The 57,671-nt window shown below is 51.6% G+C and carries 58 protein-coding genes (1 of these 58 only partly in view); all 58 read left to right on the top strand.

Going from position 1 to position 57,671, the window contains the following annotated elements:
* Positions 1–309: the final stretch of a FliH/SctL family protein gene (locus HRQ63_RS06400; RefSeq protein ID WP_172240892.1), read on the top strand. The gene continues 513 nt to the left of window position 1, outside the view; the window shows 309 of its 822 coding nt (coding positions 514–822); its start codon lies off the left edge, out of view; it ends in the stop codon at positions 307–309.
* Between the two features lie 162 nt (positions 310–471).
* Positions 472–1,791: a flagellar protein export ATPase FliI gene (fliI, locus tag HRQ63_RS06395; RefSeq protein WP_037282377.1), complete on the top strand. Its 1,320-nt coding sequence runs from the start codon at positions 472–474 to the stop codon at positions 1,789–1,791.
* Between the two features lie 11 nt (positions 1,792–1,802).
* Positions 1,803–2,246: a flagellar export protein FliJ gene (gene fliJ / locus HRQ63_RS06390; RefSeq protein ID WP_172243321.1), complete on the top strand. Its 444-nt coding sequence runs from the start codon at positions 1,803–1,805 to the stop codon at positions 2,244–2,246.
* A gap of 40 nt (positions 2,247–2,286) precedes the next feature.
* On the top strand, positions 2,287–3,249 hold the full coding sequence (locus HRQ63_RS06385) for a MotE family protein (protein WP_172240889.1): 963 nt from the start codon (positions 2,287–2,289) through the stop codon (positions 3,247–3,249).
* A 32-nt stretch (positions 3,250–3,281) separates the two neighbouring features.
* Positions 3,282–4,676: a flagellar hook-length control protein FliK gene (locus HRQ63_RS06380; protein ID WP_172240886.1), complete on the top strand. Its 1,395-nt coding sequence runs from the start codon at positions 3,282–3,284 to the stop codon at positions 4,674–4,676.
* A 20-nt stretch (positions 4,677–4,696) separates the two neighbouring features.
* The gene (locus HRQ63_RS06375; protein ID WP_229714260.1) at positions 4,697–5,305 is read left to right on the top strand and encodes a flagellar hook capping FlgD N-terminal domain-containing protein; all 609 of its coding nucleotides are present in this window, start codon (positions 4,697–4,699) and stop codon (positions 5,303–5,305) included.
* Complete coding sequence (locus tag HRQ63_RS06370) at positions 5,302–5,676, top strand: TIGR02530 family flagellar biosynthesis protein (RefSeq protein WP_172240880.1); 375 nt, start codon at positions 5,302–5,304, stop codon at positions 5,674–5,676. Before HRQ63_RS06375 ends, HRQ63_RS06370 begins: the two co-directional genes overlap by 4 nt.
* A 166-nt stretch (positions 5,677–5,842) precedes the next feature.
* Entirely contained in the window at positions 5,843–6,667 is an 825-nt protein-coding gene (locus HRQ63_RS06365; RefSeq protein ID WP_172240877.1) for a flagellar hook-basal body complex protein, read from the top strand.
* Positions 6,668–6,737: 70 nt separating this feature from the next.
* On the top strand, positions 6,738–6,962 hold the full coding sequence (locus HRQ63_RS06360; protein WP_037282365.1) for a flagellar FlbD family protein: 225 nt from the start codon (positions 6,738–6,740) through the stop codon (positions 6,960–6,962).
* Entirely contained in the window at positions 6,962–7,426 is a 465-nt protein-coding gene (locus HRQ63_RS06355) for a flagellar basal body-associated FliL family protein (protein ID WP_172240874.1), read from the top strand. The genes HRQ63_RS06360 and HRQ63_RS06355 overlap by 1 nt, the downstream gene beginning before the upstream one ends.
* 82 nt (positions 7,427–7,508) lie before the next feature.
* Positions 7,509–8,507: a flagellar motor switch protein FliM gene (fliM, locus tag HRQ63_RS06350; RefSeq protein ID WP_172240871.1), complete on the top strand. Its 999-nt coding sequence runs from the start codon at positions 7,509–7,511 to the stop codon at positions 8,505–8,507.
* Positions 8,497–9,834 (top strand): flagellar motor switch phosphatase FliY, encoded by a 1,338-nt coding sequence (gene fliY / locus HRQ63_RS06345; RefSeq protein ID WP_172240868.1) that lies wholly within the window; start codon positions 8,497–8,499, stop codon positions 9,832–9,834. The genes fliM and fliY overlap by 11 nt, the downstream gene beginning before the upstream one ends.
* 28 nt (positions 9,835–9,862) lie before the next feature.
* Entirely contained in the window at positions 9,863–10,228 is a 366-nt protein-coding gene (locus tag HRQ63_RS06340) for a response regulator (protein WP_037282355.1), read from the top strand.
* Between the two features lie 12 nt (positions 10,229–10,240).
* Positions 10,241–10,783, top strand: a complete 543-nt coding sequence (locus HRQ63_RS06335) for a flagellar biosynthetic protein FliO (RefSeq protein ID WP_172240865.1) — start codon at positions 10,241–10,243, stop codon at positions 10,781–10,783.
* Positions 10,780–11,553: a flagellar type III secretion system pore protein FliP gene (gene fliP / locus HRQ63_RS06330; RefSeq protein WP_172240862.1), complete on the top strand. Its 774-nt coding sequence runs from the start codon at positions 10,780–10,782 to the stop codon at positions 11,551–11,553. The genes HRQ63_RS06335 and fliP overlap by 4 nt, the downstream gene beginning before the upstream one ends.
* A 38-nt stretch (positions 11,554–11,591) precedes the next feature.
* Entirely contained in the window at positions 11,592–11,861 is a 270-nt protein-coding gene (fliQ, locus tag HRQ63_RS06325; protein WP_172240859.1) for a flagellar biosynthesis protein FliQ, read from the top strand.
* 12 nt (positions 11,862–11,873) lie between these two features.
* Entirely contained in the window at positions 11,874–12,671 is a 798-nt protein-coding gene (gene fliR, locus HRQ63_RS06320) for a flagellar biosynthetic protein FliR (RefSeq protein ID WP_172243319.1), read from the top strand.
* Positions 12,672–12,729: 58 nt separating this feature from the next.
* The gene (flhB, locus tag HRQ63_RS06315; protein WP_172243316.1) at positions 12,730–13,788 is read left to right on the top strand and encodes a flagellar biosynthesis protein FlhB; all 1,059 of its coding nucleotides are present in this window, start codon (positions 12,730–12,732) and stop codon (positions 13,786–13,788) included.
* A gap of 22 nt (positions 13,789–13,810) precedes the next feature.
* Positions 13,811–15,844, top strand: coding sequence for a flagellar biosynthesis protein FlhA (flhA, locus tag HRQ63_RS06310; RefSeq protein WP_172243313.1), 2,034 nt, complete (start codon positions 13,811–13,813; stop codon positions 15,842–15,844).
* On the top strand, positions 15,841–17,262 hold the full coding sequence (gene flhF / locus HRQ63_RS06305; RefSeq protein WP_172240856.1) for a flagellar biosynthesis GTPase FlhF: 1,422 nt from the start codon (positions 15,841–15,843) through the stop codon (positions 17,260–17,262). The genes flhA and flhF overlap by 4 nt, the downstream gene beginning before the upstream one ends.
* A complete protein-coding gene (locus HRQ63_RS06300; RefSeq protein ID WP_037282337.1) occupies positions 17,259–18,155 on the top strand; it encodes a MinD/ParA family protein in 897 nt (298 codons plus the stop codon). Before flhF ends, HRQ63_RS06300 begins: the two co-directional genes overlap by 4 nt.
* A 33-nt stretch (positions 18,156–18,188) precedes the next feature.
* Positions 18,189–19,661 (top strand): chemotaxis protein CheB, encoded by a 1,473-nt coding sequence (locus tag HRQ63_RS06295; protein ID WP_172240853.1) that lies wholly within the window; start codon positions 18,189–18,191, stop codon positions 19,659–19,661.
* 29 nt (positions 19,662–19,690) lie between these two features.
* Positions 19,691–21,778: a chemotaxis protein CheA gene (locus HRQ63_RS06290; RefSeq protein ID WP_172240850.1), complete on the top strand. Its 2,088-nt coding sequence runs from the start codon at positions 19,691–19,693 to the stop codon at positions 21,776–21,778.
* Between the two features lie 126 nt (positions 21,779–21,904).
* Positions 21,905–22,366, top strand: coding sequence for a chemotaxis protein CheW (locus HRQ63_RS06285; protein ID WP_037282331.1), 462 nt, complete (start codon positions 21,905–21,907; stop codon positions 22,364–22,366).
* Between the two features lie 3 nt (positions 22,367–22,369).
* Positions 22,370–22,996, top strand: coding sequence for a chemotaxis protein CheC (locus HRQ63_RS06280; RefSeq protein WP_172240847.1), 627 nt, complete (start codon positions 22,370–22,372; stop codon positions 22,994–22,996).
* Positions 22,989–23,486: a chemotaxis protein CheD gene (locus HRQ63_RS06275; RefSeq protein WP_172240844.1), complete on the top strand. Its 498-nt coding sequence runs from the start codon at positions 22,989–22,991 to the stop codon at positions 23,484–23,486. Before HRQ63_RS06280 ends, HRQ63_RS06275 begins: the two co-directional genes overlap by 8 nt.
* A 2-nt stretch (positions 23,487–23,488) precedes the next feature.
* Positions 23,489–23,950, top strand: coding sequence for a hypothetical protein (locus HRQ63_RS06270; RefSeq protein ID WP_172240841.1), 462 nt, complete (start codon positions 23,489–23,491; stop codon positions 23,948–23,950).
* A gap of 2 nt (positions 23,951–23,952) precedes the next feature.
* Positions 23,953–24,741, top strand: coding sequence for a FliA/WhiG family RNA polymerase sigma factor (locus HRQ63_RS06265; protein ID WP_037282322.1), 789 nt, complete (start codon positions 23,953–23,955; stop codon positions 24,739–24,741).
* Between the two features lie 68 nt (positions 24,742–24,809).
* Entirely contained in the window at positions 24,810–26,213 is a 1,404-nt protein-coding gene (locus tag HRQ63_RS06260) for a flagellar assembly protein A (RefSeq protein WP_172240838.1), read from the top strand.
* Between the two features lie 39 nt (positions 26,214–26,252).
* On the top strand, positions 26,253–26,570 hold the full coding sequence (locus HRQ63_RS06255) for a hypothetical protein (protein WP_172240835.1): 318 nt from the start codon (positions 26,253–26,255) through the stop codon (positions 26,568–26,570).
* 14 nt (positions 26,571–26,584) lie between these two features.
* Positions 26,585–27,151 carry a hypothetical protein gene (locus HRQ63_RS06250; RefSeq protein WP_172240832.1) on the top strand — a complete coding sequence of 189 codons (567 nt, stop codon included), beginning with the start codon at positions 26,585–26,587 and terminating at the stop codon, positions 27,149–27,151.
* Positions 27,151–27,876 (top strand): endolytic transglycosylase MltG, encoded by a 726-nt coding sequence (locus HRQ63_RS06245; protein ID WP_172240829.1) that lies wholly within the window; start codon positions 27,151–27,153, stop codon positions 27,874–27,876. The genes HRQ63_RS06250 and HRQ63_RS06245 overlap by 1 nt, the downstream gene beginning before the upstream one ends.
* 254 nt (positions 27,877–28,130) lie before the next feature.
* Complete coding sequence (gene rpsB, locus HRQ63_RS06240) at positions 28,131–28,829, top strand: 30S ribosomal protein S2 (RefSeq protein ID WP_037282308.1); 699 nt, start codon at positions 28,131–28,133, stop codon at positions 28,827–28,829.
* Positions 28,830–28,965: 136 nt separating this feature from the next.
* Entirely contained in the window at positions 28,966–29,613 is a 648-nt protein-coding gene (gene tsf / locus HRQ63_RS06235; RefSeq protein ID WP_037282305.1) for a translation elongation factor Ts, read from the top strand.
* A 124-nt stretch (positions 29,614–29,737) separates the two neighbouring features.
* The gene (gene pyrH / locus HRQ63_RS06230) at positions 29,738–30,466 is read left to right on the top strand and encodes a UMP kinase (RefSeq protein WP_037282302.1); all 729 of its coding nucleotides are present in this window, start codon (positions 29,738–29,740) and stop codon (positions 30,464–30,466) included.
* Positions 30,466–31,020 (top strand): ribosome recycling factor, encoded by a 555-nt coding sequence (frr, locus tag HRQ63_RS06225; RefSeq protein WP_172240826.1) that lies wholly within the window; start codon positions 30,466–30,468, stop codon positions 31,018–31,020. The genes pyrH and frr overlap by 1 nt, the downstream gene beginning before the upstream one ends.
* Positions 31,021–31,101: 81 nt before the next feature.
* Positions 31,102–31,878, top strand: a complete 777-nt coding sequence (locus HRQ63_RS06220; protein WP_172240823.1) for an undecaprenyl pyrophosphate synthase — start codon at positions 31,102–31,104, stop codon at positions 31,876–31,878.
* Positions 31,879–31,906: 28 nt separating this feature from the next.
* Positions 31,907–32,707, top strand: coding sequence for a phosphatidate cytidylyltransferase (locus HRQ63_RS06215; RefSeq protein WP_172240820.1), 801 nt, complete (start codon positions 31,907–31,909; stop codon positions 32,705–32,707).
* A gap of 56 nt (positions 32,708–32,763) precedes the next feature.
* Positions 32,764–33,900, top strand: coding sequence for a 1-deoxy-D-xylulose-5-phosphate reductoisomerase (locus tag HRQ63_RS06210; protein WP_172240817.1), 1,137 nt, complete (start codon positions 32,764–32,766; stop codon positions 33,898–33,900).
* A 74-nt stretch (positions 33,901–33,974) separates the two neighbouring features.
* Positions 33,975–35,261: an RIP metalloprotease RseP gene (rseP, locus tag HRQ63_RS06205; RefSeq protein ID WP_037282290.1), complete on the top strand. Its 1,287-nt coding sequence runs from the start codon at positions 33,975–33,977 to the stop codon at positions 35,259–35,261.
* A 75-nt stretch (positions 35,262–35,336) separates the two neighbouring features.
* The gene (gene proS, locus HRQ63_RS06200; RefSeq protein ID WP_172240814.1) at positions 35,337–36,794 is read left to right on the top strand and encodes a proline--tRNA ligase; all 1,458 of its coding nucleotides are present in this window, start codon (positions 35,337–35,339) and stop codon (positions 36,792–36,794) included.
* A 108-nt stretch (positions 36,795–36,902) separates the two neighbouring features.
* On the top strand, positions 36,903–41,234 hold the full coding sequence (locus tag HRQ63_RS06195) for a PolC-type DNA polymerase III (RefSeq protein ID WP_172240811.1): 4,332 nt from the start codon (positions 36,903–36,905) through the stop codon (positions 41,232–41,234).
* 207 nt (positions 41,235–41,441) lie between these two features.
* The gene (gene rimP, locus HRQ63_RS06190; protein WP_172240808.1) at positions 41,442–41,903 is read left to right on the top strand and encodes a ribosome maturation factor RimP; all 462 of its coding nucleotides are present in this window, start codon (positions 41,442–41,444) and stop codon (positions 41,901–41,903) included.
* A 34-nt stretch (positions 41,904–41,937) separates the two neighbouring features.
* Positions 41,938–43,035: a transcription termination factor NusA gene (gene nusA, locus HRQ63_RS06185; RefSeq protein WP_037282278.1), complete on the top strand. Its 1,098-nt coding sequence runs from the start codon at positions 41,938–41,940 to the stop codon at positions 43,033–43,035.
* A 38-nt stretch (positions 43,036–43,073) separates the two neighbouring features.
* Positions 43,074–43,385, top strand: a complete 312-nt coding sequence (gene rnpM, locus HRQ63_RS06180; RefSeq protein WP_037282275.1) for an RNase P modulator RnpM — start codon at positions 43,074–43,076, stop codon at positions 43,383–43,385.
* Positions 43,378–43,701, top strand: coding sequence for a L7Ae/L30e/S12e/Gadd45 family ribosomal protein (locus HRQ63_RS06175; RefSeq protein WP_037282273.1), 324 nt, complete (start codon positions 43,378–43,380; stop codon positions 43,699–43,701). Before rnpM ends, HRQ63_RS06175 begins: the two co-directional genes overlap by 8 nt.
* Positions 43,694–46,222: a translation initiation factor IF-2 gene (gene infB, locus HRQ63_RS06170; RefSeq protein WP_172240805.1), complete on the top strand. Its 2,529-nt coding sequence runs from the start codon at positions 43,694–43,696 to the stop codon at positions 46,220–46,222. Before HRQ63_RS06175 ends, infB begins: the two co-directional genes overlap by 8 nt.
* Positions 46,223–46,239: 17 nt before the next feature.
* Positions 46,240–46,638 (top strand): 30S ribosome-binding factor RbfA, encoded by a 399-nt coding sequence (gene rbfA / locus HRQ63_RS06165; protein ID WP_172240802.1) that lies wholly within the window; start codon positions 46,240–46,242, stop codon positions 46,636–46,638.
* Complete coding sequence (locus HRQ63_RS06160; protein WP_172240799.1) at positions 46,625–47,602, top strand: DHH family phosphoesterase; 978 nt, start codon at positions 46,625–46,627, stop codon at positions 47,600–47,602. The genes rbfA and HRQ63_RS06160 overlap by 14 nt, the downstream gene beginning before the upstream one ends.
* The gene (truB, locus tag HRQ63_RS06155) at positions 47,599–48,513 is read left to right on the top strand and encodes a tRNA pseudouridine(55) synthase TruB (protein ID WP_172240796.1); all 915 of its coding nucleotides are present in this window, start codon (positions 47,599–47,601) and stop codon (positions 48,511–48,513) included. The genes HRQ63_RS06160 and truB overlap by 4 nt, the downstream gene beginning before the upstream one ends.
* A gap of 70 nt (positions 48,514–48,583) precedes the next feature.
* Complete coding sequence (locus HRQ63_RS06150) at positions 48,584–49,525, top strand: bifunctional riboflavin kinase/FAD synthetase (protein ID WP_172240793.1); 942 nt, start codon at positions 48,584–48,586, stop codon at positions 49,523–49,525.
* A 180-nt stretch (positions 49,526–49,705) separates the two neighbouring features.
* Positions 49,706–49,975 (top strand): 30S ribosomal protein S15, encoded by a 270-nt coding sequence (gene rpsO / locus HRQ63_RS06145; RefSeq protein WP_037282261.1) that lies wholly within the window; start codon positions 49,706–49,708, stop codon positions 49,973–49,975.
* A 124-nt stretch (positions 49,976–50,099) separates the two neighbouring features.
* On the top strand, positions 50,100–52,202 hold the full coding sequence (locus HRQ63_RS06140; protein ID WP_172240790.1) for a polyribonucleotide nucleotidyltransferase: 2,103 nt from the start codon (positions 50,100–50,102) through the stop codon (positions 52,200–52,202).
* Positions 52,203–52,415: 213 nt separating this feature from the next.
* The gene (locus HRQ63_RS06135) at positions 52,416–53,681 is read left to right on the top strand and encodes a M16 family metallopeptidase (protein WP_172240787.1); all 1,266 of its coding nucleotides are present in this window, start codon (positions 52,416–52,418) and stop codon (positions 53,679–53,681) included.
* Positions 53,659–54,105: a dUTP diphosphatase gene (dut, locus tag HRQ63_RS06130; RefSeq protein ID WP_172240784.1), complete on the top strand. Its 447-nt coding sequence runs from the start codon at positions 53,659–53,661 to the stop codon at positions 54,103–54,105. Before HRQ63_RS06135 ends, dut begins: the two co-directional genes overlap by 23 nt.
* Before the next feature lie 180 nt (positions 54,106–54,285).
* On the top strand, positions 54,286–55,329 hold the full coding sequence (locus tag HRQ63_RS06125; protein WP_172240781.1) for an aspartate-semialdehyde dehydrogenase: 1,044 nt from the start codon (positions 54,286–54,288) through the stop codon (positions 55,327–55,329).
* Between the two features lie 15 nt (positions 55,330–55,344).
* The gene (gene dapG, locus HRQ63_RS06120; protein WP_172240779.1) at positions 55,345–56,565 is read left to right on the top strand and encodes an aspartate kinase; all 1,221 of its coding nucleotides are present in this window, start codon (positions 55,345–55,347) and stop codon (positions 56,563–56,565) included.
* Between the two features lie 53 nt (positions 56,566–56,618).
* The gene (gene dapA, locus HRQ63_RS06115; protein WP_172240776.1) at positions 56,619–57,503 is read left to right on the top strand and encodes a 4-hydroxy-tetrahydrodipicolinate synthase; all 885 of its coding nucleotides are present in this window, start codon (positions 56,619–56,621) and stop codon (positions 57,501–57,503) included.
* Positions 57,504–57,671 lie beyond the last annotated feature (168 nt).

Genomic DNA, 57,671 nt, shown 5'->3' with positions numbered 1-57,671 from the left:
GCCGAAGACGAAGGATTAACGCTTTCCCTGATCCGCCAAACGCTGTCGCGTAAAAGGGAGCAGGGAACGATTACGCTCTGCGTGGCCCCTTCGCAATTTTCGCTGATCAATTCCGCGCGGGAAGAGCTTGCTATGTCGATCGACTCGCAAGCCGAGTTGCAAATTCTTCCCGATTCCACAGTAAAAGATCGCGGATGCGTCATTCGATCGAACTTCGGAAGCGTAGATGCCCGAATCGATACTCAATTGGCGGAGATCAAACGCGAATTGTTGAGACTTGCTTTGCACGATGAATCGACCGGCTCCTAAAGAGTACAAGGACATTCCTAGTCTTAGCGGCAGCCTATAGGAATTCAGGTAGGTTGCCGGTTTTTTTTATAAGCAGGAAATAGCACTTTTTAGCCTTAGCGGGGGCTTTATAAGCGTGTAGAATAATAGTTGTAAAGACGACGACGGCATGGAGGTGGCGGGATGAAAGAAATTCTGGTCGACAAGTACTTGGATCAACTCAGGCAGATCGATCCGATTCGGGTGAACGGCAAAGTGACGCAGGTCATCGGACTGATGGTTGAATCGGAAGGTCCTGATGCAAGCGTCGGCGAAGTTTGCTACATTTACCCGACCAAAACAGCTCCTCCGCTGCAGGCTGAAGTTGTCGGGTTCCGAGAAAACAAAGTTTTACTGATGCCGTTAGGTGAATTGCAGTCGATCGGCCCAGGGTGCGACGTGGTCGGTACAGGCAAACCCCTTACCGTGCAAGTCGGTTCGGAACTTCTGGGAAAAGTACTGGATGGCCTTGGAAGACCGCTTGACGGTTCGATGCTTCCCGCCAGGATGGCGCATGCTTCTACGTTCAACACTCCAAGCAATCCATTACAGCGCCCGAGAGTACATGAACCCATAAATGTCGGCGTTCGAGCGATTGACGGGCTGCTTACAATCGGTAAAGGACAACGGGTAGGTATTTTCGCCGGCTCGGGTGTGGGTAAAAGTACATTAATGGGGATGATTGCCAGAAACACATCCGCAGACATTAATGTAATCGCCCTTGTTGGAGAACGGGGCCGCGAGGTACTCGATTTTATCGAACGGGATTTGGGACCGGAAGGCTTGGCACGGTCAGTCGTCATTGTTGCTACATCGGATCAGCCGGCATTGGTTCGAATCAAAGCTGCATTGATCGCCACGAGCATCGCTGAATATTACCGGGATCGCGGAATGAATGTCATGATGATGATGGATTCGGTAACGCGTTTTGCTATGGCTCAGCGTGAAGTCGGGCTGGCTGTAGGCGAACCGCCAGCGATGAGAGGCTACACGCCTTCCGTATTCGCCACTCTACCCAAACTGCTTGAACGAGCAGGAACGGGACCTACCGGTTCCATTACTGCCTTTTACACCGTGCTTGTTGACGGAGACGATATGAACGAGCCGATTGCGGATGCGGTTCGAGGTATTCTCGACGGACACATTGTGCTGAATCGCGGAATCGCGAATCGTGGACACTTCCCGGCCATCGACGTTCTCGCAAGCATCAGTCGGGTTATGAAGGATATTTCGCCGGAGATCCAAACGGATGCCGCTAACAACCTGAAGCGATTGTTATCGGTGTACAAAGAATCGGAAGACCTGATCAATATCGGTGCCTACCAAAGGGGATCAAGCGCCGAAATTGACGAAGCCATCGAGAATATTCAACGCATCTGGGATTTCACGAAGCAAAAAGTGGACGAAAAAACAACGCTGGATGAAACGATCGAACGTTTAATCCAAGAATTCTCAAGGAGTTGACCTAAGAAATGTTGAAATTCAATTATTCATTTCAAAAAGTCGTGGATCTGAAAACCAGCGAAAAGAATCATGCAGAAATGCACCTTTCCTCGGCGATCGGTCAACTGAATGCCGAAGAACAAACGCTGGGTAGACTGTTTTCGGATAAGAGTTCGCTGGTGGACTCCATCCAGGAACAGACCGTAGGCGCGGTATCGGCTCTCCAACTTCAACAAATGCAGGATTACGTGAACTACATCGATCAATGTATCCTGCAAAAACGCCAAGATATTCAAACTGCGCAGGTAAAAGTCGAAGAAAAGAAAGAGAAGCTTACGACAAAGATGCTGGACGAAAAAGTATGGCTGCAGGCGCGAGGCAAAGCATTGGAATCTTTCGAAAAAGAAGAAATGCTCCGTGAGCAAAACGAACTTGACGAAATGGCAACCGTTCGTTTCGCCTCCCGTGCCCACTAATACCGAAATGCGGCAGGACGTGTAAAAGGAGGTTTAACGCATGGCAAAAACCGGAGCGGAGGCGGAAGTCAATCTGGAAGAAGAACCGTCAGGGAGCAAGGCAGGCAGAATTTTGTTGTTCGCTGCTCCCGTGCTGTTCGCAATCGTGTTGGTCGGAGTGCTTTTGACTTTACTGAATCCGACAGCGCGCAATTCCGTGCTGGAGACCGTCAACAAAATTCCAGTTGTCGGATCGATGCTTCCGAAGCCGACATATACGCCGGAACAGCAGGCAGAAAAACAAAAAGAAAAGCAAGCCGCGAGCGCCGAAGCGACAATCGCCCAGTTGAAAACGCAGCTTGAACAGAAGAACACCGAGTTGAAAACGACCCAGCAGGCTCAGGTTGAAACGCAAACCAAGGCGGATGCGCTGCAAAAGCAGATCGATGACGCGAAAGCCCAACAGGAACAACAAGCGGCAGCGGCTACAGCGGAACCGGAGAAAGACCCGGGCCCCAGTCAACAGGTCAAACAGCTTGCGCAGACTTACGGATCCATGAGCGCCAGTAAGGCGGCACCGATCCTGGAAACGTTGACGGATGAAGAGATTGCCATGATCTTGGGTGCGATGAGTACCGAACAACGCTCGTCGATCATGCAAAAAATGACGGCGGACAAAGCAGCCAAAGTATCGATCATGTTGAAGTCCGCAGCATCCTCTGAGGCATTGGAAACGGCGGCTAATAAAGCGCGGGCCGCTGCGAACAATTCCGAACAGCCGACTCAAGCGGCAACTTCGACCACAGGCTCGCTAAATCAAGATCAACTTAGCCAAACGTTTTCTTCAATGGATGCTTCAAGCGCAGCGACGTTGTTGATCCAGATGGCAAAAACCAATCAAGCGAAGGTGTTGACCATTTTGAAATCCGTAGACGATTCGACGCGCTCGAATATTTTGTCGCAGATGGCAAGTACAGATAGCGAAACCGCGGCTTCCCTGGCTAACAAATTGATCGGCGGTTAACGCATACTTGAGAGGAGGTGAACAATTAGAAAATGGGAATGACGATTTCGGGAATGACAGTAGGATCAGCAGCACCTGCAACAAGCGGTAAAGCTGCAGCAGCAAGCACGACTGGAGCAGCGGCTGTGTTCGGTCAATCGCTTCAACAGCTAATGGGCGGCGCAGCGGCAGGTAACCATACTGGAGGAACGGCCGAAACCCCGACGAATCCTTTACTGGCTGCTCTGCAGCAACTGATTGCAGTAGCGGGAGAAGCGTCCGGAGACGAAGGTTCACTCGACGGCGGCGAAGCCGAAAAGCTGGATGCGAAAATCGAAGAACTGCTGGATCAGTTGGACGTGTTGGATGAACAGTTGACGGAAAATCCGGAATTGATGCCTATGCTTCAAAGTTGGATTCAGCAAGCTCAAGTTGTGCTGAATGTGCAAACGCAGGGTGAAAATGCGCAGGGAGAAGGACAGGAAGCTGCTGCAAGTGCAGTAGAAACCTTGGCTTCTAATCCAGCGACACTCAAATTTGCTTTGCAGGATAAGGTAACGCAATTGGTTGATATGCAGAAGTCCGGTCAGACGGCTCCGGAAATCAAAGCACAAGCTCAGCAGGTTCTGGCTGCTCTCGAACAGACGGTCAAAACGGTTGAAGAAAGCACGAAATCCGGTGTCAAGCAGATTTCCATGCAGGCTGCCGAGGCTTTCCGGATTCAAGACGACGTGCAGCAGGTTGTCAAAAATGATCAGAATGCGAAGCCGGCAACAGAAGCTCAAGCCAAGAGTGCCGAGCAAACCGTCGTGTCTTCAAAAGCACAGACTCAGCAGCAAAATGGTGCTGGCACGCAGCAAGAAGATGGGCAGAACCAGGAAGCAGCTCAAGAGTTCAAAACGCAAGGAACGATTACGGCAGGCGAGTTGGCGCTTCGAACAAATGGAACAACTCCTGCAAAGCCTGTTGAAGCCGTCCCTATGCACCGTATGGCTCAAGAGGTAGAGAAATTGGTTGTAGACCGTTTGGAAATTTTGCAAAAACAAGGCTTTACCGAAGCGAAAATCACTCTTACACCGGATCATCTGGGTAAAGTGGATATTCGAATCACTATGCATGCCGGACAACTCATGGCCCATTTTGTGACGGAACATGCCGCTGCAAAAGATATGCTGGAGCAGCAGATGGTACAACTCAGAGGATCGCTTCAGGGACAAGGCTTGACCGTTGAACGACTTGAAGTCACGCAAAGCTCCTCGTTGCAATCTCAAATGGACCAGAACGGCGGACAGCAAGGCAATGGACAACAACAAGGCAGACGCCCGCGTTCCAGAGAAGAAGGCAATGACGATGCAAGGCTGACGGCAGAGCTTGGCGAAGAACTGGGCGAATGGTTGAGACAGAAGACAGCCGCACAAGCCGGAAGCTCGTTTATCGCAGAAGCTTAATTCAGACAGGAGGTTCGATTTTGGCAAACAGCAATGTTTCGACAACGAATATTTGGCCGAACTATTCGACGCAAAACGTACAGAAGGCTGCAGCAAAAAAAACAGACGATGCGGCAACGATGGGCAAAGATCAGTTCATGACCATCTTGATCGCGCAACTGAAAAATCAGGATCCGCTCGCGCCGATGGACAATTCGCAGTTTACGGCGCAGATGGCACAGTTCTCTTCATTGGAACAACTGATGAACATGTCGACTCAGTTGACTCAAATGAACTCTTCGATGGGAACGGCTTCCCAACTGATCGGGCAGAAAATCACTTGGTACGATTCGGAAACGGCTAACTACTTGACGGGAAATGTAGCTTCGGTTCTGCAAAAGGACGGCAAGATGTATGCGGCAGTCGGAGAGTATTTGGTTCCGACTTCGGATATTACGATGGTTGAACCGGCAGGAACATCCGAGACTCCAACATCAGGCACAGCACCGGCTGCAGAAACGCCGAAGAGCGAGACAAACACAGATGATACTATCCAGCAAGCGCAGACATCCGTAACGCCAACCTCCAAATCCTCGACAGAGGAGGCAGCCGGTGCAAGTGAATCCGGAAACGACGGAGGTGTAAAATGAATGACCTTATTCGCGTAGGCCAGCTTTATCCGGCGAAAATCCCACCGGTTGCTTCGCGGAATCAAACAGCATCTGCAGCTGGCAAGGAAAGCTTCCAGACTGTTCTTGAAGAAAAGCTGCTTAAATTTAGCGGGCATGCTTCGAAGAGGCTTGAACAACGAGGCATCCAGTTCGATTCCGAACAACTTCGTAAACTGGGCAGCGCGATCGACAAGGCTGCTGCAAAAGGTTCCAAAGAATCGCTCGTCCTGATGCAAGACATGGCTTTGATCGTCAACGTCCGTAATCGTACGGTTGTTACAGCGGTCGACGGAGGCTCGATGAAGGATAACGTATTCACCCAAATCGACAGTGCCGTCATTGTTTCCTAGTTAGACCGGCCGGACCGATAGGAAGCCGGATTACCGCCGAACGCATGACGCGGTAAAAAATAGCACTTTTTAGCTGGGACTTTTTCTATCAAAGAAAGTAAAATGTAATTAAATCAAACAATGCAAACCAAATCAAAATGTGCGAAACCATAGGAGGAATCATTTAATGTTGAGATCCATGTATTCGGGCGTGTCGGGTATGAAAGGCTTCCAAACCAAGTTGGACGTTATCGGTAACAACATCGCCAACGTGAACACGACCGGATTCAAGTCTTCCCGCGTGATGTTCAAGGATATTCTCAGCCAAATGTCGGCAGGCGCAACGGCTCCGACAGACGGACCTACTGGCGGTTCGAATGCCAAGCAGATCGGTTTAGGTGTGTCGATTGGTTCGATAGATACTCTTCATTTGGCAGGTAGTGCCATGACGACGAATAACCCTACCGATCTTCGGATCGACGGTGACGGATTCTTTGCCGTAGCTTTGGAAAGTGGAGCTGAAGTCGGCAACACATTCTTGACAAGAGCCGGAGATTTCCACGTCGATGGTGCAGGCAACCTAGTAAACTCTGACGGATTGTTCGTTCTAAACACTGGCGGCGAAGCGATCAACGTTCCTCAAGGGTCGAGCTTTCAAATCAGCAGTGACGGTACGGTAGCGATTAAAAATGCCGAAGGCGAAGTCGATACGGAAAACCGTATTGCGGTTGTGGTCGTACGAAATCCTGAAGGACTTGAAAAAGCAGGTGGCAACCTGTACCGCGTCGGACAAAACGCTTTGGGGATCGATGCTGAAATTTCGTTGGATCCGGACGATGAATCAAACGCTGGAGCAGGCGGTATCGTAGCCGGCCAACTCGAAATGTCGAACGTCGATCTTACCGATCAATTCACTGAAATGATTACGGCTCAGCGCGGTTTCCAAGCAAACTCCAGAATTATCACAACCTCTGATGAAGTGCTGCAAGAAGTTGTAAACCTGAAACGTTAATCCGGATTACTAGCGGCGGGAAGGCGGCGTAATACAGCCGCTTTTCCGCCAGCTTTACGGGAGGAAAACCATGATTCCAGTCACTCGTTTAAACGGTTCGCCTCTGTGGCTTAACGCGCTGCAGATCGAGTTAGTTGAGGAAACGCCGGATACTTACGTCACACTGGTTAACGGCAAGCGTATGATCGTGCTGGAAAAGGCCGCCGACGTCGTCAAGCTGATGACCGAATATTATGCCACAATCGGCCTGCACAGCGCTTCGATCAAAGTGCAGAATACGGGGGAAGAAGAATAATGAAGAAACTTTTACCATGGATCATTACCATGTTCCTGGCGATTACGTTAATCGTAGTGGCTGTATTCCTGGTGTTGGGTAACAATAAGGATACGGCGAATGCGGCAGGGGAAAAAGAAGAAGTGAAACAGGAAAAGAAGCTTAGTGCGAAAGAGATCGTAGCGGTCAGCTCCGACATCACCGGCATCAAAACAAATCTGTCGGATCCTTCCTTTATCGTGCAGATCGACTTCTCTGTTCAGCTTAGCGATGCCAAAGTCAAAGCCGAGTTCGACGAAATTAAAGAAATCACCATCAAGCCGATTATCTTGATGACGCTCGCCGACACGACGCCGGAAGCTTTAAGTACGGCAAAAGGAAAGACGCAACTGAATACAAAGCTTAAAAACCTCATCAACAAAGCGATGCCGGAAGGCGAAGTCGTGAGTGTAAACATTACGAACTTTATCTTGGCAACCCTTTAATAGGCTTTGCTTTTAGATTGACCGAGTGAGTTCATGGCCGTGCCTGCCGGGGCGGCCGTGTCTATGGGAGGGGGTGAAAGGTTTGGTTGATGTATTATCCCAGAACGAGATCGACGCATTATTAGCCGCGCTTTCTTCAGGCGAAATGGATGCGGAAGAACTCAAAAAAGAAGAAACGCAACGAAAGATCCGCTCCTATGATTTTAAAAGAGCTGTACGTTTTTCCAAAGACCATATTCGGAGTTTGACCCGGATTCACGAGAACTTTGCGCGAAATCTAACCACTTATTTTTCCGCTCAACTCCGTACTTTTGTTCAAATCAGCGTTGTGCAGGTTGAACAATTGCCTTACGACGAATTCATTCGCTCCATTCCGAAAATGACCGTTCTGAACATTTTCGAAGCGGAGCCATTGGAAGGACGAATGGTATTGGAAGTCCATCCAAACATCGCTTATGCGATGGTGGATCGGATGTTGGGAGGCAGTGGAACAGCCCCTCTTAAGCCAGGAGCGCTTACCGAGATCGAAACGATCATTATGGAGCGCATCTTCAGCCGGGCACTGGAGAACCTGCAGGAGGCATGGAAGACGGTTTATGACCTTTCGCCAAGAATGGAAGCGTTGGAAACGAACCCGCAGTTTATGCAGATTGTCTCGCCCAACGAAACGATCGCCTTGATTTCGCTTAGTACTAAAATAGGAGACACGAGCGGCATGATCAACTTGTGTATTCCGCACGTTGTGATTGAGCCGATCATGTCGAAGTTGTCCGTACACCATTGGTTCGTTTCTCAAAAAAAGGCGCGCGCTCCAGAAGAACTCGAAGCGCTGCGTGAACGCGTAACCCGCGCAGCTCTTCCGGTCATTGCGGAGCTCGGACAATCCCAACTGACGATTCGCGAATTTCTCAGTTTGGCTCCGGGAGACGTGATTACGCTGAATAAGGCTACGGAAGAAGGCCTTGCCATCCGTATCGGAGAAAGACTGAAATTTATCGGAAGTCCGGGCATGATCAAAGACCGGATTGCCGTGCAAATCGATGAGATCGTCGACGAAGGAGTTGAGGAATTTGACGAGTAAAGATTATTTGTCCCAGGAAGAGATCGACGCCTTGCTGAAACAGTCCGAATCGGATGACGGAGGATCATCGGCGGGAGCCGATCAAACCGTCGACGATTTTCTGACTCCTCTTGAGCAGGACGCTTTAGGTGAAATTGGTAACATCACATTCGGTAGCGCAGCTACCGCATTGTCGACGTTGCTTGGTCGCAAAGTTGATATCACGACGCCGAAAGTTTCGATTATCACAAGAAGCCAATTCGAATCGGAGTTTCCAAAGCCGCATGTCGCGATTCATGTCAACTATGTCGATGGGTTCCAAGGCATTAATTCGCTTGTCATCAAGACAAGAGATGCCCAGATCATTGCCGACCTCATGCTCGGCGGGGAAGGGGATCCGCAGGATGAAGAGCTGAACGAAATCCATATCAGCGCCGTGCAAGAAGCCATGAACCAAATGATGGGTTCTTCTGCGACGTCCATGTCTACGATTTTTAATCGCTTTGTCAACATATCGCCTCCGGCTATCGACATCCTGGATGTCAGCAGCGGAGACGGAGTCAGCAACCTGCCGGCCGAAGAGACCCTTATCAAAGTTTCTTTCCGTCTCCTGATCGGAGACTTGATTGATTCAACGCTCATGCAATTGATTACCGTTGATTTTGCTAAAAATATGGTGGATATGCTTCTGGGCGGAGGAATGACGGAAGAAGAGCCGCCTGCGCCGCAACCGCAGGTGGCTGCTGCTCAGCCTCCCGTTCAAACACCTGTTCCAGAGCCTCAGGTTCAGCAACAGCCGCCTGTTCAGAACACGCCTTATCAGGACCCGTATGCAGCTTCTGCTCAGCAACAACAACCGCAAGGGATGCCGCCTTACGGGGCACCGATGCAGCAGCAACCGCCTTATCCGGGGTACGGAGCTCCAGGCATGCAGCCTGACTACGGCATGCAGTATCCGGCTTATGGACAGATGCCGATGCAGCAGCAACCGCCTCAGCCGAACCATTACGGGAATGCGGGACGCAACGTCAACGTGCAGCCCGTACAGTTCGGCAATCTTCAGAACGGCGGTTACGGACAAGGGGACGAAAATAATTTAGGATTACTGATGGACATTCCCCTTAAAGTCACCGTAGAATTAGGAAGGACCCAAAAGCAGATTAAAGATATTCTCGAATTGTCGCAGGGGTCCATCGTCGAGCTCGATAAGCTTGCCGGCGAACCGGTGGACATTCTGGTGAACAACAAGCTGATCGCCAAGGGGGAAGTGGTCGTCATCGACGAAAACTTCGGCGTTCGCGTAACGGATATCGTCAGTCAGTGGGACCGAATTCAAAACTTACAATAACGTAATCGACAGGGAGGATTTTTAATCAATGGCAAACCGTATTCTTATCGTGGACGACGCAGCTTTCATGCGCATGATGATCAGAGATATCCTGACTAAAAATGGATTCGAGGTCGTAGGCGAAGCTCAAGACGGCTCGCAAGCCGTAGAAAAATTCAAGGAGCTCAAACCGGACCTGATCACGATGGATATCACGATGCCGGAAATGGACGGAATCGCTGCACTGAAAGAAATCAAAAAGCTGGATGCGGCGGCTAAAGTCATTATGTGCTCGGCCATGGGCCAACAAGCAATGGTTATCGACGCGATTCAAGCGGGCGCAAAAGACTTTATCGTTAAACCGTTCCAATCCGACCGTGTTATCGAGGCGATCAACAAAACGCTTGGCGCGTAAGGAACGCCGCCTATGCTGTTATTGAGCGAAGGCCAGCCGAATTTCTCGGCGGATACCGGCGTATATTCGTATCTGGTATGGGTAATCTTCGTCCTGATCGCGATCGTCGCCCTTATTGTTTTTTTGATCCGTTACTTGGGGAAAAAAAATCGGGGTTGGTTTGGCGGCCGCTCTGTCCGTACACTCGGCGGAGTCGGCCTCGGCCAAAACAAATCGCTGCAAATCGTCGAAATCGGCGGAAGTATTTATTTGATCGGCGTCGGTGAAAACATTTCGTTGATCGATAAAATTTCTGATGCCGAGGAAGTCGAGATGTTGATCGGGGCATTGGAGCAGGAATCTGCCGGCCCGAACATCGCTCTGCCCGTTTGGGCGGAGAAACTCACATCCAGATTCCGAAACGGATCGAATACTCCTTCCGAGACGGAGGAGCTCGATTCATCTTCGTTCCAGCAATTGTTCGAGACCCGCTTGCGGGAAGCTTCGGACCGTCGACGCAAGGTCGACGATTTGCTGGAAAAAGAGGAATCTGTTGACCGATCGAGGGAACCATGAAAAAAAAATTAACGATTACGTTTGCTTTATTGATTGCCGTTCTATTTATTCAAGTTTTGCCGACCGCTCACGCGACCGGCACGGAAAACCCGATTCCCAATATCGATCTTCAGATAGGCGGGGATTCGGACGGAGCCCCGGCAACCAGTACCTTGTCGGTCTTGCTCATGATTACCATCATCAGTATCGCTCCCGCGGTTTTGGTTCTGATGACCAGCTTTACACGTATAGTCATTGTGCTCAGTTTCGTCAGAACGTCGCTCGGTACGCAGCAAATGCCGCCGAATCAGGTGCTCGTGGGACTGGCACTTTTTTTAACGCTTTTTATTATGTCACCTACGCTCTCTTCCATCAATGACACGGCGTTACAGCCTTACATACGAGGCGAGTTGACGCAGATGGAAGCTCTGGATCAGGCATCGGTTCCAATGAAGGAATTCATGTTCAAGCATACGCGCGAAAAAGATTTGCTTTTGTTCATGGATTATACGGGTGCGGAGAAACCGGAACGTTTCCAGGATATCCCGCTTACCGTCATGGTACCTGCTTATGCCATAAGCGAGATGAAAACAGCATTCCAGATGGGCTTTATGATTTACATTCCGTTTCTTGTCATTGACATCGTCGTATCCAGTACCCTTATGGCGATGGGGATGATGATGCTTCCGCCGACTGTCATTTCGCTGCCGTTCAAGATTTTGTTGTTCGTGCTTGTGGATGGATGGTATCTGGTCGTCAAATCGCTGCTCCTCAGTTTTGATTCGGGATAAGGCAGCAGGGATCAGATAAACTCGGGAGGAGGAGTAACATGGATTCAAACTTCATTATCGGTCTTGCCGGTCAAGCCATATACGTGGTATTGAAAGCCAGTGCTCCAATGTTGATTCTGGCACTGGTCGTAGGTTTGATTGTCAGCATATTTCAAGCGACGACGCAGATTCAAGAACAGACGCTGGCATTCGTGCCGAAAATCGTGGCGGTTATGTTTTCTGTTCTGGTCTTCGGTCCATGGATTTTAAATACGCTCGTCGATTTCACGTACAACATTTTAAATAACCTGTATCTCTATATAGGGTAAGGCCGGTTTATGATGACAACGTTGATGCAGGCTTTTCCGGTTTTTTTGCTTATGTTTTGTCGGATTACGTCATTCTTTATCGTAGCGCCTTTGATTTCTTCAAGAAACGTCCCGACCCGCTTCAAAGTGGGACTGGCAACGATCGTAGCGATTTTAGTGTATCTCAGCTTCGGGACTAACCAAACGGCGGCTTTCGACGGTAGTTACGTGCTTTTGATCGTGCGGGAAATATTGATCGGACTGATGCTCGGATATGTGGCAAACCTGATTTTGATCTCGATCCAAATCGCGGGCGCGATCCTGGATATCCAAATCGGCTTCGGCATGGCGACCGTATTCGATCCGACGACCGGAATGGTCACGCCGCTTACAGGCCAATTCAAGTATATGATCGCGATGCTTCTTTTCTTGGCGATGAACGGACACCATCGGTTATTGGACGCTATCGTCTACAGCTACAGCTGGGTTCCGATCGATAATCGATTATTTACGGAGATCTCCAACGGAAACTTGATGGAATTTTTTCTGAAAGCTTTCGCGGCTGCCATGGTAATCGCTTTTCAAATGGCTGCTCCTATCGTCGTCGCTTTGTTTTTGACTGATGTAGGCTTGGGCTTTCTGGCCAAAACTGCTCCTCAGTTCAATATCTTTGTTATCGGCATTCCGATAAAGATTATAGTAGGGCTTATTCTACTTTTATTGTTAATGCCGAGTTTGACTTATATTTTCGATAATTTATTTTCATTGATGGCTGAGACTATGCAAGGATTTTTGGGAACAGTCGGAGAGCGGCCCGGGTCAGGTGGATAACGAATGACAGCGAGAGGAGGCGGGAAGCTTGGAGCTTAGGCACAAACTCGACCTCCAGATGTTCGCGGGTGAAAAGACGGAAAAAGCAACGCCCAAAAAACGCGACGAAAGCCGGAAAAAGGGCCAGGTTGCAAAAAGTCAGGAATTGCCGGGATCGATCTTGCTGTTGGCTTGCATGGTCATGCTGATGATCTTCGGCGAAAACTTTCGTACCGCTATCACCCACATGTTCACTGACGTTTTCACCAATCGGATCATCATGGAAATTACGGTCGACAATGTGATGAACATGATGATGCAGTATATGCTGGAAATCATGAAGCTGTTGGCTCCTATTTTTATCGCGGTTATTCTGATCGATATTTTGGCAAGCTTCGGTCAATACGGATTATTGTTTGTAGCGGAAGGCCTTAAGCCGAAATTCAGCAAGCTGGATCCGATCAAAGGCGCCAAAAACTTGTTCTCGCTTCGTTCGATCGTGGAACTTCTTAAATCCCTGCTCAAAATGTCGGTAATCGGGTTCTTGGTTTTTACGACTCTTCAAGGTCAAATGAGCGTGATCTCTATCCTGCACGCCATGTCGCTCGAAGATATACTCGGTTTTGCCGCTTCTACAACCGTATCTCTGGGAATCAAAATCGGCGCGGCATTGATCGTTCTGGCGGCATTCGACTTTATGTACCAGAAATTCGAATTCGAGAAAAGCATCCGGATGTCCAAGCAAGATATCAAAGACGAATACAAGAAAGCGGAAGGCGATCCGATGATCAAAGGCAAAATTCGCGAACGGCAGCGCCGGATGGCGATGCAGCGGATGATGCAGGACGTTCCGACCGCCGATGTCATCATCACGAACCCTACGCATTATGCGGTAGCGCTCAAATACGACGGCGATCAAATGCAGGCTCCGGAAGTCGTGGCAAAAGGACAGGATTTCGTTGCGTTACGCATTAGGGAGATCGCAAAAGACAACGGCGTCTTGATTATGGAAAACAAGCCGCTGGCACGCGCACTATTCGCTCAGGCCGAGATTGGGGATACGGTGCCCGCAGATCTGTTCCAGGCGGTGGCCGAAGTGCTGGCTTATGTATATAAACTAAAAGGTAAAGTGAAGTAATCGAGCCCGGAGGGAGAAAATGATGAAGAAAACGGACATAGTGATTCTTGCCGGTGTGCTTGGAATCGTTCTGATGATGATTCTGCCCATTCCCACCTGGCTGCTCGATATTTTAATCGTCATCAATATTGCCGTTGCCATGTTGATCATGCTGCTCGCCATGAGCACCAAAGAAGCGTTACAGTTCTCGATTTTCCCGGCTTTGCTGCTGATCACCACGCTTTTCCGGTTGTCGCTTAATATTTCGACGACCAAATTGATCCTGGGCCAGGCGGATGCAGGGTCGGTTGTCGCGACCTTCGGCGAGTTTGTCGCGGGCGGAGAAATCGCAATCGGATTTATCGTGTTCCTGATTCTGGTTGCTGTCCAGTTTATCGTTATTGTCAAAGGTTCTGAACGCGTAGCCGAAGTAGGAGCGCGCTTTACGCTCGACGCGATGCCCGGCAAGCAGATGAGCATTGACGCCGATCTGAACGCCGGCCTGATCAATGAGCAGCAGGCGCGGGAAAGACGTTCTAAAATCGAGCGCGAAGCGGACTTCTACGGTGCAATGGACGGTGCAAGTAAATTCGTTAAAGGTGATGCGATTGCCAGCATCATCCTGCTGATCATCAACTTGGTCGGCGGTTTTATTATCGGGATGACCATTCACGGCATGCCTTTCTCAGACGCGTTGTCGACGTATTCGATTTTGACGATCGGCGACGGATTGGTCAGCCAGATCCCGGCGCTGCTCATTTCTACAGCTTCCGGTCTGATCGTGACTCGTGCCACTTCGGAAGGAAACTTGGCCGATGATGTCGTCGGTCAGCTCTTTTCTTATCCGAAACTGCTTTATATCGTAGCTGCGGCTATCGCGTTGCTCGGCATTTTGACTCCGATTCACTGGTTCTCCACATTGCCTCTTTCGGGTCTATTGTTTTTCGCGGCAAGGCGGATGCAGACCAACCTGAATCAAAAGCAAGTCGAGGAAGAATTACAGGAAGAAGAGCAACAGATCGAAGAAGTTCGAAGCCCGGAGAGTGTGGTCAGTCTGTTGCAGATCGATCCGATCGAATTCGAATTCGGTTATGGTTTGATTCCGCTGGCGGATATGCAGCAGGGTGGAGACTTGCTGGATCGGATCATTATGATTCGGCGTCAATGTGCCCTTGAGTTGGGTCTTGTCGTTCCGGTTATCCGGATTCGCGACAATATTCAACTGAGGCCGAACGAATACGTCATCAAAATCAAAGGCAATATCGTAGGTCGTGGCGAGCTGCTGCTCAACCATTACCTGGCGATGAGTCCAGGCTTCGATGATGAAAGCATCAGCGGGATCGAGACGATGGAGCCTGCTTTCGGTCTCCCGGCTCTCTGGATTGATGAAGCTACCAAAGAACGGGCGGAGTTATCCGGTTATACCGTTGTCGATCCGCCATCGGTCGTAGCAACTCACCTGACGGAGCTCGTGAAGCGTCACGCGCACGAACTGCTTGGCCGTCAAGAAACGAGGGCACTGATCGACAATCTCAAGGAAAGCTATCCGGTATTGGTGGACGAGCTTATTCCTTCCGTATTGGGAATCGGCGATGTTCAGAAGGTGCTCATTAAGCTGCTTAAAGAAAAAATCTCGATTCGCGACATGGTTACGATCTTCGAGACATTGGCAGATTACGGTACGTACACCAAGGACCCGGACATCTTGACGGAATATGTGCGTCAAGCCTTGTCCCGTCAAATTACGCAGCAGTTTACTCAGCAAGGGGAAACGATGCGCGTGATTACGGTAGGACCGAATCTGGAGAAGAAGATTGCGGAAAGCGTACAGCAGAGCGAACAGGGAAGCTATCTGGCGCTTGATCCGGTATCTACCCAAACGGTGTATCAGAAGTTGACCGAGCAAGTGAACCGTGCCGTTCAGTCCGGTCAACAGCCGATCCTGCTTGCTTCGCCGACGATCCGTATGTATATGCGCCAAATTATCGAGCGTACGATGCAGGACATTCCGGTGCTTTCCTATAGCGAGCTTGAACCGAGTGTCGAAATTCAAAGTGTCGGAGTGGTGAACTTATGATCGTAAAGCGTTATGTAGTCGAGACCATGATCGAAGCCATGCAAAAAATTCGAACGGATCTCGGATCGGACGCCGTCATTCTGAGCACCAAAGAAACGAAAGTCGGCGGAGTATTCGGCCTATTCGGTAAAAAAAGATTGGAAGTCGTGGCCGCGCTTGAAAGTGATAAAAAAGAAACGGAGCCTGCTCGGCCAAAAGCCGCAGCGGCTCCGCTCCCCGTTCCGGCGGCTATTCCGCGAAGCGCGGGCGCCGGCGCTTACCGGAAAGCCAGCAATGCAGCGAATCTGCAAAAACCAGATACTGAATCTGTCGAATCTTCTTCTTTGAGTGGGAAAAATGTCGCAGTTTCTTCTTTAAATCAGGGTCTTGAGGACCTACGTATAAAACCTGAGGCCCAATCTTCCGATAATTTGTCTAGTGGGAGCGTTTTGGCGGCGGTCCCATCCAGGACTCCAATTACTCAAGAAGAGCCTGGTTCGACATTGCAAGCTGAGCAGCAGCGCCAATTGGAGCGAAGCATCCGCAACTTCCAAGGCGACGGCATGCCGGCACGGGAAGATCGACTTTATGAAGAACTGCATCAGATGCGCCTAATGATCGACAAACTTTCACGCAATCATGATGAATCGGATCCAATGCCGGAAAATCTGGACAAGCTGCTTGTGCAGCTTAGAGAGCAGCATGTGGATGAAGCATTGATCCAGGATTGGCTGGATCGGGTACGCTCCAAGGAAGGTCCTGCCTTTTCGAATTCTTCGGCCGAGGAGTTTCAGCAGGAGATTCGTACCTTCACCGAGAATCGTGAAGGAGGGGGAATTGGCGACGATACTCGCATTGTTTACATTGCCGGTCCTACCGGTGTCGGAAAAACGACGACGATTGCGAAATTGGCTGCAGAGCAGATGTTCAAGAAAAAGCGGAAAGTCGGCTTTATTACATCGGATACCTACCGGATCTCCGCTATTGAACAGCTTCGAACTTATGCGTCCATTCTCAATGTTCCTCTTGAAGTGGTGCAATCGCCGGGGGATTTGCAGAGAGCTTTTCAGAAGCTTGAAAGCTGCGATCTCATTCTCATGGATACGGCAGGACGTAATTATCGAAATGAGATGCTGGTATCCGAGCTTCAGGCGCTGATCGCTCCCGCCGAGTACAGCGAGACTTATCTCGTGCTCAGCCTCACATCCAAATATAAGGATATGGCAGAAATTACGGATAACTTCAACCAGTACAAGCTCGACAAAGTGATCTTTACCAAAGCCGATGAGACGGGCAGCTTTGGCAGTATTTTTAGCTTGCTCTATCGCTACCCGCTCAAGTATTCTTACATCACGAATGGACAAAACGTGCCTGACGATCTGCTGCTTCCTAGCGGAAACTTGCTCGTTGATGTCCTGCTGGGAGAACAAACGATATGAGTGATCAGGCTGCGGCGCTCAGAGAACTGATTTCTTCGCTCGGAACAGACCCTTCGAGGCAGCGCGACTCCTCCGGCACGCAGGAAAAGACGGCACACATCATTGCGGTCACCAGTGGAAAAGGAGGGGTCGGAAAGTCGAACTTCACTTTGAACTTTGCCTTGGAATTACAGAAACTGGGGCGGAAAGTGTTGGTGTTCGATGCCGACATCGGAATGGCCAATATTGACGTGTTGATGGGTGTCCGTTCCCAGTACAATCTGTTTCATCTGTTGAATCGTGAAAAGAGTATGAGCGAGATTATTCAATCCGGTCCGAATTCGCTTCCTTTTATTGCAGGCGGTTCAGGCTTGACTGAACTATTCTCTCTTTCGGAAGAAGACTTGCTCTATTTTACCCGGCAGATCGAAGAAATCGCACACGACATGGATTACATCCTGTTTGATACCGGTGCGGGATTGTCCAAGGAAACGATTCGTTTCATCACGGCTGCCGACGAATGTATTGTAGTTACGACGCCCGAGCCGACTGCTATTACCGACGCTTACGCATTGGTCAAGGTCGTTCATGATCTGGAACACGCAGCATTGTTTCGATTAGTCGTGAATCGTGCCGTAGATCGTCGCGAGGCCCAGCAGACAGCCGATAAGATTCGGCTTGTTGCGGAAAAGTTCCTTCATTTGGACATTCCTGTGCTTGGCCATGTCAGCGATGACCCGCATGTGAGTCAGGCGGTTAAGAAACAGACGCCTTTTTCTATCCGGTTTCCAAACAGTCAGGCTTCGAAAGACATCCAAGAGCTGGCATCTCGTTACGCGCAACAATCTTTGCAGGTTCGAGCCGATTCGCCGAAAGGATTCAAAAGCTTTGTACGCAAACTATTAAAACGGTGAAACTGATTATGGAGCAGGACAGGAGTTGAAGATATGACACCCTATCGCGTGCTTGTTGTAGACGACTCCGCCTTCATGCGGAAGATCGTATCTGACCTGATTGAACGGGACGTATCATTTTCGGTCGTGGATACAGCCAAAAATGGACGCGAAGCCGTCGAGAAAGTTAGAAAAATCAAGCCGGACATTGTAACAATGGACGTAGAAATGCCTGAAATGAACGGACTGGAATCGCTTAAGCGTATTATGAACGAGTATCCGCTGCCCGTTATCATGTTGTCGGGGATCAATGAAGAAGGAATGCGAGAGACCATCATGGCGCTGGAAGCAGGAGCATTCGACTTTATTCGCAAACCTTCGGTGTCCAACTCGCAGGATATTGAAGGCGTTGGAGAGGCACTGCTTCGACAATTGCACGCAGCTGTGCACGATTCGGCCTGGCGCAAGGACAAGCCTTCTCCGATCGTTGCTGCTCAGGCAGTCGTCGAAGCTCCGACTACGCCTGAACAGCAGCATGAAGAGGCGCCGGAGGCTCCTGCTCGGCGGCAGGAAGAAAGAAGTTTTGAAATACCGCGGCCAAAGGCCGAGTCTTCAGTTCCAGAAAGTCGTCCTCGCAAGGATGCTTCTTCTGGAGAAACATCGGCTCCTGTACAACGGAATGTAGTTCCCGCTTCCAAGCCAAAGCCTTCGGTCACGCCGCCAGCATCTGTACCGCCATTATCTGGCCGACCCGCTATTGCACGCGAAGATAAGAAAATTGCAGCAACACGAACACCCACTCCAGCAGATAAGTCACGCGTAGAAGCCGCAGCCTCTGCACCAAAGCCTGCGGCTTCCGCGCCAAAAAGCCAAGTTCCGGAGCGTAAGGTTCCTGAACGTCAAGTTGCGCCTCCAGCTTCTGGAACCCGGGCCTCCGGTGGTGATCATATCGACCAGATCGTAGCGGTCGGATGTTCAACGGGCGGCCCGCGGGCACTTAAAGAATTGCTTGAAAACATTCCGGCTTCATTCCCCGCTCCGATCGTGATCGTGCAGCATATGCCGCCAAAGTTCACGCATTCGCTGGCGCAGCGTTTAAATACGCTAAGTCCGCTGGAGGTGGTTGAAGCCCAGCATGGCATGGCGCTTCGCAAAGGAACAGCTTACATTGCGCCAGGCGGTCAACATTTGATCGTCAAGCGTTCCGGAAGCGGCCAGTATGCAATCGAGTTGTCTGATGCTCCACCGCAAAATGGTCATAAGCCGTCCGTCGGTGCCATGTTCGATTCACTGTTACCTATGAACGAAATCCGTCGCCATGCCGTGATTATGACGGGTATGGGAAGTGACGGGGCAAAAGAAATGAAGAAGCTTTACGACTCGGGCGTTTCCACCACGATTGCAGAAAGCGAAGAGACCTGCGTAGTTTACGGCATGCCTCGCTCGGCCGCCGAATTAAACTGTGTTATGCACCTGCTTCCTCTGCCGCAAATTGCAACGAAATTAAACCAGGTCGTCAAATCTTAACTGCACTTTAATGGAGGAGGTGTCTCGCAATGGACATGAACCAGTATTTATCCATGTTTATTGATGAGTCGAATGATCATCTGCAATCGTTGAATGAAAAAATGCTGGAATTGGAAGGAAGCCCGGAAGACATCAGTATCGTGCAAGTCATTTTCCGCTCGGCGCATACGCTGAAAGGCATGGCTGCTACGATGGGCTTCGAAGATTTGGCTGCTTTGACTCATCAGATGGAGAATGTTCTCGATTTAGTTCGTAATGACAAGCTGAAAATGCAAAACTTTATTTTTGATACCTTGTTCAAGAGCTTGGATGCGCTTGAAGCCATGGTACAGGATATTACGCAGGGCGGCGAAGGCAAGGCCGACGTATCCGCGATCGTGACATCGCTGCAAGCTATTGTGCGCGGCGAAGTTCCAAACGAAGACGGAGCATCCGGTAATGCCGGTTCAAACGCGCCGGCGGCATCCGCGGAAGCTGCCATTTCCAAAGAGCAGATTCAACTTGACGAATTCCAACATTCGATTCTCGAACAGTCGCTGGCAGCAGGACATCGCGTGCTCTATATCGAAGTTTCCATTCGGGAAGATTGCCAACTGAAAGCAGCGCGCGCCTACATGGTCTTCGACTTGTTGGAACGCAGCGGGGAAGTCGTCAAATCGCATCCTACCGTACAGGAAATCGAGCAGGAGAAATTCGATCGCAGCTTCTCCCTGTATTTCATTACCGAGAAGGATCCGGAAGAACTGCGTACCATGATCCTGAACCTGTCCGAGATCGAAGATGCAAAGCTGGTTTCCATCGATTCTGATACGCTCGCCCAACTGGCTGAAAAGCTCGAGAAGGAAGAAGAGGAAGCTATCGCTGCTCCTGTCACCGTTGAAGCCGCGCCGGTGGCGGAAGTTGCGGCGGAAAAAGCATCGGCCGATGACAAACAACCTGCTGCTGCCAAGAAAGTTGTGGCTGCGCCTTCCCGCACGATTCGGGTCGATATCGAGCGTCTGGACGTGCTGATGAATCTGTTCAGCGAACTGCTGATCGACCGTGTTCGTCTGGAGCAGTTGGCGACAGAAATCAAAAGCCAGGAATTGACGGAATCCGTCGAGCATATGGGTCGCGTAAGCAGCGACCTGCAAAACATCGTCATGAAACTCCGGATGGTCGCCATCGATACCGTCTTCAACCGCTTCCCGCGGATGGTACGGGATCTTGCGAAGTCACTCGGCAAAAAACTGGATCTGGTAATCACAGGTGCCGAGACCGAACTCGATCGTACCGTTATCGATGAAATCGGTGATCCGCTGGTCCACTTGTTGCGTAACTCTGTTGACCACGGCATTGAATCGATCGCAGAGCGTGTTGCAGCAGGCAAGCCGGAGACGGGTACGGTTAACTTGCGCGCCTTCCACAGCGGCAACCACGTGTTTATCGAAATCCAAGACGACGGTAAAGGCATCGACCGAAACAAAGTTCTGGCTTCGGCGCTCAAAAAAGGCGTCGTAACCGAAGACGAGTCCAGATCGATGACCGACGAACAAGTCTATCAATTGCTGTTCGCTCCGGGATTCAGCACGGCCGAAGTCATTTCGGACATTTCGGGCCGAGGCGTGGGCCTTGACGTGGTCAAGTCCAAAATCGCTACACTCGGCGGACATGTTGCAGTTACCTCCACGCTTGGCGAGGGGACTCTGTTCTCTGTTCAACTGCCGCTGACTCTGTCCATTATTTCCGCCATGATGATTCGCCTTGGCTCCGAAAAATATGCGATTCCGTTGTCCTCGATTGTCGAGACCGGCATCATTCGCAAGGAGCAGGTTCGCAATGTGCACGGAAGCAAGCTGATTCCTTATCGCGATGCGCATATCCCGTTGATGTCGCTAAGCAAATTCTTCGATGCTGCGGACTACAGCGAAGAGGATGAAGAGGAAACGGAAATCGTCGTGATCCGCAAAGGAGATCGACTGGCTGCATTGGCTATTGATTCGTTTATCGGGCAAAACGAAATCGTCATCAAGAACCTGGGTAAATACCTGCCGCAGGTTCAGGGGATTTCCGGCGCGACCATACTCGGGGACGGCCAAGTCGCTCTGATTCTCGATCCAAATGCGCTCATCAAATAATTGAAGCGAAAGGCTTCGGTTTTAGACGATTCACCGCTTGGTATCCGGAGGAAAAAGCAATCTGCATACCAAGCGGAGCATTCTATGCGCTCAAGGGGCCAAGGCTCAATAAAGGGGGATTTTTTTGTGGCAGAACAAATTAAGGTAATTGTGTTTGCATTGGGTAATGAAGAGTACGGTATCGACGTTGATAAAGTGCGTACGATTGAACGCATGATGCCGATCACCCGCGTGCCGAAAACCTACTCGTTCATCAAAGGAGTTATCAACCTGAGAGGCGTGGTCATTCCGGTTATCGACCTGAGAGGACGCTTTAATCTCGAAGAATCGGAATATACCGATCAGACTCGAATCATCATCGTTGCCGTCGGGGACATGGAAGTCGGCTTCATCGTCGACGCCGCGAACGACGTGGTCGATTTGGATCGGGACAACATCGATTCGCCGCCGGAAGTCGTCGGAGGAGTCAAAGCCAAGTATCTGGACGGCGTAGCCAAGGTTGGCGAAGATCGTTTGCTGATCATGTTGAATCTGGCAGAAGTACTGAATCGGGGTGAAGTGGCTCACCTTGAGCAGTTGGAGGACTAAGGCATGGAAATCTTTTCGAAGCTGGAAGGATTTAAACTTGACGTACTGAAGGAAGTCGGCAATATCGGTGCGGGTCACGCTGCCACGGCGTTATCGCAACTTCTGAATAAACCGATCGATATGGCCGTTCCCAAAGTACAGATTCTTCCCTTCGAAGACATTGCGGAGAAGGTAGGCGGCGCGGAAAAAATCGTATTGACGGTTTTCTTCCGCGTTGAAGGGGATGCGCCGGGCAATCTGTTCTATATCATGGGACCCGAAGCCGGCAAGTCGTTGCTTCAGCGTTTGGGAGCCTTTGAACCGACAGAAGGATTTGAGTTGACGGAGATGGAACAGTCGGCACTGGGTGAAATCGGCAACATTTTGGCCGGTTCCTATTTGTCCTCGCTGGCCGATTTCACTAACCTTGCCATGTCGCCTACCGTGCCTGCGCTTGCATTGGATATGGCGGGCGCGATCCTGAGTTACGGCATGATTCAATTCGGGGAGATGGGTGACGCCGCACTGTTGATCGACACGACGTTTGTACAAGGCAACGATGAGGTTGAGGGGCAGTTTTTCCTCATTCCGGATCCGGAATCGTTTGATAAAATCTTTACGGCGCTTGGAGTTCCGCTTGACAATGACTGACGAAAAAAATCTGGTCAAAGTTGGCATGGCTGATCTGAACGTAGTCGGGAATTCCGGAATTCTTCGCACCACGGGACTCGGTTCTTGCGTCGGTTTGACGCTGTACGATCCGCAGATCAAAGTAGCCGGTATGGCTCACGTCATGCTTCCTTCATCGGATATTGCGCGTGAAAGCCAGATTAATGTTGCGAAATATGCAGATACTGCCCTTCCTGTACTGGTCGATAAATTGGTCGATCTTGGAGCTTCCAAGCGAAGACTGATTGCCAAGATGGCAGGCGGTGCGCAGATGTTCGCTTTCGCAGGTAGTGGAGATACGATGCGCATCGGGCCCCGAAACGTCGAATCTTGCAAGGAAATGCTGAAGAAGCTGGGAATTTCCTTGTACAGTGAGGATACGGGAGCTAATTATGGCCGAACGATCGAAATCAGTTCGGAAACCGGAATTTTAACTATACGCAGCGTTCAAAAAGGGGTAAAGGAATTGTAGCGATGAAGGGAACCATACGAGTCAATCTGATATTCGCTTTGATCGGATTTGTTATTACGTTTTTATTTGCGGTCCGAACCAACCTTCCCGTAACAAGCCTGATCCGGGGAGGAATCGGAGCGGCGGTCTGGTTTCTCTTGGCGTTTCTTTTTCGCATCGTGTTCGGCGCGCTTGAACCGCTGCCGAAAGATAAGGAAGGCAGCGGCTCTTCGGAGCCGGGGGCTGCTTTGGACGACGACGTTCGAGGAGCTAGATTAGATCTGGTCACGCCGGATGAAAACGACCAACTGAATGATTTACTGAAGCCGGATGCGGATAAGACTCGGGTAACCGAAGAGCGAACGGGCCAGATGGATGACTTTCAGCCGCTTAATCCGCCAAAGTTGGTATCAACGAAAGAAAAAGATCCCGAAGAACTGGCGAAAGCCGTACGTCATCTTACAGAGGATGAAGGAGGGAGATAGCAATGGATGAACGCAAATCCGGTCAGTTGAATCACCTGGATTTATGGATCCGCTGGAAAGAGCATAACGATGTCGAAGCAAAGAAGAAACTGATCGAGAATCACTTATCCATTGTCGATTACGTCTCTTCGCGGCTCGCGGTGGGACTCCCGAAAAACGTTTCCAAGGACGATCTGGCCAGCAATGGAGTCATGGGCTTAATCGATGCGATCGAAAAGTTCGACTACAAGCGCGGCTTGCAGTTCGAAACGTATGCCTCCTGGCGAGTACGCGGTGCCATTCTTGATGGACTGCGACAGGGGGATTGGGTTCCGCGTTCCGTTCGGGAAAAGGCGAAGAAAATCGAGGAAGCTTATCAAAAGCTGGAGCAGGAACATATGCGAGGCGCTTCAGACCAGGAAATGAGCGAGTTTTTAGGCATATCGGAAAAGGAATTCCAACAGATGCTTCAAGACGTTTCCGTTATGTCGCTTGTTTCGTTGGAAGATCCGATACGGGAAGAGGAGTCGGAGACCCGTTTATCCGTCATGGTCGACGAAAAAGCCAAAAACCCGGATCATAAAGTCAATGAATTCTACTTGAAGGAAGCGTTGGGAAAAGGCATCGAAAAGCTGACGGAAAAAGAGCGGATCGTCATTTCGCTGCTTTATTACGAAGATCTGTCGCTTAGCGAAATTGCCGAAGTCATGTCGCTTTCTCCTTCACGGATTTCGCAATTGCATTCCAAGGCGATACTGCGTCTGCGCGGAACGCTGGATAAACAAAAAAGCCTGCTTATGCAGGATCGTTAATGTCGGATGGGAAGCGGCCGGGGGGCATCTGGCCATCGACAAGCAAATGTTGAAAAGAGGGGTTGTCCGTGGTTGAGCATTTAGCTTTGGACCGGCACCTTGCCGTTTCGTTCGAAGCGTCCAAAATGTCTGCACACTTGCGTTTTGTAAAGCCGGAGGAGGGCTTTGCATGCACGGAAGAAAGCTTGAGACAGTTTTTGAACGACCAGAACGTTCGCTTCGGTCTGATCGACGAAGCTATTGGCAGGTTTGTCGCGTCACCGGCTAGTTACTTTTTTGAAGAAATCGAAGTTGCTCGCGGTATTCCGGCAGTGGATGGTCAAAATGGTTATATCGAGTTTATGTTCGAAAAAGAAGATGAAGCGAGACCTATGGAGCGGGAAGACGGTCGAGTGGATTATAAAGAATTGATTCGTTTGAAAAATGTGGGTAAGGGCCAGCTGTTGGCTCGCCGACACCCATCCCGGCCGGGGACGCCGGGAACCGGCGTGACGGGAGAAGAGATCGTGTTCAAACCCGGCAAAGAAGCACGTTTCAAAATCGGAAAAAACGTCGTGACGGACGAAAATCATACATCGCTGTACGCCACGATCGAAGGCATGGTCAGCCGTACCGATAACGGAAAGATCAATGTATTCACCGTTTATGAAGTTCATGGCGACGTCGATTACAGCAGCGGCAATGTAGACTTCGTAGGCACCGTTGTCATTCGGGGAAGCGTACTTCCCGGGTTTCGCGTAAAAGCGGCCGGCGATATTCGCGTGCAAGGGGGCGTGGAAGGCGCCGAATTGTATGCGGACGGTTCGATAGAAATTACCGGAGGCGTGATCGGTTACCATAAAGGAATTGTCAAAGCGGGCATGAATGTCAAAAGTTCGTTTATCCAGGACGGTAACGTTGAAGCCGGCGAAGACATTATCGTTTCGCAGAGCATCATGCATTCCGAAGTCAGAGCAGGTAAAAATGTCATTTGCAGCGGTACGAAGGGTTTGATTGTCGGCGGCCATATCCAAGCCGGAGAAGGCGTTACCGCACGTACAATCGGCAATACGATGGCAACAGCCACCGCAATCGAAGTAGGCGTTCTGCCGAATCTTCGCAACGAATTGGCGGACCTACATAAAAGAATGCGGGAAACCGCTGATAATATGCAAAAAACGACCCAGGCGTTGGGACTTCTCGATCAGATGGCTTTGGCGGGAACTTTGGGCGCGGACAAGCTTGCGCTACGTGCCAAACTCAGCGTAACCAAGCGTCAGCAAGAACAGGAACGCTCGCATTGCAAAGAACGTATTTTTGAAATTGAACACATTCTTGAAGATACAGGCCGTGCTCGCGTGGTCGTGAACGATACCATTTACGGCGGTGCGAAGATTGTGATCGGTCGGTACACGAAATTTATGAAGGAAACCTCGTCACGGGTGTCATTCCAATACCTTGAAGGCGATATCGTGATGTCTGCCAATCGCTGAGTATCTGATTCTGTCTATTAGGAATAGGGGTGTCCAATCATGAAAGCGATCGAAGTTCAATTATCGGTACATCGCGCTCCCGAAACAAGTCGCATGCAGCAAGAACAATTGCAGCGCCCCTTGATCGATCAGGCTCAGCTTGCCGGGCAGGCAACTGCGGAGATCGAGCGATCCCGGCATCGCAGCGCGCCTACGACAGAGGCTGCTGATACCCAAATCCGCAAAGATGCCGAAGGAAACAATCAGCACGATTCGCATGGAGGGGGAGGACCTGAGCAGGGTGAACCGGAAGCCGAAGCGCGCACGGTTGCGGCTCCCCATCCTTTTAAAGGAAAACATTTGGATTTGTCGCTGTAAGAAAGGAACCTGAGATGAACGATGCCTGGCTTTATGTAATGCTGCTCGGTGCCGCGGCCGTCGTGTATGCCTTCTTGATTCCGAAAGAAAAGTCGGCCAAACAGGCTTCCGGTAGTGATCGCGTTGTGCAGCAAGTCGAGCAAACGCTCGAACAGTACATGGTTGAAATGGAAAAAGAAAATGACGATCTCGTGAATTTGCTGGTTCAGATCAGGCAGGAAACGGGAGCTAAACAATTGGCACTCCAGGAACAATTGGGCGATATGCGCGGACGTCTGGCCGAAATGGAACGTACCGCGGGTAAGCACGAAGCCCGTATTGAACAATTGTCGTCTGTCGATCCGCGTGCTACCCAAGAAGCGGCTATACAACTGAGAAATGAATTGTTGGAAAATGCTGCAACCCTATCGCCATCGCCGGAACCGCAGCCCGAGCCGGAAGATTCTGTTCGCCATCGCTATCCTCAATTATTTGAATTGCATGACCAGGGCAAATCAGTTGATTTCATCGCCAAAGCGATTGGGCTTCAGCGCGGCGAAATTCAGCTGATTTTACGTCTGGCAAAGAGGGAGGAAGCGTAGTGTTCAAGAATCGCTCATTTATGCTTGGATTGGGAATCGGTATTATTACGGGCGCGTTGCTGCTTCAATTGATGTTGCTTGCTCAAAGCGGAAGACCGACTTCACCTGCCGATGCAGAGTCGACGAACGAAGTGCAGACTAACGCTCCGGCAGGTGAAGAAGAACAACCTGCAAAAGAGCAACCGGCCGACTCATCCGATCCCGAAGAGACACCGACAGAGGAGTCCCAGCCTCAGGATTCCGCGGAAGAACCTACCGAACCTGAAGCCGCGGTACCGACCGAGCCGGATTCTGAAACAGCAGAAGCACCGGATGCGGGTCAAGCTCCTGTATCATCAGAGCCGGAAGAACCGTCTTCCGCGACGACGGAGGCGCCTTCGGCACCGACTGAACCTACTACAGATACGGCTGCGACGGGTTCAGAGCAGCCTGCTCAAGCCCCGGCAGCGCCGACCGAGCCGGAAGCGTCGACGGATGTGCAACCTCAACGGTCTAATGCAATGGAATCTTCGAATGTCTCATTCGAAATTGAACGCGGCATGAACCTGAAGGCTGTCTCGCAAGCGCTTGCGAATGCAGGGGTTGTCGACGATGCTGTTGCTTTCCAACGTCAGGCAGCGGAAGCTGGAGTGACCGGCAAGCTGCAAATCGGCAACTATTCGTTTAAATCCGGAGATTCTTACGCGGATATCATTCGTGAGATTTCTACGCCAAAAGAAGAATAGTATGTACCCCGACCGTCAATTTTTAGAAAAAATTGGCGGTTTTTTGATGCAGAAAAAAGAAGCGAGTGAAACATTCAAAATAATAACCCTTAGGGATTGCGAAGTAAGGTCTATTATGATAAACTAAACAACGGTGTTAAAACACACGCTGATTAATTCTGCGGAAGGTGCTTCGCCCGGGGCGGAGTCTCCACAGGAAATGATTTCAGCGGAGGTACATCAAAAAAACCAAACCCATAGGAGGTGTATGGAGAATGGCAGTTATCTCCATGAAACAGCTTCTCGAAGCTGGCGTACACTTCGGTCACCAAACTCGTCGTTGGAACCCGAAGATGGACCGTTACATTTTCACAGAAAGAAACGGTATCTACATTATCGACTTGCAAAAAACAGTCAAGAAAGTTGACGAAGCGTACAACTTCGTTAAAAACTTGGCTGGCGAAGGCGGTACGATCCTGTTCGTAGGTACGAAAAAACAAGCTCAAGACTCCGTTAAAGAAGAAGCGGAACGTTGCGGCATGTACTTCATCAACCAACGTTGGCTCGGCGGCACGCTGACTAACTTCCAAACGATCCAAAAGCGTATCGATCGTCTGAAAAAGCTTGAAGCTTGGGAAGAAGACGGTACATTCGAAGTTCTGCCTAAGAAAGAAGTTATCTTGCTTCGCAAAGAGAAAGATCGCCTCGAAAAATTCCTGGGCGGCATCAAGAACATGAAAAAACTGCCTAGCGCGCTGTTCATCATCGATCCTCGCAAAGAGCGTATCGCGGTTGCAGAAGCACGCAAGCTGAACATTCCGATCGTAGGTATCGTTGATACAAACTGCGATCCGGACGAAATCGACTACGTAATCCCGGGCAACGACGACGCGATCCGCGCCGTTAAACTGCTGACGGGCAAAATTGCGGAAGCCGTTATCGAAGCAAACCAAGGCGAACAAACAACTGCATAAGTCCGGCGGCGTCAGAATCGGCGCTTAGCTTACGGATCGGCAGAGTTAAAAAAAGAGGGTGGTTGGTGGTGAATAGCCTCTTAACCGCCCTTTTTTTAGGAGTAAAATACCAATACTTATCTGGAGGGAATCAACAATGGCAGTAAATGCGAGCGCAGTAAAAGAACTTCGCGAAAGAACGGGCGCAGGTATGCTCGATTGCAAAAAAGCACTGGAAGAAACAAACGGCGATATCGACAAAGCGGTAGACGTTCTTCGCGAAAAAGGTTTGTCCGCAGCAGCGAACAAAGCAGGTCGCGCAGCTACCGAAGGTACGGTTGAATCTTACATCCACGCAGGCGGCCGTATCGGCGTTCTGGTTGAAATCAACTGCGAAACCGACTTCGTCGGCAAAACCGACCAATTCAAAAACTTCGCGCGCGACATCGCCATGCATATCGCTGCAGCAAGCCCGCTTTACGTTCGTCGTGAAGAAGTGCCGGCTGAAGTCGTAGAAAAAGAAAAAGAAATCCTGAAGGCTCAAGCTCTCAACGAAGGCAAGCCTGAAAAGATCGTTGAAAAAATGGTCGAAGGCCGCGTAAACAAGTACTACGAAGAAAACTGCCTGCTTGAGCAATCCTTCGTTAAAGATCCGGACAAAACGATTTCGCAACTGCTGAACGAAAAAATCAGCACGATCGGCGAAAACATCTCCATCCGTCGTTTTGCTCGTTTCGAGCTTGGCGAAGGTCTGGAAAAGAAAGTCGATAACTTCGTAGAAGAAGTTATGGCTCAAGTTAAGTAATTTTAAAAATTCGTAACTAAAGATCAATCACAGCTTCTGTGCATGGGGGGAACACTTGGTGTTCCTTCTTTTTTAACCAGGGTTCCCCATATGTTCAGGTAGCGGAAAAAAGCGGAGGGTAAAATTGATGCAGCCTGCATTTAAGCGAGTGGTACTCAAAGTCAGCGGCGAGTCGCTTGCGGGACAGAACGGATACGGAATCGACGGACTGATGATTTCGGACATTGCCGAACAAATCAAGGAAGTCGTGGAATTGGGCGTGGAGGTAGCAGTCGTTTGCGGCGGCGGCAACATCTGGCGAGGAATCGCGGGTAGTGCCAGCGGCATCGATCGTTCGACCGCGGATTACATGGGGATGCTTGCGACAGTCATGAACTCGCTTGCCCTTCAAGACGCACTCGAATCGATTGATGTACCGACTCGCGTACAGACGTCCATTGCCATGCAGCAGATTGCCGAGCCGTACATTCGCCGCAGAGCGATTCGCCACCTGGAAAAAGGCCGCGTCGTCATCTTTGCAGCAGGTACAGGCAATCCGTTCTTCTCGACCGATACGACTGCGGCGCTGCGTGCTGCGGAAATCGAAGCGGAAGTCATTTTGATGGCGAAGAACAAAGTGGATGGCGTCTATTCGGCCGACCCGTTCATCGATCCTACCGCAGAGAAGTTCGAGCAGCTTACCTACATGGAAGTGATTAGCCGTAATCTGGGCGTAATGGACTCCACCGCTTCTTCCCTGTGCATGGACAACAATATTCCGCTTATCGTATTTGCCATTACCGAACAAGGCAATATCAAAAGAGTCGTTCTCGGTGAAAAAATCGGAACGATCGTTAAAGGGAGTGTAGATTAATGCCTCAGACCGTGAAGAAAAACGCGGAAGACCGCATGGGCAAAGCCATCCAGGCGCTGCAACGCGACCTGAGCACGCTGCGCGCCGGACGCGCCGTGCCGGCTCTGCTCGACCGGATTCAAGTCGAATATTACGGAGCGCCGACACCGCTGAACCAACTGGCGAACATCAATACGCCGGATTCGCGGACGCTGATGATTCAGCCGTGGGACAAGTCGTCGCTGTCCGATATCGAGCGCGCGATTCAAAAATCGGATCTCGGCCTTACGCCGTCCAATGACGGCAACGCGATTCGCCTGGTGATTCCGGCTTTGACGGAAGAGCGTCGTACCGAACTCGTCAAACTGACGAAAAAATTCGGCGAAGAAGGCAAAGTAGCGGTTCGCAACATCCGCCGTGACGCCAATGACGATATCAAGAAGATGGAAAAAGGCGAAATCTCCGAAGACGAGTCCCGTGGCCATCAAGAAGAGATCCAGAAGCTTACGGATAAATATATCGCGGAAGTCGACAAAGTGATCGCTGCAAAAGAAAAAGAGATTATGGAAGTTTAAGACCCCGCGACCCCTCCGTTCCAGGTGGGGTTGTGTCTTTTTTCGGGACATCTGCGGGAGCTGAAGCATGGAGGAGAAGACATGATCAATCGGTTTCGCTCGTGGATCGGTCCGAAAGAGCGCGAGCAGGTTTCAGGACCGGCCGAGCCGTCGGCGGATAACGTACCGCAGCATATCGCCATCATCATGGACGGCAACGGACGATGGGCCAAGAAACTCGGCATGCCGCGGATCGTCGGTCACCAGAGCGGGATGAAGGCGGTTAAGCGAGCTACGATCGCCGCGGACGAGCTGGGAGTTCGTTATCTGACGTTATATGCCTTTTCCACGGAAAATTGGAGCAGGCCCAAAGAAGAAGTCGATTTTCTGATGCGGCTGCCGCAGGAGTTTCTGTCATTGGAGCTTGAAGAACTCATCCGGAAAAACGTGCAGGTGCGGATGATGGGTAATATGGAAAATCTGCCGGAGCATACGCTTAAGGCAATGCGTGAAGCGACGGCCCGTACGAAGGACAATACCGGTCTCGTGTTGAACTTTGCGCTGAATTACGGGGCACGCCGCGAGTTGGTAGAAGGCATACGGGAAATTGCCAGAGGCGTTGAAGCAGGCCTGATCCGGGCTGAGGACATCGACCAAGAGATGATCTCCGCCCATCTGCAAAGCGTGGATATGCCTGATCCCGATTTGTTGATTCGCACCAGCGGCGAACTGCGGATCAGCAACTTCATGCTGTGGCAGATCGCTTATAGCGAATTATGGTTTACGGACGCCTATTGGCCGGAATTCGGCAGAGAGCATCTTAGAGAAGCGGTAGCCGAGTACCAGCGGCGCACGCGCAGATACGGCGGTTTGAAATAGCGGCGTCGCCCGGACGGAGGATGAAACGGTGAAACAACGAATCATAACCGGTGTTGTAGCCGGCGTGTTGTTTTTGGGGCTGTGTGTATTAGGAGGCTTTGGGTACCCGGCACTGATTATGCTGATGGCGCTCGTCGGCTTTTATGAGTTTGCAAAGATGAGCACAGGGGCTCCGTTTCGTGCGGAAGCTTGGATCGGTTATCTCGCTGTGGCGTACTTGACTTTTCCTTGGCAAGCGTGGGACTTGGATTTCCCGATCCCTCCTCAGCATGCCATCTGGCTGTCGCTGCTGCTGCTTCTTTGCGCGACGGTGCTCACCAAAAACGAAATCAATATCAAGCAGGCTTCGCTGCTCTTCCTGGGTGCAGTTTATGTCGGCTTGGGTTTTTATTATATTGCGATCTCGCGGGAAACTCCGGACGGACATGGCTTGTTTTGGACATTCCTGCTGCTTCTGAGCATTTGGGGGAGTGACGCAGGCGCCTACTTTACGGGCAAAGCTTTCGGTAAAAACAAGCTTTGGCCGGCCATCAGCCCCAATAAGACGATTGAAGGCGCAGTCGGAGGCATCTTGATTGCCGTCGTGATTGCACTTGGATTTTCATTGGCAGCGCCTGAGTTATTGGATCCGCTTCGAGCCATGCTGATCGGTTTGGCCGCTTCGGTTATCGGACAAATGGGAGATCTGATTCAGTCTGCCTACAAGCGCGTATACGGAATCAAAGATTCCGGCAGCATTTTGCCCGGACACGGAGGCATTTTGGATCGCTGCGATAGTTGGTTGGCCGTATTCCCCTTCGTACATATTCTATTTTTGCTTCCGTATTGAACGGCGTGAAGCGGTAGGAAAAGCGCATAGGGACAAAGAGGGGAAGCGAACATCGAATGAAAAAAATTGCTTTGCTTGGCTCCACGGGTTCGATCGGTACACAGACTCTGCAAGTCGCAGCCGAGCATCCTGAGCACTTTCAGGTTGAGGCACTCGCTGCCGGAGGGAATACCGGATTGCTTTTGGAACAAATTCGGCAATTCAAGCCCGCCAAAGTATCCGTTGCGACGAAAGAAGCAGCGGAGACGTTAAAATCTCAAGTTCCGGCTGGAACCAAGGTTTATTTCGGTAACGAAGGCCTGATTGAAATCGCGGCGGGAACGGATGCGGATACGGTAGTGACGGCCGTAACCGGAAGTATGGGGCTTCCTGCTACGCTCGCTGCTATTGACGAAGGTAAACAGATTGCGCTCGCCAACAAAGAAACATTGGTTACCGCAGGTCATCTGGTTATGCGCCGCGCCTCGGAAAAAGGCGTGCCGATTCTGCCTGTAGACAGCGAACACTCCGCGATCTTTCAATGCTTGAACGGTGAACCGAGAGAACGGCTTTCGAGCATTACGTTGACCGCTTCGGGAGGCTCGTTCCGCCACTTGAGTCGTGAAGAGCTTGCGAACGTCACCGTCGAAGATGCACTCAAGCACCCCAACTGGTCGATGGGCTCCAAAATCACGATCGATTCGGCCACCATGGTCAACAAAGGGCTTGAAGTGATCGAGGCGCACTGGTTATTCGGTTTGTCTTACGATGAAATCAACGTGCTGCTTCATCCCGAAAGCATCATCCATTCATTCGTCGAATTCGAAGATACCAGCATCATTGCCCAACTGGGTAATCCGGATATGCGGGTGCCGATCCAATATGCGCTGACTTACCCGGATCGCATCCCGCTTAAGGCGAATCGGTTGTCGCTTGCCGAGATCGGCAAACTCAATTTCAGGGAAATGGATTTCGGCCGCTTCCCTTGTTTAAGGATGGCCTACGACTGTGGTAGAATGGGAGGAACCGCACCGACCGTCTTTAATGCGGCGAATGAAGTCGCGGTAGCACGGTTTTTGCGCCGGGAAATTTCGTTCTTGCAGATCGAAGACACGTTGGAAAAGGTCATGCAGCAGCATACGGCTATTGCCGATCCGGATTTGGATGTGATTCGCGAAGCCGATCAGTGGGCACGCCGAGTCGCATCTGAATAAGAGAGGCTGCTCTCTGCTGTTTGCCATGCTATTTCAGTATAATCGCTTGACCAACAGGGAGGATCAGACCAGACATGATGACACTTCAGATCGTCGTGTTGACCGTACTGATGTTTTTCGTCGTCGTTACGGTGCACGAATGGGGGCATTACTACTTTGCGAAACGTGCAGGCATCTTAGTGCGGGAATTCGCGATCGGCTTCGGCCCCAAGCTGTTTTCTTATAAACGAGACGAAACGATGTTTACCCTGCGACTGCTGCCGCTTGGCGGTTACGCAAGAATGGCAGGTGAAGATCCCGAGCTTGATCCGATCCAGCCGGGACAAACCATCGCGGTTCGTTTATCGGATGAAGGTGTCGTCAAAAAGATTTACCTCGATCAACTGGATAATCGGCGCAATGTCGTCATCGGGGAAATCGAATGGATCGATATCGAAGAACGGATGCAAATTCGTTTGAACGTAGACGGCGAGACGCAGCATCTTGAAGTGGATCGCAAAGCGGATATCGTCACGCGCGGGCAAGAACTTCAGGTCGCGCCGAAAGACCGTCAGTTCCGCAGCAAAAGCGTAGGTAAACGCGCCTTGGCGATTTTTGCCGGACCCCTGATGAACTTTGTATTGGCCTTCGTGTTGTTCTTGATCTATGTGCAGGTTTCGGGCGTGCCGGACGAAAAGGCGACAGGTGTCGAAGTTGCCGATATCGTGGCCGGAACGCCTGCCGATTCGTCGGATCTGGTCAAAGGCGATATCATCCAGTCGATCGACGGACAAGCCGTGAACGGCGACTTGGCCAAAGTTACGGAATTGGTAAACGCGTCGGGCGGCAGCGAAGTCGAAATGAGCGTGCAGCGCGGAAGCGAGACCGTTCAGGTTCCGGTGACGCCGAAGCTGGTTGATGCGCAGGACGGCAGCCAAGTGCTGCAAGTCGGTATCCAACTAAGCAAAATCAAACGGAGCGCTTCCTTTACGGAAACGTTCGAATTTGCCGGGAAATCGTTCGCGAACGGCAGTACCGCCATTTTGGACGCGTTACGCAAACTCGTTTTCGAACGCTTCGATATCAATCAGTTGGCAGGTCCTGTAGGCACGTTGCAAGCGACCGGAGAAATCGCAAGTCAAGGCATCGATCAGATGATCCTGTGGACAGCGCTTGTCAGCATCAACTTGGGGATTTTCAATCTGCTGCCGATTCCGATGTTGGACGGAAGCCGCTTGATCTTCCTGGGCATCGAAGCGGTGCGTAGACGGCCGATTGATCCGAACAAGGAAGGCATGGTGCACTTTATCGGCTTCGCGCTGATCTTCCTGCTCATGATCGCCGTGACGTACAACGATATTTTACGCATCATCAAAGGCTAGGCATCAAAAGCTAAAAAACCGACTTTGTCGTCATCCGGCGGCAAAGCGGCTTGTTCGATAAACGGAGGGACATACATGGCAAGCGATAAACAGGATAAGCAGTTCGTTACGGAGATTACCCCGCAGAGCGAAGACTTTTCGCGCTGGTATATCGATGTGATTAAAAAAGCGGAATTGATGGATTATGCACCCGTGCGCGGTTGTATCGTATTCCGTCCCGAAGGTTATGCGATCTGGGAAAATATTCAGCAAGAAATGGACCGCCGTTTCAAAGAAACGGGTCACCGCAACGCGTACTTCCCCATGCTGATTCCGGAAAGCTTTTTCCAAAAAGAAAAAGAGCATATCGAAGGTTTCAACCCGGAGTTGCCTTTCGTAACCGAAGCGGGCGGCGACATTTTGGAAGAGCGCCTTGCCGTTCGTCCGACTTCGGAAACGATGTTCGGTCACATGTATTCCAAATGGATCAAATCGTACCGCGACCTGCCTGTTCTCATTAACCAATGGGCGAACGTGATGCGTTGGGAAAAACGCACCATGCCGTTCCTGCGCACAAGCGAATTCCTGTGGCAGGAAGGCCATACGGCGCACGAGGACGAGAAGGACGCGCGCGAAGAAACGATGCGCATGCTTGAGCTGTATCGCGATTTCGTCGAAGACTTCCTCGCCATGCCGGTCGTAATGGGGCAAAAAACGCCATCCGAAAAATTCGCGGGCGCGGTCGACACCTATTCGATCGAAGCGATGATGAAAGACGGCAAAGCGGTTCAAGCAGGTACCTCCCACTATATGGGCACCAACTTTGCCAAAGCGTTCGAGATTCAATACCTCAACCGCGACAACGAGCTGGAGTTCACGCACACCACGTCGTGGGGAACGAGCACGCGTCTGATCGGTTCGATGATCATGGCGCACGGCGACGACCGCGGTCTGGTTATTCCTCCGAAAGTTGCGCCGACTCAAGTCATTCTGATTCCGATCGGACCTCCGAAGATGCGCGATATGGTCATCGAGCGCGCGGATGCCCTGTATGCCGAACTCAAAGCAGCAGGCATTCGCGTGAATATGGACGACCGCGCGGACGTGCGTCCGGGCTGGAAGTTCAACGAATACGAAATGCGCGGCGTTCCGGTACGGATCGAAATCGGACCGCGCGATATCGAAAACGGCGTCTGCCTGCTGGCTTCGCGCTTGGGCGGCGACAAGCTGACCGTTCAGCTCGATAACGTGGTGAACGAGGTGAAGCAGCTGCTCGACGACGTGCAAAAAGGCATGTACGAGCGTGCGCTCGAATTCCGTGCCAGCCACTTCCACTCCGTGGACAATCTGGACGAAATGCGCGCTCAAATGGAAGAGAAGCGCGGATTCTTCTTGGCCGGATGGTGCGGAAGCGAAGCTTGCGAAGAGACGGTACGTGCCGAAACGGGCGCGACGAGTCGTAACATCCCGTTCGATCCGCAAGAACATAAGAGTACTTGCGTCGCTTGCGGAGAAGCAGCCAAGCACACCGTTGTGTTTGCGAAGGCGTATTAATCTTTTAACCAGAGAGCAAAACCGGAAATGAAGCTTCCGGCGGCGAGGCGAAGAAAGAGGCCCGCCGCGGAAGCTCTTCGCTTTTTACGAAACAAAGGGGGACAGACGATGAGTGAGACGGCGGAGCGCAGGCAGCGCCTCGAACTGCTGATGAAGCAGGCCGAGATGCCCGCTAGCGCGGCGGACCCTTATTTTAATGATGGATATATCGATCGGGTAGAAATCAGTCGGTCGAATCGGGATTGGAAAATCGTGCTGGTCAAAGATACGTTGGTACCCGCACAGATTTATCGCACTTTTTGTTTGCAGATTCAAGAGCGGCTCAAGCATATCGCGAAGATTCGCTTTTTGTTTCAATATACGGGGGGAAATCGGCAAAGCGAGATCGTAGACGAGTATTGGAAGCTGTTTATCGAATGGGCGCAGCGCGAGATTCCTTCGGTCAACGGTTGGATGGCGAGAGCGCAGGCCGTGACAGAGGGAAATGTGACGACGGTCTCGTTTACCGATCCGATGTCGCTGGAGCTTGGACGCAAACGCAACATCGATAAAGCGTTAACCGATTTTTACGAAAAATACTTCGGTCTTCAGCTTCAGGTGAAATTGAACGTCGATACGGGAGAAGCGGCAGCCCAGGCGGCCAAAGCGCAATTCGACGAGATGCGGCGGCGCGACGAGCAGGCGGCGATCGAGAAAATGATGGCGGAGATCGATGCCGAGATCAGCGCGGGCGAAGAAAACGAAGACGGCGAAGTGGTCAAACTCCAGATCGGTTACGATATCCGCGACGAAGCGATTTCGCTCCAGACGCTGCAAGACGAAGAAAAGAAAGTCACGATTCAAGGGTTGATCTTCGGTCTGGAAAGCAAAGAACTTCGTAACGGAAGCACGTTGTTCACGTATTTCCTGACCGACTACAGCGACTCGCTGCAAATGAAGATGTTCGCGAAAAATAAAGACGATCTGAAAGTAATGAGTTTGCTGGCAAACGGGAAATGGGTCAAAGCCCGCGGACGCGTCGAAATGGACCGTTTTATGCAGATTCCAGAGCTGGTCATGATCCCTTCCGATCTGATGGAAATCAAGGCGCCTCCGATTCGCATGGACAATGCCGAAGAAAAACGCGTCGAATTCCATCTGCATACCAAAATGAGCACGATGGACGCGGTATGTTCGATCGACGAATACGTGAAGCGTGCCGCGAAATGGGGACACAAAGCGATTGCGGTCACCGACCACGGCGGCGTGCAATGTTACCCGGACGCGGCGAAAGCGGCCAAAAAGAACGGGATCAAAATGATGTACGGCGTCGAAGCGAACGTGGTCAACGATTCCGTCGCGGTCGTGCTCAATCCGCGGGACGGCGAATTGAAGTCGGCGGAATACGTCGTATTCGATATCGAGACCACCGGCTTGTCGATCACGCAGAACAAGATCATCGAAATCGCGGCGGTCAAAATGCGGGACGGCCAGGAAACGGGACGTTACTCGACATTCGTCGATCCGCATGAACGGATTCCTTACCATATCCAGCAGCTGACCAATATCACCGACGATATGGTACGCGGCGCTCCGGAGATCGACAGCGTTATTCGCGAATTCGTGGAATTTGCGGGAGACGCGATCCTGGTCGCGCACAACGCGCGGTTCGATATCGGTTTTATCCAGGCGACGCTCAAAAACTTCGATCTGCCGCTGATGGAAAATCCGGTGCTGGACACGTTGGAAATGGCACGCTTGCTGCATCCGACGATGAAAAACCACCGGTTGAACACATTGGCTAATCGATATAAAGTCGCGCTTGAAAGCCATCACCGCGCCATCGACGATACGATCGCGCTGGCGGGCATTTTGACGGGACTGATCGAAGACGCGGTCAAAGAACGCAATCTCAACAACCTGAGCCGCTTGAACGATTTCGTCGGCAAAGACTTGTCCAACGCCCGTCCGTTCCACTGCGGCATTTATGCGCTGAACGAAGTCGGCAAAAAGAATTTGTACAAACTCATCTCCATGTCGCATACCGAGCATTTCAAACGGGTGCCTTGCATTCCGAAGTCGAAGCTCGAAAACATGCGCGAAGGCCTGTTGATTTTGTCAGGCTGCGAAAAAGGCGAATTCTTCGAAGCCGTGCTGAACAAAACGGTCGAAGAAGCGGAAGACGTGGCAGGCTTTTACGATATTTTGGAAATCCAGCCGCTGACCATGTACATGCACTTGGTGGACAAAGGCCTGGTCGGCAGCGCGGAAGAACTCAAAATCGCGGTCGAAAAAGTGTGCAAAATCGGCAATAAGCTGAACAAGCCGGTCGTCGCCACGGGCAATGTGCATTACCTGGATCCGCGGGACAAAATGTACCGGGATATCACGATCCACGGCATCACGGGCTTCAGCCCGCTCAAAGACCAAAATAAACCGGACGCTCATTTCCGCACGACCGAAGAGATGTTGGAAGAGTTCAAATTTTTGGGCGAGGAAAAGGCAAGAGAAGTGGTTGTGACCAACACGTCGGAGCTTGCGGACCGTTTCGAGGAAATCAAGCTGTTCCCGTCGGAACTGTACACGCCGGTCATCGAAGGGGCCGATCAGGAAATCCGGGATACTTGCTACAACACGGCGAAGGAAATGTACGGCGAAGAACTTCCGGAAGTCATCATTGCACGACTGGAAAAAGAGCTGGGCCCGATCATCAAGTTCGGTTTCTCGGCCAACTATCTGATTTCCGAACGTTTGGTTAAAAAATCGAACAGCGACGGTTATCTGGTCGGTTCGCGGGGTTCGGTCGGCTCGTCCGTCGTCGCCATGTTCTTGGGGATATCGGAAGTCAATCCGCTGCCGCCGCATTATATATGCCGCAACGCGGAATGCAAACATAGCGAATGGTTCCTGGACGGCAGCGTGCGAAGCGGATTCGACCTGCCGAACAAACAATGCCCCAACTGCGATTCGACGATGCTCGGCGAAGGACACGATATTCCGTTCGAGACGTTCCTGGGCTTCAAAGGCGACAAAGTTCCCGATATCGACTTGAACTTTTCGGGCGAATACCAGCCTCAGGCGCATAACTTCACCAAAGTCATGTTCGGACCGGACAATGTGTTCCGTGCGGGCACGATCGGTACAGTCGCCGAAAAGACCGCATTCGGTTTTGCGAAAAAGTACGAAGAGCATCACCAAAAGCGTTGGCGTTCGGCCGAATTGAATCGTTTGGCATCAGGTTGCACGGGCGTCAAGCGCAGTACCGGACAGCACCCGGGCGGTATCGTCGTGCTGCCGGACTATATGGAGATCGAAGACATTACGCCTGTCCAGTACCCGGCCGACGACGTGAACGCGGAATGGAAAACGACCCATTTCGATTATCACGCGTTCGACGAAAACCTGCTCAAACTCGATATTCTGGGACACGACGATCCGACCATGATGCGAATGCTTCAAGACTTGACCGGCGTCGATCCGACCACCATTCCGATGAACGACCCAAAGGTTATGAGCATGTTCAACTCGACGGATTCGCTCGGCGTCACGCCGGAGCAAATCCGCACTCCCGTTGCCACCTACGGCGTGCCGGAGATGGGAACCAAATTCGTACGGCAGATGTTGATCGAAGCCAAACCTTCGAGCTTTGCCGATTTGCTGCAAATTTCCGGTCTGTCGCACGGAACCGGCGTTTGGCTGGGCAATGCGGATCAGCTGATCAAAAACGGTACGTGCAATATCAAAACGGTAATCGGCTGTCGGGACGATATCATGTTGTTCCTGATCTACAAAGCGGGAATGGATGCCGGACTGGCCTTTAAAATTACGGAAAGCGTACGTAAAGGTAAAGGTCTGTCGCAAGAATGGATTGACGAGATGAAGCGCTGCAAAGTGCCGAACTGGTATATCGATTCTTGCCTGAAGATCCAGTACATGTTCCCGAAAGCCCATGCTGCGGCCTATGTCATTTCGGCCGTGCGTACGGCTTACTTCAAGCTGTATCATCCGATCGAATATTACGCGACGTATTTCTCGGTTCGCGCGGCTGATTTTGAAATCGAATTGTTCTGTCAGGGATACGAAGCGATCGGTCGCAAGATCGTCGAGATTGAGCAGAAGGGCTTTCAAGCTCAGCCGAAAGAAAAAGCGATGCTGCCGATCCTGGAGATGGCGCTTGAAATGACGGCTCGCGGTTTCACGTTCAAAACGATCGACCTGTACCGTTCCGACGCGCAGAAGTTCATCGTCGACGGAAGCAGCCTGATCTTCCCGTTCGCGGCGCTTGCGGGCCTTGGCGACAATGCGGCAAAAGGCGTAGCTGCCGCGCGCGACCATGGCGAATTCCTCTCGATCGAGGATTTCCAACAAAAGTCGAAAGCTTCGAAAACCATTATCGAATTGCTCGGGCAGTTGGGCTGCTTCCGCGGTTTGCCTGAAAGCAATCAGCTCTCCTTATTTTAAAGAAGGGCGTAATGGCGGCCTTTGTAAAGCCCTCATACTTGTCACCATTACGGGCTTATGGTATAATAGAAGTAGGATTTTGGAGTTAGACACAGCGGAAGATAGATCTTTGTGTAGAGAGTGGGGCAACCCACTCTTTACTTTTGGGCTGATATCTTCTGCGCCGCCCTTGCGGACGGAACTTGACAACGCTTGGAGGGTGAATGCTTGAGCACACCGAAGATTAAAACAACCGTAGAAGAGATGATCGAACCGTACCTGACTGAACAGGGATTTGAACTGGTCGATGTAGAGTACGTGAAGGAAGGCGGCAGCTATTTCTTGCGTGTTTACGTGGACAAGGAAGGCGGCATCGATATTGATGACTGCGGGCAGATCAGTGAGTACATGAGCCAGAAACTGGACGAAAACGATCCGATTGAAGAGGCGTACTTCCTGGAAGTGTCGTCGCCGGGAGCCGAACGTCCGCTGAAGAAGGCGGAAGACGTGCTGAAGGCAGTCGGAAAAGATGTTTTCGTTACGACTTACGAACCGATTAACGGGTCGAAGGAATTCGAAGGCAAACTGCTTTCGTTTGAAAACGGAGAACTTGTAATCGCGTTCGGGAAGAAACAGGCAGCTGTGCCTTACGACAAGGTCGCCAGCGCCAGACTGGCCATTATTTTCTAATATAGATAGTCCTGAAAGGGGGAGCGTTGGGCAAATGAGTACGGATTTCATTGAAGCATTAAACGAGCTGGAGCGTGATCGGGGGATTAGCAAAGAAATTCTTTTCGAAGCGATCGAAGCAGCGCTGATCTCCAGTTACAAGCGCAATTTCAACACGGCTCAAAACGTACGCGTGGATATGAATCGCAATACCGGGGTAATTAAAGTTTACGCGCGCAAGTTGGTAGCCGAGGAAGTTCTGGATGACAGAACCGAAATTTCGCTCGAAAATGCGCGGGAAATCAATCCGCATCTGCAAATTGACGATATCGCCGAGTTGGAAGTAACGCCTCGCGATTTCGGGCGTATCGCGGCGCAAACGGCAAAACAAGTCGTAACGCAGCGCATCCGTGAAGCAGAACGCGGCCTGATCTACAATGCGTTCGTTGACAAAACGGAAGACATCGTAACGGGAACCGTGCAGCGCATGGATGCCCGTAACCTGTATGTCGATCTGGGCAAGATCGAAGCGGCTCTGCCGCTTACCGAGCTTATGCCCGGCGAAAAATTCGCGCATAACGAGCGGATCAAAGGTTATATCACAAAGGTGGAAAATACCACGAAGGGGCCGCAAATCATCTTGTCCCGGACACATCCCGGACTGTTGAAGCGCCTGTTCGAACTTGAAGTGCCCGAGATTTTCGACGGAGTCGTCGAAATCAAATCGGTTGCGCGCGAAGCCGGTTTCCGTTCGAAAATCGCTGTTTATTCCCGTAATGCGGAAGTCGATCCGGTCGGTTCTTGCGTAGGTCCGAAAGGCGTGCGCGTACAAACAATCGTCAATGAACTACGCGGGGAGAAAATCGACATCGTGAACTATTCCGAGAGCGTGGAAGAGTATGTGGCCAATGCGCTGAGTCCTTCCAAAGTGATCGAGGTCGAAGTATTCGAAGCCGAAAAAATGGCCCGCGTCATCGTACCGGACTATCAGTTGTCGCTTGCGATCGGGATCAAAGGCCAAAATGCACGCCTTGCGGCGAAGCTGACCGGTTGGAAGATCGACATCAAGAGCGAAACGCAGGCTGAAGAAGAATTCGGCAGAGAGCGCACGTACGACGGCGAAATGCCGCAAGACTCCGTGTCTATCGACTAGACTCTTTAACGTTATAGGCGAAAGCGGGGGTTCCAACCATGAAAACCAAAAAGGTGCCGCTGCGCAAATGCGTAGCCAGCCAGGAAATGCTGCCTAAAAAGGAATTGATCCGGGTCGTCCGTACGCCGGAAGGCCAAATTGAGATCGATCTTACAGGCAAAAAATCCGGCAGAGGCGCTTATCTGCGCGCAGATGCGGACTGCTTCAGGCTTGCCCAGAAGAATAAGTCGCTGGATCGCGCGCTCAAGCAGCCGGTGCCGGCCGAAATCTACGAACAACTTGCCCGGGATTTTATTCGGGTCGAACACCAATTCCGTGAATTACAGGAGAGAGAGACAGACGATGAATAATGAGCTTTCGGGACTGGGGCTGGCCATGCGCGCCGGAAAGATGGTTACCGGAGACGAAATGGTGATCAAAGCCATCCGGTCGCGCGAAGCCAAGTTGGTCGTCTTGGCCGGCGACGCCTCGTCCAATACCCAGAAAAAGTTTCGCGACAAATGCGCTTCATACGGCATTCCCCTGCTCGTCGGTTTTGACCGAGAGCGGCTAGGCGCCAGTATCGGCAAGCCAGAACGCCTTGTGCTCGCGTTGACCGAACAGGGATTTGCCGACATGATCCGCAGGAAACTGGGGACAACGTCGGAGGTGGAGTATATTGAGTAAACCAGAAAGCAAAGTTCGGGTCTATGAATACGCCAAATCGCTCGACATGAGCAGTAAAGAAATCATTACCATTTTGAAGAAACTCGAAATGCCGGTGAATAATCACATGAGCGTGATGGAACCTGAGGCAATCGGCAAAGTGGAACAATTTTTTCGGAAAATCAAGTCGAATGCCTCCAAGCCGGCATCTCCAAGCAGCAAACCGCAATCGAACGGTGATATTCAAATAAAAAATTCACAAGAAAAGCAGGTAGGTATGAATAATAAACCCCAAACCCCAAATAGCAGTCAGTCGCAAAGTCAAGGCGGTAACCGTCCTCAGGGCAACCGCAGTTCTTCTTCCGTAGGCGGCGGTCAAAGTCGTCCGCAAAGCGGCGGCGCAAGCCGTCCTCAATCCAGCGGTCAAGGCGCACGTCCGAGCAGCGGCGGCCAAGGCGGTCAAGGTGCGCGTCCGGGCAGCACAAGCACGGGTTCGCAAAACCGCAGTGGCGGCGGAGCTTCTTCTTCGCAAAGCCGCGGTCCTTCTTCCTCGAACAGCAGTTACGGCGGTAACCGTAGCGGCGGTCAAGGCGGACAGGGCGGTAACCGTACAGGCGGACAAGGTGGCCAAGGCGGCAATCGCACAGGCGGACAGGGCGGACGTCCGGGCGGCCAACGTCGTTCCGACGATAGCAGAGGCGGATTCCGCGGCGGTCAAGGCGGACGCGGCGGTAAAGGCGGACGCGGCGGGAACAACCGCAACAACCAACCACCAAGAGAGAAGATCGACAATACGCCAAAGAAAATTATCGTACGCGGTACGATGACTGTTGCCGAAACGGCGAAGCTTCTGCATAAGGATGCTTCGGAAGTCATCAAGAAACTCATTATGCTCGGCGTTATGGCGACAATCAACCAAGAGCTGGATCTGGAAACGATCCAACTGCTTGCAGGCGATTTCGGCGTTGAAGTCGAAATCAAGATTCCGGTTGAAGACGATCGCTTCGAAACATTGGAAGAAACCGACGAAGAAGCTGATTTGAAAGAACGTCCTCCGGTCGTTACCATCATGGGTCACGTCGACCATGGTAAAACAACATTGCTTGATGCGATTCGTTCCACGAATGTAACAGGCGGCGAAGCCGGCGGCATCACGCAGCATATCGGTGCTTATCAAGTCGAAATCAACAACAAAAAAATCAGTTTCCTGGATACTCCGGGTCACGAAGCCTTCACGGCAATGCGTGCCCGCGGTGCACAGGTAACGGATATTACGATTATCGTGGTTGCAGCCGATGACGGCGTTATGCCGCAAACCGTTGAAGCTGTTAACCATGCAAAAGCGGCAAATCTGCCGATCATCGTAGCGGTAAACAAAATCGACAAGCCGGGTGCGGATCCGGACCGCGTTAAACAAGAACTCACCGAGTACGGTCTTGTACCGGAAGAGTGGGGCGGCGATACGATCTTCGTTAACGTATCCGCGAAGCAAAGAATGGGTCTTGAAGGCCTGCTTGAAATGATTCTGCTGGTAGCCGAAGTGAATGACTACCGTGCAAATCCGGACAAGCGCGCCCGGGGCACGGTCATCGAAGCCGAGTTGGATAAAGGTCGCGGCCCTGTTGCCCGTATCCTCGTTCAGCACGGTACGCTCAAAGTGGGCGATGCTTTCGTAGCGGGTAACTGTTTCGGACGCGTGCGTGCGATGGTTAACGACAAAGGCCGTCGATTGAAGGAAGCGGGTCCGTCGACTCCGGTCGAAATTACCGGTCTGACGGAAGTTCCGCAAGCCGGCGATCCGTTCATGGTGTTTGAAGATGAGCGTAAAGCTCGCAGCATCGCCGATAAGCGTTCGATTACGCAACGCGAATCGGATATGGGGGCGAACACTCGCGTTACCCTTGATGATCTGTTCAAGCATATCAAAGACGGCGAAATCAAAGACCTTAACGTTATCATCAAAGGCGACGTTCAAGGTTCGGTCGAAGCCCTCAAAGGCTCGCTCGCGAAGATCGAAGTCGAAGGCGTTCGCGTCAAGATCATTCACAGCGGCGCCGGCGCGATCAACGAGTCGGATATCATTCTGGCAGCGGCTTCGAATGCGATCGTGATCGGTTTCAACGTTCGTCCGGACAACCAGGCCGCGTTGACTGCCGAGCAAGAAAAAGTCGATATCCGTCTGCATCGCGTAATTTACAGCGTGATCGAGGAAATCGAACAAGCGATGAAAGGCATGCTCGATCCGATCTTCAAAGAAACGGTCATCGGTCAAGCCGAAGTTCGCAGCACGTTCAAAGTTACCAAGGTCGGCGTAATCGCGGGCTCCATGGTTATTCAAGGCAAGATTGCGCGTAATGCGGAAGCTCGCTTGATCCGTGGCGGCATCGTCGTCTACGAAGGCAAGATCGACTCGCTGAAGCGTTATAAAGACGACGCCAAAGAAGTATCCCAAGGCTACGAATGCGGAATTACGCTTGATTATAACGACATTCAAGAAGGCGACATTATTGAAGCCTTCGTGATGGAAGCTGTCGAGCGCTAAAAGCGGGGTGAAAAAACATGGCAAAAATTAGAGTAGGCCGGGTTGGGGAAGAAATCAAAAAAGAACTCAGCCAGATGATTCAAAGCGAATTGAAAGATCCGCGTATCGGATTCGTTACCGTCACCGATGTCGAGGTGACGGGCGACCTGTCCGAAGCGAACGTGTATCTGAGCATTTTCGGTGACGAAGATCAGAAGCAGCAGTCGCTGGCAGGCATCAAAAAAGCGACGGGTTTCCTTCGTACCGAAATCGGCAAACGAATTCGCTTGCGGCATACGCCGGCACTGTTCTTCCATCTCGACGAATCGATCGCCTACGGCAGCAAGATCGAAAGCCTGCTGGGACAGATCAAGTCGGAAGATGAGCCGGAGAAAGCCAAACAAGAGAATAAAGGAGACGGCGATGCGGACGTATGAGCAGGATTTGATCGGTGCGCGGCAATTTATCGAACAGCACGATGACTTCCTGGTCGTGGCGCACGTACAGCCCGACGGAGATGCAGTCAGTTCCACCCTTGCGGTGGGCTGGCTTCTCTCGCGTTTGGGGAAAACCTTCACGATGATTAATGAAGGGCCGATTCCGCAACGGATGACCTACATGGAAGGATCCGATCAGATTCTGGACATGAGCCTGACGGAACGCACACGCACTTACGGCAATGTCATTTGTGTCGATTGCGCGGACTTTAAGCGGGTGGGTCTGGTATCGGAGTGGATGGAAGAAGGAGCGAATATGCTCAATATCGACCATCATCCGACCAACGACGAATACGGCACGCAGACTTTGATCAAAGCGGATGCGGCAGCGACAGCTGAAATCTTGTACGATCTGGTTAAGCTGTTCGACTTGGGCTGGGATCGAAATGTTGCCGAAATGCTGTATACCGGGATATTGACCGATACTGGAGGTTTTCGATACTCCAGCACGTCGCCGAAAGTGATGCAAATCGCTTCGCATTTGCTGGAGCTTGGCGTCAACGGTCCGGATCTCGCCGATTCGCTGCTGGAACAGTTGACCAAGCCGCAATTCGATGTGTTGACCTTGTCTCTGGCTACGCTGCAAATGTCGGAAAACGGCAAGGTCGCATGGGTGCATGTGACGCCGGAACACATGGTTCAAGCAGGCGCATCCAACGAGGATCTGGAAGGCATCGTGAATTATCCGCGCAATATTCAGGGCGTCGAAGTCGGCGTGCTGTTTAAAGTTATTAACGAGAATGCAGTCAAAGCCAGTATGCGCTCCGCAGGCAAAGTGGATGTGGCGGCAATTGCTGCCGAATTCGGCGGAGGCGGGCATGTGCGCGCAGCCGGTTGCCGACTGGAAGGCACGCTTGAGCAAGTGACCGCACTCGTGATCGAGAGGATCAAACAATCGCTATGAATGATTTTGACGGCGTACTGCCGGTACACAAGCCCGCAGGCATGACGTCTCACGATGTCGTGGCGAAATGTCGGCGGTTGCTTCAAATGAAACGAATCGGCCATACGGGCACGCTTGATCCGTCCGTGACGGGGGTGCTGCCGCTTTGCTTGGGGCGCGCTACCCGGATGGTCGAATATTTGCAGGAAATGCCGAAGGAATACCGTGCGGTACTGAAATTCGGAATCGCGACGGACACGGAAGACCTGACAGGGACTATCATTGAGGAAATGCCCGAAACGGGAATTACCGAAGCGCAGGTGAGAGAGGCTTTGGCCGACTTTATCGGTCCGATCATGCAGACTCCGCCTATGTATTCGGCAATCAAAGTGGACGGCAAGCGACTTTACGAGCTGGCTCGGGAAGGCAAGACCGTGGAGCGCAAAGCGCGTGAAGTGGTGATCCACGAACTCGAAGTCACAGGGTTTGAAGAAGGCGATCAGCCGGAGGTTTCTTTGCGCGTATTATGTTCAAAAGGAACTTATATTCGGACGCTTTGCGTCGATTTGGGAGCCAAACTGGGTGTTCCGTCGACAATGGCGAAGCTGGAACGCACCTTGTCCGCAGGCATCGGTCTTGATGGTTGTTTGACCTTTGAAGAGATTGCGCAGCGTGTGGAAGAGGGCACGCTTGCAGATACGCTTGTTCGGGCAGACAAGGCCGCTGTTCATATGCCTGAGCATAAGGTGGACGAACGTAGGCTGGAGAACGCGCTGCGCGGACAAAAGCTGTCGTCTTGGGCTGTACTGCCTTCTGCGGAAGGGTTGCAAAAAGAGTTCAGACTCTACACGCCGGATGACCGCTTTATCGGGATTTACAGATGGGACGAAGAAGTCGGCAAAGTCGTTCCGGTTAAAGTTTTCCTGCCTTAAGTGCCCGGCACTGGGCAAAGAATAACAATGACCGAACGACCAAGCGACGGAAAATGCAGGTGATCGAAAAGTGAAGACGATAACGCTAACTTATCCTTTAATCGGGGTCGGAGAAACCATCCCCGTTCAGCGGCAGATCCTGGCAATCGGACAATTCGACGGTCTTCATCTAGGGCATGTGAGCGTCATTCAACGTGCACTGGAATTGGGACGCAGCCTACAATTGCCGGTCGCGGTACTGACGTTCCACCCCCATCCGAAAGAAGTGATGGGCAAGGGCGATTATGAAGGCTACCTGACGCCTCTGCGCGACAAGGAAAGCATTCTGGAAGAGCTTGGCGTGGATTATATGTATGTAGGCGAATTTACGCCGGAATTTTCAAAAGTTCCCCCGTCCGATTTCGTGACCAAAGTGCTGCTTCCGCTCCAAGTGGCAACGGCAGTCGTGGGTTTCGATTTCCGGTTCGGGTTTATGGGGGAAGGTACCGCGGAAGCCATCCATTCACTTAGTGGCGGGAAGATCGACGTCAAGACTGTTGCTCCGTTTTTACTGGAGGAAGAGAAAGTCGGTAGTTCCGGGATTCGCGCTGCGCTGAAGCTCGGTGATGCGAAGAAAGCCCATCGTTTGCTGGGGCGTCCTTATCGGGTGCGCGGCACTGTTGTAGGCGGAGATAAACGCGGTCGTACGATTGGCTTCCCTACAGCCAACGTCGATCCTTCAGGACACTATGTAACCCCTGCGAAAGGCGTGTACGCGGTGCGTTTCGGCCTTGACGGGGAAGTCTACGGAGGCGTCATGAACGTGGGTGTCAAGCCGACGTTCACGGACGGCAGCATCAAGCCTACGTTTGAGACCCATCTGTTCGACTTTGATCGTAGTATTTACGGTGAAGACGTTTGGATTGACCTGGTGCAGTATATCCGTCCTGAACGAAAGTTTTCGGGAATTGACGAGCTTGTGGCGCAAATTGCCAAAGATGCCGATGAAGCGCGAAATATCCTCAACGGCTAAATGTTTACTTTGTCAGTAAACGAGCGTTTTACTGTTTACTTTTCAGTAAACGTTTGTTATACTGATTTACGTTGCTTGCATTTACGTGAGTAACTTAACCATGGCTTGGTTTCTGGCTTTCACCGGCCGATACGAGGCTTTTGGGGATAAGATTTTCCACATTATTAGGAGGTGAATTGGATGGCATTGACACAAGAACGTAAGAACCAACTGATCGAAGAGCACAGAACTCACGAATCCGATACAGGATCTCCTGAAGTTCAAGTCGCTATCCTGACGGAGAACATCGTTAACCTGACGGATCACCTGCGTACGCACAAGAAAGATCACCACTCGCGTCGCGGTCTTCTGAAAATGGTCGGACAACGTCGCAGACTGTTGGCTTACCTGAAAAACAATGATGTTAGACGTTATAGCGCACTGATCGAAAAACTCGGCCTGCGTCGCTAAAATTAAAAAGTTTTGCACAAGCAGCCTGGTTGTGAACCGTATGGTCTTTTTTGGAGCCGACGGCAGCAGCCAGGTTGTTTTTTATACTTAATGAATGAGCGAAGACGATCCGAGGAGGAGTTTCATGGAACAGCAAGTAGAAATGCAGCTTGGGGGACGTACCCTTACGCTGAAAACGGGCCGTTTGGCCAAGCAAGCAAACGCAGCGGTAATGGTTCACTACGGCGAAACAGTCGTACTCTGTACCGTGACTGCCTCCAACCAGCCTAAAGACCTCGACTTTTTCCCGTTGACCGTGAACTATGAAGAAAGAATGTACGCGGTAGGTAAAATTCCAGGCGGATTTATCAAGCGTGAAGGACGTCCAAGCGAAAAAGCGATTTTGGCAAGCCGTTTGACTGACCGTCCGATTCGCCCGTTGTTCCCGGAAGGTTTCCGTAACGACGTGCAAATTCAAAATATCGTCATGAGCGTGGATCACGACAACGAACCGCAAATCGCGGCCATGATCGGGACTTCCGCGGCGCTCAGCATCTCCGATGTTCCGTTTGACGGACCGATCGGCGGCGTGGCCGTCGGGCGCGTAGACGGTCAATTTGTCGTGAACCCGACACAATCCCAGCAAGAAGCAAGCGATCTGTATCTCGTTGTCGCAGGCACGAAAGACGCGATCATGATGGTTGAAGCGGAAGGCAACGAAGTTCCGGAAGAAGTGATGCTGGAAGCGATCATGTTCGGCCACGACGCGGTTAAAGAAATCGTCGCCAGCATCGAGCAGCTCGTCGAAAAAGCAGGCAAGCCGAAGATGGCCGTGAAGCTGCATGCGGTGGACGCGGAAGTCAACGAGGCGGTACGCGCGTTTGCCGCATCGCGTCTCGTCGAAGCGGTACGCATTGCCGAAAAGCATGCGCGCCAAGATGCGATCGACGCCGTAAGCGAAGAAGCCATTACTCATTTCTCCGATTTGTATCTGGAAACGCCGGACAAACTGGACGACGTTAAAGAAATTCTGCACGATATCGTCAAAGAAGAAGTTCGCCGCCTGATTACGCATGACAAAGTTCGTCCGGACGGACGCGGCTTGGCCGAAATTCGTCCGATCAGCTCCGACGTGGCGCTGCTGCCGCGCGTTCACGGTTCGGGCCTGTTCACGCGCGGACAAACGCAGGCGCTGAGCATCTGTACGCTGGGCGTGTTGGGCGATTCGCAAACGCTCGACGGCGTTTCTCCGGAAGATACCAAACGCTTCATGCACCATTACAACTTCCCTCCGTTCAGCGTCGGCGAAGCTCGTCCGCTCAGAGCGCCGGGTCGCCGCGAAATCGGACACGGAGCGCTCGGCGAGCGCGCGTTGATGAAGGTCATTCCTTCGGAAACCGAATTCCCGTACACGATCCGCCTCGTTTCCGAAGTGTTGGAATCGAACGGTTCCACGTCGCAAGCCAGCATTTGTGCCAGTACTCTGGCGATGATGGACGCGGGAGTACCGCTTAAAGCTCCTGTTGCCGGCGTGGCCATGGGTCTGATCAAGGACGGCGACCACGTCTCGATCCTGTCCGATATCCAAGGCATGGAAGATCACCTCGGCGATATGGACTTCAAGGTTGCGGGTACGAAAGCAGGCGTGACCGCGATCCAAATGGACATCAAGATCGACGGCATCAGCCGCGAGATCCTGGCCGAAGCTTTGACGCAAGCCCGCGAAGGCCGTATGCATATCCTGGAGCAAATGCTTCAAGCCATTCAGACGCCTAGAGAAAAAATGTCGAAATACGCGCCGAAGATCACGATCATCAACATCAAGCCGGACAAGATCCGCGACGTGATCGGGGCGGGCGGCAAGATTATCAACAAAATCATCGAAGAGACCGGCGTCAAGATCGATATCGAGCAGGACGGCCGCGTGTTCATCGCTTCCAACGACGAAGACATGATCAACAAAGCTTCCGAGATCATTCAAAACATCGTGCGCGAAGTCGTGGTCGGCGAAGTGTATGAAGGTACCGTTCGTCGGATCGAAAAATTCGGCGCATTCGTCGAACTGATCCCGGGCAAAGACGGCCTCGTGCATATTTCGCAGCTTGCTGCGGAACGCGTAGCTAAAGTCGAAGATGTTGTAGCCGTTGGCGACAAGCTTCAAGTTAAAGTTACGGAGATCGATGCGCAAGGACGCGTTAACCTGTCGCATAAGATTCTGCTGAGCAACAATGCTCCTGCTAAATCCTAAATCGACCATCTTTCATAAATGAACGAAAAAAGAGACAGAATGATGTTCTGGCTCTTTTTTTATGCATACTTCGCCTTGCGGACATGACTTCGACTGACGGAAATACCGATGTCCAAACTGTGTTGAGTACAACGCGAAAATTTGCTAGGATAGAGTTTGCACGTTTATTTGAGCCGATACCTATTGGTCGAGTGTACGGGAGGGAATAACGCTTTGGAAAAATATACGTTGAGCAACGGGCTGCGAGTGGTAGCCGAGCATATCCCGGGTTCGCGCTCGGTGTCGTTCGGTATCTGGGTCAAAAACGGATCTCGAAACGAGACGGAAGCCGATAACGGCATCTCGCACTTTATCGAGCACATGTTATTCAAGGGCACGAACCGTTACAATGCAAGAGAAATCGCGGAGCAGTTCGATGCGATCGGAGGCAACGTCAACGCCTTTACGTCAAAAGAATATACGAGCTATTACGCTAAAGTATTGGACGAGCATCTTCCGATCGCTATGGATACATTGGCGGATATGTTCTTTAATTCCAAGTTCGACCCGGAGGAACTGTCGCGGGAGAAGAACGTGATCTTCGAAGAAATCTCGATGTATCTGGATGACCCCGACGATCTGGTGCATGATTTGATCGTGGAAGCCGCATACGAAGGTCATCCGCTGGCGATGCCGATCTTGGGTACGCAGGAACATTTGGAAGCCATGTCTTCGGATGATTTGATGGGGTTCATGCATGAGCGCTACACGATAAACAATACAATCGTAGCGATTGCAGGTAATCTCGGAGACAATATTCGGGAGCTGATCGAGCAGCATTTCGGATCTTTTCAGCGTCGCGGCGAGGAGCAGTCGATCACGGTTCCGTCCTTCGACGGCGGACTTGTCTACCGGAAAAAGAAAACCGAGCAAAATCATATTTGCCTGGCTTTTCAAGGATTCGGCTATGACGATCCGCGTCAATACGCGATGGCTTTGCTTAACAACTCGATCGGCGGCGGCATGAGCTCGAAGCTGTTCCAGGAGATTCGGGAAAAACGGGGTCTTGCGTATTCCGTTTACTCGTACCACAGCGCCCATATCGATAGCGGGTACTTCACGATCTATGCGGGAACCGCACCGAAACAAACCGCGGATGTCCTGCAATTAACACGTGAAGTTCTGCAGGACGTACAGAGCAACGGACTGAGCGAATCCGAGATTTTCAAAGGCAAGCAGCAGCTCAAAGGTAGCTTGATCATGGGACTCGAAGGCAGCGGAAGCCGCATGAACCGTTTGGGTAAAAACGAACTGATGCTCGGACGTCATGAGAGTATCGATGAGACGATCGCCAAGGTCGAAGCCGTTACGGAAAAAGACGTTCGCCTTGCGCTCGATCATTTGTTTGCCCAACCGTTCGCTGTAGCGATGGTCGGAAATTCCGATCGCGCGATTAACGCTTTAAGGAGAGATGAACTTGTCCCATCTAGTACAAATTAAACGATTTCCCGGTCATGAAGATCTGGCTTTGCCGCGTAAAATGACGGAACTTGCTGCGGGCTACGACCTGCAAGCCGCTGTTCTGGAACCGATGGTACTGGCGCCGATGCAGCGCGCGCTCGTGCCTACCGGTATCGCGATTGCCATGCCGGGCGGACTCGAAGCTCAAATTCGCCCGCGCAGCGGCCTGGCATTCAAGCACGGCATTACCTGTCTGAATTCGCCGGGAACGATCGATGCGGATTATCGCGGCGAGATCAAAGTCCTGCTGATTAATCTGGGGCAGGAGCCGTTCACGATCGCTCGCGGCGAGCGGATTGCGCAGATGGTATTCCAGCAAGTTCCCGAGACTCAGCTGACTGAAGTCGAAGAATTGTCCGAGACGGTTCGAGGAACCGGCGGTTTCGGTCATACAGGCAAATAGAACTTTTTTGCGGGAAGCCGCGGCCTCTTTCCAGTAAAGAAGCCGCGGGCTTTTTTCGCTTTCGAAACGCTGACATCGAACGTGAACGTCTTGCATTTTATTTGGATACAAACTATGATATTCACAATGCAAACCTTGATGTTTAGCGATTTTGCCCCATATAAAGGAGAGACAAGCCAGATGTCGAATGAAACGTTTAACGTAGCCGTAGTCGGTGCGACCGGCGCCGTCGGCGAACAAATCCTCAGATTGCTCGAAGAGCGCAACTTCCCGATCAAGACCCTGAAACTGTTGTCGTCCGCGAGAAGCGCAGGCAGCAAGCTTATGTTCAAGGGGCAAGAAGTGACGGTTGAAGAAGCGAAGCCGGAGAGCTTTGAAGGCGTACAAATCGCGCTGTTCAGTGCAGGCGGTGACGTCAGCAAGGCCCTTGTACCGGAAGCGATCAAGCACGGTACGGTATGCATCGACAATACGAGCGCATTCCGGATGGACCCGACGGCACCACTCGTCGTCCCTGAAGTAAACGAGGAGAAAATCTTCGAGCATAACGGCGTCATCGCGAACCCGAACTGCTCGACGATTCAGATGGTTGCCGCGCTGAAGCCGCTCCAGGATCGCTACGGCCTTAAACGCATCATCGTTTCGACGTATCAGGCGGTGTCCGGTTCGGGTGCGAAGGCGATTGCCGAGCTGAACCGTCAAACCAAGGCCATTGTGAACGGAGAACCTGTAAACCCTGACGTGCTGCCGGTTGCTTCACTTCCGGTTAAGCATCAGATCGCTTTTAATGCGGTTCCGCAGATCGATAAGTTTACGGAAAACGGCTTTACTTATGAAGAAATGAAAATGATCAACGAAACGAAAAAAATCATGGGCGACGAGTCGATTCAAGTCACGGCGACTTGCGTGCGCATCCCGGTCGTGTACGGACACTCGGAATCGGTTTATGTCGAGCTGGGTTCGGAATACGATTTGCAGGAAGTGCGTTCGCTGCTTGAAAACGCGCCGGGCATCACGGTCGTCGACGATCCGGCTAATCAAGCTTATCCGCTGGCGACCGATGCGGCAGGAAAAAACGACGTGTTTGTCGGCCGTTTGCGCCGCGATCTCGATTCGCCTACCGGCCTGAACTTGTGGATCGTCTCGGATAATTTGCTTAAAGGCGCGGCATGGAATGCGGTGCAAATCGCGGAAATCATCGCGGCACGCTCGCAGCAGGCCTAACGAAAGGAAGAGAACATGGCTATTCGGGTTCAGAAATTCGGCGGAACGTCGCTCTCTTCGGAAGAAGCGAGAGCGCACGTCGTCCGTCATGTTCAACGCGAGTTGGCTGCCGGCTATCAGCTGGTGGTCGTCGTATCCGCTATGGGACGCAGCGGCGATCCTTATGCGACCGATACCTTGCTGGGATGGGCGGCTTCCACAAGCGGAAAGTCGCTGCCTGCCAAGGAAAAAGATCTGCTCATGGGCTGCGGAGAGATTATCTCTGCAGCTACGCTTTGCGGTATTTTGCACCAGGAAGGCATTGATGCAACCGTCTTGACGGGAGCACAAGCCGGATTCATGACAGACAGCCACTTTGGCAACGCGCGGATTTTGGAGATGCGTCCGGAGCGAATCTTGCGCGAATTGCAAGATCATAGCGTGGTCATCGTAACCGGTTTCCAAGGACAAAACGAATACGGCGATCTGACGACGCTGGGACGGGGCGGCAGCGATACGTCGGCAACGGCGCTCGGCGCTGCCCTTCATGCGGAGATCGTCGATATCTATACCGATGTAAACGGCATTCTGACTGCTGATCCTCGCTTGGTTGAAGATGCCAAGCCGCTTGAAGTGGTGAGTTATACCGAAATCTGCAATATGGCCTACCAGGGAGCGAAAGTCATTCATCCCCGCGCCGTGGAAATTGCCATGCAAGCACAGATTCCGGTTCGGGTTCGCTCGACGTTTTCGGAAGAGGAAGGCACTCTCGTCACGCATCCGGAGAACTTTGCCGATGTTTCGGCGGGCGTTATTGATCGCTTCGTAACCGGGATCGCGTACGTGAACGGCGTAACGCAAATTACGGTGGAACAGCCGGACCCTAGCGGTCAGCTGTCTTTGAACGTATTTAAAGCGATGGCCGAAAATGCAATCAGCGTCGACTTTATCAACGTGACGCCGGTCGGCGCCGTCTATACGGTATTCGATTCGGAGGCGGAGCGTGCGCTGACCGCGCTGCGGGGAATCGGTTATGAGCCGCGTGCGCTGAGCGGTTGCGCGAAAGTGTCCGTGATCGGCGGAGGGATTAACGGCGTGCCGGGCATTATGTCGCATATCGTAGAAGCACTGACGCTGCAAAACGTACAAATTTTGCAGTCGGCAGATTCGAATACGACCATTTGGGTGTTAGTGAAAAAAGACGATATGGTTAAGGCGCTCAAAGCGCTGCATACCCGTTTTGAACTGCACCGTTGATTTTTAAAAGCAGATAGAGAGATCTTGACGCAGGAAAAAGGGGCGAATGGAAAATGGAGTTCGGACGTTTGATAACTGCCATGGTCACTCCTTTCGACAAGCAAGGGGAAGTTGCGTGGGACCAAGTTCCCGCGCTGATCGATATGTTGATTGAACAGCAGCGCACGGAGTCGATCGTCGTGTTCGGCACGACGGGCGAATCGCCTACGTTGACGGATGAAGAAAAGATCCAGCTTCTTGAAGTCTCGGTCCGCCATGCGGCGGGACGCTGTAAGATTATCGCCGGAACGGGCAGCAACGATACGCATCACAGTATCGAGCTGTCACAAGCGGCGGAGCGTGCCGGAGCGGACGCTTTGCTGCTGGTCGTGCCGTATTATAACCGTCCGAATCAAGAAGGGTTATACGCGCACTTTTCCGCCATTGCACAGGCCACTTCGCTTCCGGTCATGTTGTACAACGTACCGAGCCGTACAGCTTCGAACCTGGAAGGAGCCACGACGTTGCGCCTTGCGGAACTGCCTAATGTCGTAGCGGTCAAAGAATGCGCTTCGATGGACCAGGTGGCTTATATCGCTTCGAATGCACCGGAAGGCTTCCGCATCTATTCCGGAGACGACGCCGCTTCTCTGCCTGCATTGTCTGTCGGCGCCTACGGCATCGTCAGCGTGGCCAGTCACGTAGTCGGCGCAAAAATGAGCGAGATGCTCACCGCGCACGCCAGCGGTAACGCCGGCGAAGCAACACGCATCTACCACTCGCTGCTGCCCGTATTCAAAGGACTGTTCGCTTGTCCGCACCCGGTACCCAACCCGGTCGCGATCAAGTACGCCTTAACGCTGCGCGGCCTGCAAGTCGGCGGAGTCCGCTTGCCGCTCGTCGACGCGACAGAGGACGAAAAGAGTTATATTCAAAACTTCATGGCCGATTTTGCTTGAAGATTTAGCTTAAAAGGCTTGTAGTGTAAGCAAAGCGCTGTTTCCTCACGGAAACTGCGCTTTTTTTATTAAGAAAAATCCGTCTCCGATTAGAGCGGATGGTAGATAGCTAAATTCAGTAGAATTGAATGCTTTTTGAAGAAAGCCTTAAGCCTTAAAGTGTCGATA

Origin of the sequence: Saccharibacillus endophyticus, from assembly GCF_013185185.1 — a bacterium.
Lineage (GTDB): Bacteria > Bacillota > Bacilli > Paenibacillales > Paenibacillaceae > Saccharibacillus > Saccharibacillus endophyticus.
This window is presented reverse-complemented; position numbering and strand designations above follow the sequence as displayed.

What these genes read in the sequence shown, in the direction of transcription:
- fliI (WP_037282377.1), top strand. Translation starts at nt 472, where the DNA reads ATGAAAGAAATTCTGGTCGACAAGTACTTGGATCAACTCAGGCAGATC.
- HRQ63_RS06385 (WP_172240889.1), top strand. Translation starts at nt 2,287, where the DNA reads ATGGCAAAAACCGGAGCGGAGGCGGAAGTCAATCTGGAAGAAGAACCG.
- HRQ63_RS06380 (WP_172240886.1), top strand. Translation starts at nt 3,282, where the DNA reads ATGGGAATGACGATTTCGGGAATGACAGTAGGATCAGCAGCACCTGCA.
- HRQ63_RS06370 (WP_172240880.1), top strand. Translation starts at nt 5,302, where the DNA reads ATGAATGACCTTATTCGCGTAGGCCAGCTTTATCCGGCGAAAATCCCA.
- HRQ63_RS06365 (WP_172240877.1), top strand. Translation starts at nt 5,843, where the DNA reads ATGTTGAGATCCATGTATTCGGGCGTGTCGGGTATGAAAGGCTTCCAA.
- HRQ63_RS06360 (WP_037282365.1), top strand. Translation starts at nt 6,738, where the DNA reads ATGATTCCAGTCACTCGTTTAAACGGTTCGCCTCTGTGGCTTAACGCG.
- HRQ63_RS06355 (WP_172240874.1), top strand. Translation starts at nt 6,962, where the DNA reads ATGAAGAAACTTTTACCATGGATCATTACCATGTTCCTGGCGATTACG.
- HRQ63_RS06340 (WP_037282355.1), top strand. Translation starts at nt 9,863, where the DNA reads ATGGCAAACCGTATTCTTATCGTGGACGACGCAGCTTTCATGCGCATG.
- HRQ63_RS06335 (WP_172240865.1), top strand. Translation starts at nt 10,241, where the DNA reads ATGCTGTTATTGAGCGAAGGCCAGCCGAATTTCTCGGCGGATACCGGC.
- fliP (WP_172240862.1), top strand. Translation starts at nt 10,780, where the DNA reads ATGAAAAAAAAATTAACGATTACGTTTGCTTTATTGATTGCCGTTCTA.
- fliQ (WP_172240859.1), top strand. Translation starts at nt 11,592, where the DNA reads ATGGATTCAAACTTCATTATCGGTCTTGCCGGTCAAGCCATATACGTG.
- fliR (WP_172243319.1), top strand. Translation starts at nt 11,874, where the DNA reads ATGACAACGTTGATGCAGGCTTTTCCGGTTTTTTTGCTTATGTTTTGT.
- flhB (WP_172243316.1), top strand. Translation starts at nt 12,730, where the DNA reads ATGTTCGCGGGTGAAAAGACGGAAAAAGCAACGCCCAAAAAACGCGAC.
- flhA (WP_172243313.1), top strand. Translation starts at nt 13,811, where the DNA reads ATGAAGAAAACGGACATAGTGATTCTTGCCGGTGTGCTTGGAATCGTT.
- flhF (WP_172240856.1), top strand. Translation starts at nt 15,841, where the DNA reads ATGATCGTAAAGCGTTATGTAGTCGAGACCATGATCGAAGCCATGCAA.
- HRQ63_RS06300 (WP_037282337.1), top strand. Translation starts at nt 17,259, where the DNA reads ATGAGTGATCAGGCTGCGGCGCTCAGAGAACTGATTTCTTCGCTCGGA.
- HRQ63_RS06295 (WP_172240853.1), top strand. Translation starts at nt 18,189, where the DNA reads ATGACACCCTATCGCGTGCTTGTTGTAGACGACTCCGCCTTCATGCGG.
- HRQ63_RS06290 (WP_172240850.1), top strand. Translation starts at nt 19,691, where the DNA reads ATGGACATGAACCAGTATTTATCCATGTTTATTGATGAGTCGAATGAT.
- HRQ63_RS06280 (WP_172240847.1), top strand. Translation starts at nt 22,370, where the DNA reads ATGGAAATCTTTTCGAAGCTGGAAGGATTTAAACTTGACGTACTGAAG.
- HRQ63_RS06275 (WP_172240844.1), top strand. Translation starts at nt 22,989, where the DNA reads ATGACTGACGAAAAAAATCTGGTCAAAGTTGGCATGGCTGATCTGAAC.
- HRQ63_RS06270 (WP_172240841.1), top strand. Translation starts at nt 23,489, where the DNA reads ATGAAGGGAACCATACGAGTCAATCTGATATTCGCTTTGATCGGATTT.
- HRQ63_RS06265 (WP_037282322.1), top strand. Translation starts at nt 23,953, where the DNA reads ATGGATGAACGCAAATCCGGTCAGTTGAATCACCTGGATTTATGGATC.
- HRQ63_RS06255 (WP_172240835.1), top strand. Translation starts at nt 26,253, where the DNA reads ATGAAAGCGATCGAAGTTCAATTATCGGTACATCGCGCTCCCGAAACA.
- HRQ63_RS06250 (WP_172240832.1), top strand. Translation starts at nt 26,585, where the DNA reads ATGAACGATGCCTGGCTTTATGTAATGCTGCTCGGTGCCGCGGCCGTC.
- rpsB (WP_037282308.1), top strand. Translation starts at nt 28,131, where the DNA reads ATGGCAGTTATCTCCATGAAACAGCTTCTCGAAGCTGGCGTACACTTC.
- tsf (WP_037282305.1), top strand. Translation starts at nt 28,966, where the DNA reads ATGGCAGTAAATGCGAGCGCAGTAAAAGAACTTCGCGAAAGAACGGGC.
- frr (WP_172240826.1), top strand. Translation starts at nt 30,466, where the DNA reads ATGCCTCAGACCGTGAAGAAAAACGCGGAAGACCGCATGGGCAAAGCC.
- HRQ63_RS06220 (WP_172240823.1), top strand. Translation starts at nt 31,102, where the DNA reads ATGATCAATCGGTTTCGCTCGTGGATCGGTCCGAAAGAGCGCGAGCAG.
- HRQ63_RS06210 (WP_172240817.1), top strand. Translation starts at nt 32,764, where the DNA reads ATGAAAAAAATTGCTTTGCTTGGCTCCACGGGTTCGATCGGTACACAG.
- rseP (WP_037282290.1), top strand. Translation starts at nt 33,975, where the DNA reads ATGATGACACTTCAGATCGTCGTGTTGACCGTACTGATGTTTTTCGTC.
- proS (WP_172240814.1), top strand. Translation starts at nt 35,337, where the DNA reads ATGGCAAGCGATAAACAGGATAAGCAGTTCGTTACGGAGATTACCCCG.
- HRQ63_RS06195 (WP_172240811.1), top strand. Translation starts at nt 36,903, where the DNA reads ATGAGTGAGACGGCGGAGCGCAGGCAGCGCCTCGAACTGCTGATGAAG.
- nusA (WP_037282278.1), top strand. Translation starts at nt 41,938, where the DNA reads ATGAGTACGGATTTCATTGAAGCATTAAACGAGCTGGAGCGTGATCGG.
- rnpM (WP_037282275.1), top strand. Translation starts at nt 43,074, where the DNA reads ATGAAAACCAAAAAGGTGCCGCTGCGCAAATGCGTAGCCAGCCAGGAA.
- HRQ63_RS06175 (WP_037282273.1), top strand. Translation starts at nt 43,378, where the DNA reads ATGAATAATGAGCTTTCGGGACTGGGGCTGGCCATGCGCGCCGGAAAG.
- rbfA (WP_172240802.1), top strand. Translation starts at nt 46,240, where the DNA reads ATGGCAAAAATTAGAGTAGGCCGGGTTGGGGAAGAAATCAAAAAAGAA.
- HRQ63_RS06160 (WP_172240799.1), top strand. Translation starts at nt 46,625, where the DNA reads ATGCGGACGTATGAGCAGGATTTGATCGGTGCGCGGCAATTTATCGAA.
- truB (WP_172240796.1), top strand. Translation starts at nt 47,599, where the DNA reads ATGAATGATTTTGACGGCGTACTGCCGGTACACAAGCCCGCAGGCATG.
- rpsO (WP_037282261.1), top strand. Translation starts at nt 49,706, where the DNA reads ATGGCATTGACACAAGAACGTAAGAACCAACTGATCGAAGAGCACAGA.
- HRQ63_RS06140 (WP_172240790.1), top strand. Translation starts at nt 50,100, where the DNA reads ATGGAACAGCAAGTAGAAATGCAGCTTGGGGGACGTACCCTTACGCTG.
- HRQ63_RS06125 (WP_172240781.1), top strand. Translation starts at nt 54,286, where the DNA reads ATGTCGAATGAAACGTTTAACGTAGCCGTAGTCGGTGCGACCGGCGCC.
- dapG (WP_172240779.1), top strand. Translation starts at nt 55,345, where the DNA reads ATGGCTATTCGGGTTCAGAAATTCGGCGGAACGTCGCTCTCTTCGGAA.
- dapA (WP_172240776.1), top strand. Translation starts at nt 56,619, where the DNA reads ATGGAGTTCGGACGTTTGATAACTGCCATGGTCACTCCTTTCGACAAG.